We start from the raw sequence: 53,493 nt of genomic DNA, 5'->3' as shown, positions 1-53,493 counted from the left end.
CACCCCCCCACCGCGTTGATCATGAACTTGTGGACGTGTTCGGCGGTGTGTCACCACCCTGGGACCGTGATCACTGAATCGGCGTCGGGTGCACCGCGGGGTGACGGGTAGGCTGTCGGGCGTGCGAGTGCTGGCGGCGATGTCTGGTGGAGTGGATTCGGCGGTGGCGGCTGCCCGGGCCGTGGCGGCCGGGCACGACGTCACCGGGGTGCATCTGGCGCTGTCGAAAAACGCGGCGACGCACCGGACCGGGGCGCGGGGGTGCTGCACCAAGGAGGACGCGCACGACGCGCGGCGGGCGGCGGACGTGCTCGGGATCCCGTTCTACGTGTGGGACATGGCCGAGCGCTTCCACGAGGACGTGATCGAGGACTTCGTCGCGGAGTACGCGGCGGGCCGCACCCCGAACCCGTGCCTGCGCTGCAACGAGAAGATCAAGTTTGCGGCGGTGCTGGACCGGGCGCTGGCGCTGGGCTTCGACGCGGTGGTCACCGGCCACCACGCGCGGCTGGGCGCCGACGGGCTGCTGCGCCGCAGTGTCGACCTCGCCAAGGACCAGTCCTACGTGCTGGCGGTGCTGAACCGGGAGCAGCTCGGGCACTCGATGTTCCCGCTGGGCGACTCGACCAAGGAGCAGGTGCGCGCCGAGGCGCACGCCCGTGGCCTGGCCGTCGCCGACAAGCCCGACTCGCACGACATCTGCTTCATCGCCGACGGCGACACGCAGGGCTTCCTGCGCAAGCACCTGGGCAGCGAGCCCGGCGACATCGTCGACGCCGGCACCGGCGAGGTGCTGGGCAGGCACGACGGCGCGTTCGCGTACACGGTGGGCCAGCGCAAGGGGCTGGCGCTGGGCCGGCCCGCGCCGGACGGCCGCCCGCGCTACGTCCTGTCGATCACGCCGGTCACCAACACGGTCACCGTCGGTCCGGCCGAGGCGCTGGAGGTCTCGCAGGTCGACGGCGCGCGTACGGTCTGGATCGCGGGCGAGCCGCCGGTCGGCCCGATCGAGTGCGAAGTGCAGCTGCGGGCGCACGGCCGGCCCGCGCCCGCCGTCGTCGAGCTGGCCGGATCCGCGATGAGCGCCCGCCTGCGCCGGCCCGAGCGCGGGATCGCCGCAGGCCAGGCCGTTGTCGCCTACCGGCCGGACCCGGCCGGTGACATCGTGCTGGGCAGCGCCACCATCACCACCGCGTCATGACCGCGCGCGGTCCCGGCCGCGTCCTGCCGACCCGTCGGCACGGTGCCCGTCGCGCCGCCTCCACCGCGGATCGCCACGTCCGAGCGACGTGCGTGCCGCCCACCTCGCCGCCTGCGCGCCGCGCAGTGGCCGCACCGGGTCGTCCCCGCCAGCAGAACGAGGCCACACCATGAGCACGCCGGACGAGAACGGCACCACCCCCGCCGAGCCGCTGTGGCCCGCCGGGTCGGCGACGGGCATCGGCTCGCTGCCGGGCACGGACATCGCCGAGGCGGTCAAGTTCACCCTCGGCGAGCTGCCGGACCTGCCCTACCTGCCGGAACTGCCGGGGCGCGGCCCCGGCGCGGACATGATCGGCCGCAGCGCCGGGCTGCTGGTCGAGCTGCCGGTGGAGATCTACGCGGGCCGGTGGCGGGTCGCCGCGAGTCCGGGCCGGGAGCTCCGCCGGGCGTACGACCTGCGTGAGCGCGACCTCGACCAGCTCACCGAGCAGGCCGAGGGCTTCACCGGGACGCTGAAGGTGCAGTCGGCCGGGCCGTGGACGCTGGCCGCCAACATCGAGCTGGCCCTGGGCGAGGCGCTGGTTTCCGACCACGGCGCGACCCGTGACCTGGCCGCATCGCTCGCCGAAGGACTCAAGACGCACGTCGCGGATGTGCGGCGGCGGGTGCCGGGGGCGAAGGTGCTGCTCCAGCTCGACGAGCCGTCGCTGCCCGCGGTGCTGGCCGGGCGGGTGCGCACCGCCAGCACCCTGCACACCTACCGCTCGGTGGCCCCGTCGACGGTCCGGGACACGCTCACCTCGGTGGTCGAGGCGGCCGGCGTGCCGGTGATCGTGCACTGCTGCGCACCCGACGCGCCCCTGTCGCTGCTGCGTGACGCCGGGGCGTCCGCGCTCGCGCTGGACCTGGAGCTGGTCGGCACCGGCGCGGAGAAGCTCGACGCGATCGGCGAGCTGATCGACGCCGGGGTGGGCCTGTTCGCGGGCGTGGCACGCACGACGCCCCCGGCGAGCGGGCGGCAGCCCGACGCCGGGGCGCTGGCCGACCGCGTCAAGCGGCTGTGGCGTGACCTCGGGTTCCCCTACGAACTGCTGGCACAGCGGGTGGTGATGACGCCGTCGTGCGGGCTGGCCGGAGCGACGCCCGCGTACGCCCAGGCCGTGCTGAAAGCCTGCCGCGAAGCGGGCAGGCGACTGGTGGAGCAGTAAGACCGCCGCTGATCGGGCTCAGGCCGCGGTGGCTGCCGGGGTCCGGTAGCGCAGGATCGCGAAGGCGCGGGCGAGCGCGCCGGTGTCGCCGTCGGCGGTGAGCGCGCCGGACGCGCCGGCCTCGGCGGGGTCGAGCTCGCCACGGGTCAGCGCGTCGAAGGTGGCCAGGTCGCAGGTCACCACGAGGTTGGCGGGGACCGGACCGGGCCCGGACCGGGCGTGCACGCCGGTGTCGTCGGCGGTGACGTGGAAGACCTCGTCGCCGACGTGGAACCGGTAGGTCTCGTGCCCGCGACCGGCGTCGGCCGGGCACCGTTCGGCGAGGTAGAGCGCGATCAGCTCGGCGCGGGCGGTGCCGGGGTCGATCTCGTCGTCGACCGGCAGCTCGTTGCCCCAGGTGGCTAGCTCGATCAGCAGCGGGCGCAGGCGCTCGCCGTATGCGGTCAGTTCATAGGCGCGCACGTCGGAGGCGGCCGGCAGTGCGCGCCGGACCACGACTCCGCTGCGCTCCAGCAGCTGGAGGCGCTCGGCCAGGCGGTTGGTGCCCATCGCGGGCAGCAGCGTCAGGAGTTCCTTGAACCGCCTCGGCCCGAGCAGCAGCTCGCGCACGATGAGAAGGGTCCATCTCTCACCGAGCACGTCGAGCGAGCGCGCGATCGGGCACAGCTGGCCGTACAAACGCTTGGGCATGGTTCAAGGATACCTTTCGCATGGCGGCAGCTATATGATTCGTATCTCAAGGCGAGCACTATACTTTTCATATAGTGTCGCTGGTGAAACCAGTTCCACCAGGAGGCAAGCATGAAGATCAACGGTTCTGTGGCACTCGTGACCGGCGCCAACCGCGGCCTCGGCAAGGCGTTCACCGAGGAGCTGCTGGCTCGCGGCGCGTCGAAGGTGTACGCGACGGCGCGTGTCGCCGCGTCGATCACCGACCCGCGGGTCGTCCCGCTCCAGCTCGACGTCACCGACCCCGCTTCGGTGGCGGCCGCCGCGAAGCAGGCCGGCGACGTGCAACTGCTGATCAACAACGCCGGCATCGCGACCGGGGCGGGCATCCTCGACGGCGACGAGGCGCTGCGCCGGGAGATGGACACCAACTACTTCGGCACGGTACGGGTGGCCCGCGAGTTCGCGCCGATCCTGGCCGCCAACGGCGGCGGCGCGATCGTCAACGTGCTCTCGGCGCTGTCCTGGTTCTCGCTGCCCACCACCGCGGGCTACTCGGCGTCGAAGTCCGCCGCCTGGGCGGCCACCAACGCCCTGCGCCTGGCACTGCACGACCAGGGCACCCTGGTCACCGGGGTGCACATCGGCTACATCGACACCGACATGGCCGCGCACGTCGACGGTCCGAAGGTCGCCCCCGAGCACGTGGTGGCGCAGGTCCTCGACGGCGTGGAGGAGGGGCTGCCCGAGGTGCTCGCCGACGACGTCAGCCGCCAGGTCAAGTCCGGCCTCTCCGGCGACCTGCGCAACCTGTACCCGGCCATCGCCTGAGCCATGGGGCCCCGGGTGGCCGCTCCGGCGGCCGCCCGGCCCGCCCGGCGGGTGGCGTCCGGGTGGCAGGATGCCCCGGGTGACGGTCATGGACGCGGCCAGCGGGTCGCTCTTCGGGTTGGCGTACGGCGACGCGCTGGGCAAGCCGACCGAGTTCCGCAAGTACGCCGAGATAACGGCGCAGCATGGTCCGGGCGGGCCGCGGGAGTTGCCCGAACCCGCGCTGGTCACGGACGACACGCAGATGGCGCTCGCGGTCGCCTGGGCGCTGCGCGACGCCGCCCGGCCGACCCCGGCGGTGCTCGAACCGCTGCTGCGCGAGCGCTTCCTGGCCTGGGCGAAGAGCCCGGACAACAACCGCGCCCCCGGGATGACCTGCCTGAACGCCTGCGCGAACCTGTCGCGAGGGCAGCGCTGGCAGGAGGCGACGGTGGCCGGGTCGAAGGGCTGCGGGGCCAACATGCGGGTCACCCCGGTTGGCCTGATCGCCGGATACGACCTGGACACCCTGGCCGGGGTGGCGCAGCTGCAGGCGGGGCTGACCCACGGGCACCCGACCGGCCTGGCCGCCGCCGAGCTGACCGCGCTCGCGGTGCGCCTGCTGCGCGACGGCCTCGACCTGGCCGAGGTGCCTGCCGCGCTGCGCGACCGCTGCGCTGACCAGCGCACCGTCTACCGCGAGGACTGGCTGGGCGACCTGTGGCAGCGACCGGGCGTGCCGGCCCCGGAGGAGTTCGTCGCGCGGGGCTGGGACGAGTGCGCGGATGCGCTGGACCTGCTGCTGGCGGCGCTGGCCCGGCCGGACTCCGGCGGTGACGTCTGCCTGGAGACCGGCGAGGGCTGGATCGCGGAGCAGGCGCTGGCCACGGCGCTGCTGGCGGCGCTGCGCCACGCCGACGACCCGGTCGCCGCGCTCGGCCGGGCGGCGGCCACCAACGGCGACTCCGACTCGATCGCCTGCCTGGCGGGCGCGTTCCACGGTGCCGCCGCAGGGATGGCGGCCTGGCCGGCCGGCTGGGCCGCGCGCATCGAGTACGCCGACCAGCTCACGACGCTCGGCGCGGCCTGGGACTGACCTTCGACGCGGCGTCATCATGATCTGTTTTGTGGACGCCCGGTGCTGCTGGGGCGACGTCCAGCGTCCACAAAAACAGATCATGGGCGGTCCGCAGGGCGCGGTCCGCGGTGTCGGTGGGGGCGGATACCGTGCACGGGTGACCAGTGAGGTAACCGACAAGGTCCGGACGCGGTACGCCGAGCTCGTGGCCAAGATCAATGACGCGCAGCACCGCTACTACGTCGACGACGCGCCGACGCTGTCGGATGCGGCCTACGACGAGCTGATGCACGAGCTCGAGGCGCTGGAGCTGGAGTTTCCCGAGCTGGTCTCGCAGGACTCGCCGACGCAGCGGGTGGGGGCCGGCGAGTGGGCCGGCTTCGCCAGCGTCGATCACGCCGAGCGCATGCTCAGCCTCGACAACGCCTTCAACGACGACCAGCTCGCCGCCTGGGCGGTGCGGGTCGAGAAGGACGCGGGGGCGCCGGTGCGCTACCTGTGCGAGCTGAAGATCGACGGTCTCGCGGTCAACCTCACGTACGAGAAGGGCCGGCTGACCCGCGGCGCGACCCGCGGCGACGGGCGCACCGGCGAGGACGTCACCGCCAACGTGCGCCGCATCGCGGGCATCCCGCACAAGCTGGCCGGGGACAACCCGCCGGACCTGGTGGAGGTCCGCGGCGAGATCTACTTCCCGGCGCAGGCGTTCGCCGACCTCAACGCGGCGCAGACCGCGGCGGGCGAGCGCACCTACGTCAACCCGCGCAACGCCGCCTCCGGCTCGCTGCGGCAGAAGGACCCGGCGATCACCGCCAAGCGCGCCCTGCACCTCATCGTGCACGGCATCGGCGCCCGCAGCGGCTTCGAGCCGACCAGCCAGTCCGACGCGTACGCGCAGCTCAAGGCGTGGGGCCTGCCGACCAGCGAGCGCTGGCGGGTGGTCGACTCGCTCGACGAGGTGAAGGCCTACATCGCCAACTACGCCGCGCACCGGCACGACCTCGAACACGACATCGACGGCGTGGTGGTCAAGGTCGACGACGTCGCCGAGCAGACCAAGCTCGGCGCGACCAGCCGCGCACCGCGCTGGGCGATCGCGTTCAAGTACCCGCCGGAGGAGGTCAACACCAAGCTCCTCGACATCGAGGTGAACGTGGGCCGCACCGGCCGCGTCACGCCGTACGCGGTGCTGGAGCCGGTGTTCGTCGGCGGCGTGACGGTCGCCAGCGCCACCCTGCACAACCAGCAGGAGGTGGCCCGCAAGGGCGTGCGCATCGGCGACACCGTCGTCATCCGCCGCGCGGGCGACGTGATCCCCGAGGTGCTCGGCCCCGTCGAGGCGCTGCGCGACGGCAGCGAGGTCGTCTGGCAGATGCCGGGCAAGTGCCCGTCCTGCGGCACGAAGCTGGCCCCGTCCAAGGAGGCCGATGTCGACCTCCGCTGCCCCAACTCGCGCCACTGCCGCAAGCAGGTGATCGAGCGCATCATCTACATCGGCGGCCGGGACGGCCTGGACGTCGAGGGCATGGGCGAGAAGGCCGCGATCGCGCTGGTCGAGGGCGGGATCGTCAGCAACGAGGGCGACCTGTTCGGCCTTGACGAGGCGCAGCTGGCCAAGTCGCCGTTCTTCCTGAAGAAGGACGGCACGCTGTCCACCAACGCGGGCAAGCTGCTGGCCAACCTGGAGCGGGCCAAGCAGCAGCAGCTGTGGCGGGTGCTGACCTCGCTGTCCATCCGGCACGTCGGCCCGACCGCGGCCCGTGCGCTGGCCGACCACTTCAACGCCGTGGAGGCGATCGCCGGCGCGTCGCTGGAGCAGATGTCGGTGGTCGAGGACGTCGGCGGCACCATCGCCGAGGCGGTGCGGGAGTGGTTCGCCGAGGACTGGCACCGCGAGGTCGTCGAGAAGTGGCGGGCCGCGGGTGTGCGCATGGACCAGGAACCGGTCGCCGACACCGGCCCGAAGCCGCTGGACGGCTTGACCGTGGTCGTCACCGGCACGCTGGAGGGCCACAGCCGCGACGAGGCGGGCGAGGCGCTGACCGCGCTCGGGGCGAAGGTGGCCGGCTCGGTGTCGAAGAAGACCAACTTCGTGGTGGTCGGCGAGAATGCCGGGTCCAAGCTGGACAAGGCCCGCTCGCTGGGCGTGCCGACCCTCGACGAGCCGGGCTTCGCCGTGCTGCTGGCGCAGGGCCCGGAGGCCGCGAAGGCGTACGCCGAGGCGAACCGCGAAAACGGGTAGACGGATGATCTAGCGTCGGCACCGATGACGACGAAGCTGAACGATCTCGAATTCCGCTCGCTGCGGGCCGGCGAGGAGCACCTGTTCCTCGCCTACCCGCAGCCGCCGGTGCCCGGCGTGGGCGTGGAGTCCCGCCGGGTCTGGTCCGACCTGCTCGCCGACGGCCAGTACCGTCCGGAGTGGAGCTGGGTGGCCCGCCGCGCCGGGCACACCGTCGCGCGCTGCGCCTTCTGGGGTTTCCCGGAGTCGGCGAGCCCCTACAGCCTCGACTGGCTGGAGCCGGGGGCCGGGCCCGACTGCCGGGAGATCGCCGCGGCGCTGCTCGCCACGGCGCTGCGCGAGATGCGCACCGCCGAGGGCGCGCGTCCCGAATACCACCTGTTCCTGCCGCCGGGCTGGCGCGACACCGAGGGTGTCCGGGAGGCCGCCGAGGACCGGCTGGCCGTCGCGGCCGCCGCCGGGTACGAGCCGTTCATCGAGCGGTTCAACTACACCTGGACCCCCGCGGACCGGGTGCCGGCGCGCTCGACCCGGCTGGTGTTCCGCGAGGTCGGCGACGAGCAGGCGCTCGCGGTCATCCGGGCCTCGATCGAGGGCACGCTCGACGGCCACAGCGCCCGCGACGCCGCCCGGCACGGCCTCGCCGAGGCCGCTCGCATCATGCTCACCGACCTGGCCGACCTGCCGTCGCCACGGGAGTGGTGGCGGGCCGCGTACACGCCGGACGGGGACCTGGTCGGCCTGGTCGTGCCGGCCCGCAACCCCGCCCGCGCGGTGATCGGCTACCTCGCCGTGGTGCCCGCGCGGCGCGGCCGCGGTTACGCCGACGACCTGCTGGCCGAGGCGACGGCGCTGCTCGCGGAGCAGGGCGCGCAGGAGATCGGGGCCGACACCGACCTCGGCAACCGGCCGATGGCCGCGGCGTTCGCCCGGGCCGGCTACCGCAACACCGCGATCCGCGTGGTGCTCCAGTAGCGCCGCCCCGACATCGGGGTAGTGGCGGATGGAGATATACGCAAGGTCGCATGGGTCTTACGTGGAGTAACGGAGGAAAGGGTCAAACAATCACATCTTCGTCACACGCGAACGCGCAGAGTGGTCTGGGGCGTTTTCGGGCTTAGAGTGAAGTGACCAGCCGCGATCGGCGGGCGGCGCCGTCGCGCGTCAATCGGCCTCGGGAAGGTGTCCATGGCGGCCACACCCCAAGCACTGCAGGCACATCGCAATCGTGTGCCCGCGGAGCGGCGGCGGAATTTCGGTGTGTACGTCATCGCCATCACCGTGGCAGCGGCTGCCATCACTCTGCGTGATTTCACCCAGCTGCCGAGTGTCCTGGAACATGCCCCCCTCGGTTTCTGGGTGCTGGCCGGGCTCGCCGTCGCGGGCGACGCCCTGCCGGTGACACTGCCCGGCCGATGGAACACGTCGGCGATCTATCCGTCGATCTGCTTCACGTTCGCCATAATGATCGACTCCGGTCTCGCGGCCGCCGTGGTGGTGCAGGGCCTGGCGGTGGCGGTCGCCTCACTGCGGCTGCGGCACGCGCTGTGGCGGGCCGTGTTCAACCTCGGCCAGTACACGCTGGCCTTCGGGTTCGCGTACGCGGTGCTGCACCTGCTCAGCGGCGACGCCCCGGCCGGACTGCCCGCGCTGGCCGCCTCGGCCGCCGCGTGGTTCGCGGTGAAATACCTGACCACGGCGACGGCGATCTGGCTGCGCGACGGCGGCTCGTTGCTGCCGATCATCATGGGCCCGCTGGCCAACGAGGCGCTGAGCACCGGCGCGCTGCTCATGCTGGGCCCGGTCATCGCCGCGCAGACCGAGGTCGCGCCGGAACTGGTGCTGGCGCTGATACTGCCGCTGCTGGCGGTGCGACGACTGTCCATCATCACCGCCGAGCAGAACCACCTGGCCAACATCGACACCCTCACCGGCCTGGCCAACCGCAAGGCGCTGATCGGCGAGGTGTCCGCCGCGGTCGCCGGCCACGCCCAGCGCGCCGTGCAGGGCGACCCGCGCAGCCGCTTCGGCCTGCTGCTGCTCGACCTGGACCGGTTCAAGCACGTCAACGACTCGCTCGGGCACGAGGTGGGGGACCGGCTGCTGATCGCGGTCGGCGACCGGCTGGACCGGCTGGTGCGCCCCGGCGACCTGGTCGCCCGGCTCGGCGGGGACGAGTTCGCCGTCGTGGCGAAGCGCCTCGACAGCCCCGACCAGGCACGAGAGCTGGCCGAGCAGATCGAGCAGGCGCTGACCGCCCCGGTCGTGCTGGACGGGCTGCCGCTCGACGTCGGCGGCTCGATCGGCATCGCCATCTACCCCGACCACGGCACCAACTTCGCCACCCTGCTGCGCCACGCCGACGTCGCGATGTACACGGCCAAGCACGACGGCGACGGTGTCGCCGTGTACGACCCCGACGCCGACCAGAACTCCCCGCAGCGGCTGAGCCTGCTCGCCGACCTGCGCACCATGCTCGGCCAGCCGGACCGGGGCGGGCTGCGGCTGTTCTACCAGCCCCAGGTCGAGATCTCGACCGGTGAGGTGGTCGGCGTGGAGGCGCTGCTGCGCTGGCAGCACCCGACCCGCGGCCCGGTCAGCCCGGACGAGCTGATCCGGGTGGCCGAGCCCAGCTCGGTGATGCGGCTGCTGACGCGATGGGTGGTCGAGGAGGCGGTGATCCAGCTCGCCAAGTGGTCCGCGTCGGGCATGCAGGTGCGGATGGCCGTCAACGTCAGCGTGCGCGACCTGCACACCGGCGCGATCGTCGAGCAGATCGAGGAGCTGCTGCAGCGGTACGGCGTCCCGCCGTACCGGCTGCAGTTGGAGATCACCGAGAGCGCGCTGATGGCCGACCCGCACCGGGTGCTGGCCACGCTGACCCGGCTGCAGCTGCTCGGGGTCGGCATCGCGCTGGACGACTTCGGCACCGGGTACTCGTCGCTGCAGCACCTGCGCCGGCTGCCGCTGTCCGAGGTGAAGATCGACCGCTCGTTCGTGATGGCCATGGCCGACGACCCGGACGACCTGGTGATCGTACGGTCGATCATCGAGCTGGCCGGGGCGCTCGGACTCCGCGTGGTCGCCGAGGGCGTCGAGGACGAGCGGGCCTGGCGACTGCTGCAGTCCGCCGGCTGCGAGGTGGCCCAGGGGTGGTTCTACGCCCGCCCGCTGCCGCCCGACGAGCTGGCCGACTGGCTGTCGCGCACCACCCTGCCCGCGCGCAGCGTCTGAGCCCGGGGCCAGGGGCGCTGCGAACCGCACCTGCGGTGACAAATAGACTCGCTACGGGCGCGGAGCGTGTGCCACCCTTCGCGCTGTCCGAGTTCGCCGCTACGTGTAGGGGGCAGTCATGGCCGCCATCTCCCGCGAAGAGGTCGCGCATCTCGCGCGCCTGTCGCGGCTCGCCGTCACCGAACAGGAGCTGGACCGCTTCGCCGGCCAGCTGGATGTGATCCTGCAGTCGGTGGCGCGGGTCGGTGAGGTCGCCGCGGATGACATCCCGCCCACGTCGCACTCGGTGCCGCTGGTCAACGTGCTGCGCGAGGACGTCGTCGTGCCCGGCCTGACCCGTGCAGAGGCGCTGTCGGGCGCGCCGGACGCCGCCGAGGACCGGTTCCGCGTCCCCCAGATCCTTGCGGATGAGGAGTGACCCCGATGAGTGATCTGATCAAGCTGACCGCGGCCGAGCTGGGTGCGAAGATCGCCGCCGGCGACGTCTCCGCGGAGGAGGTCACCCGCGCCCACCTGGACCGCATCGCCGAGGTCGACGGCCGGGTGCACGCCTTCCTGCACGTCGACGACGCGGGCGCGGTCGAGGCCGCGCGGGCCGTCGACGCCAAGCGCGCCGCGGGGGAGCAGCTCGGCCCGCTGGCCGGCGTGCCGATCGCGATCAAGGACGTCATCGCGACCAAGGGCATCCCCACCACCGCCGCTTCGAAGATCCTCGAAGGCTGGCGGCCGCCGTACGACGCGACGGTGATGACCCGCATCCGCGACGCGGGCATGGTCATGCTCGGCAAGACCAACATGGACGAGTTCGCGATGGGCTCCTCCACGGAGTACTCGGCCTACGGCCCGACGTACAACCCGTGGGACCTGACCCGCATCCCGGGCGGCTCCGGCGGCGGCTCGGCGGCGGCGGTCGCCGGTTACGAGGCCCCGCTGGCCATCGGCACCGACACCGGCGGCTCGATCCGCCAGCCCGGCGCGGTCACCGGCACCGTCGGCGCGAAGCCGACCTACGGCGGCACCTCGCGCTACGGCCTGATCGCGTTCTCCTCGTCGCTGGACACGCCCGGCCCGGTCGCGCGCACCGTGCTGGACACGGCGCTGCTGCACCAGGTGATCGCCGGGCACGACCCGCGCGACTCCACCTCGATCCCGCTGCCCGTGCCGGACGTCGTCGCCGCCGCCCGCCAGGGCGCCACGGGCGACCTCACCGGCGTGCGGATCGGCCTGGTCAAGGAGTTCTCCGGCGAGGGCGCGGAGCCCGGCGTGATGGCCGTGTTCCGCGACACCGTGGAGGCGCTGACCAAGCTGGGCGCCGAGGTCGTCGAGATCTCCTGCCCGCACTTCCAGTACGCGCTGCCCGCGTACTACCTGATCGCGCCGAGCGAGTGCTCGTCGAACCTGGCCCGGTTCGACTCGGTGCGCTTCGGCCTGCGGGTCGGCGACGACGGCCGCAACTCGCTGGAAGAGGTCATGTCGCTGACCCGCGAGGCGGGCTTCGGCGACGAGGTCAAGCGCCGCATCATCATCGGCACGTACGCGCTGTCGTCGGGTTACTACGACGCCTACTACGGCCAGGCGCAGAAGGTGCGCACGCTGATCACGCAGGACTTCACGTCCGCGTTCGAGAAGGTCGACGTGCTGGTCTCGCCGACCACGCCGTTCACCGCGTTCGAGCTGGGCGCGCGCACCGCCGACCCGTACCAGATGTACCTGGCGGACCTGTACACGATCCCGACGAACCTGTACGGCGGCCCCGGCATCTCGGTGCCGGCCGGCCTGTCCGACGGGCTGCCGGTGGGCCTGCAGGTCATGGCGCCGACCATGGCCGACGACCGGATGTACCGGATCGCCGCCGCGGTCGAGTCGACGGTGGGCACCTTCACCCCGCCCGCGCTCTGACGGTCACGCGATACGGCGTCCCCCTCCCCGTCCGGGGAGGGGGACGCCGTCGTCTCAGCGCCTGAGGAGCGGATGAGCCGGGGTCAGGAGGCGGCCCCCTTCAACCGGGGGTAGAGCAGGCCCGCGAGGACCGCGCCGAGCGCGCCGGAGACGGCGAACACCCAGATGTCGGACCAGTCGCTGGCCCCGCCGGCGATGGTCAGCGCCAGTTCCGGCCCGAAGGTGCGGGCGAAGTTGAGCGACGCGCTGGTGACTGCCGCGATCGCGAGGGTGCCACCGGCGTAGGCCAGGCCGAGGCTGATGCCCGAGCGCTCGCCGTCGCCGACCGCGAACATCACGCAGGCGATGACGAACACCGCCAGCGCCTCGGCGACGATCGCCGCGATCAGGCCCTTGCCGGAGCTGGCGGCCTCGGACAGGCGGTTCGCGCCGAGCCCGGCGGCCACGCCGTTCTCGCCGTAACACAGCCACATGAGCAGGCCGCCGACGAAACCGCCGACCAGCTGGGCGGCGATGATCGCAGCGCCGCCGACCCAGTCCACGCTGCCGCGGACCGCGGCGGCGAGGGTGAGCCAGGGGTTGAAGTGGCCGCCGAAGATCCACGCGGCGGCGGCCGCGGCGATCATCAGGCCGACCGCGCCCGCCAGCAGCGGACCGCCGCCGACGATCAGCGCGCCGACGCCGAAGAAGACCAGTACTGCGGTGCCGAGCGCCTCGGCGGTGAGGCGGGACAGCGTTGCGGAACCCATCATGCACCTCCCTGTGCATCGATGAGGGAAAGAACGCGACGCGGAAACCGGCTGGCCGGCCGCTGGTGGGCGTCCTCGGTGGTCCGCCGTTGCAGGCGGGCCGCCGGGAGGCGCCACTAGCGGATAGGGGTGACCGGCCGGGGCTCGTCCCGTTCTCAGGGTGCATTCAGGATCGGGGCGGCGGTGATCAGCGCACAGCGACGAATGAATGAATGAGGGCTCACCTGATCGGCTCATGTTGTGACCTACGCCACTACTCTTGTCATGATCGATGCGTGGAGGGGCGGATAACCCGGTGTGAGCGGGGCCGGGCGGGCTACTAGGCTGGTGGTTGTTTTGTCCGGCGGCGTCTCGCACGCCCACGCCAAGCCTGGAGCGAGCAGATGAGCACCAACGTGCTGCCCACCTACGACGACGTCGTCTCCCGCTACGAGCCGGTCATCGGCCTGGAGACGCACGTCGAGCTGGGCACGGTCACCAAGATGTTCTGCGGCTGCCCGACCGACTTCGGTGCCGAGCCGAACACCCAGGTGTGCCCCGTCTGCCTGGGTCTGCCCGGCAGCCTCCCGGTCGCCAACCGCGCCGCGATCGAGGCGACCATCCGCATCGGGCTCGCGCTGAACTGCTCGATCGCCACCTGGTGCCGCTTCGCCCGGAAGAACTACTTCTACCCGGACATGCCGAAGAACTTCCAGATCAGCCAGTACGACGAGCCGCTGTGCACCGACGGCTACCTCGACGTCGAGATCGACGGCGAGACCGTGCGCATCGGCATCGAGCGGGTGCACCTGGAGGAGGACACCGGCAAGACGCTGCACGTCGGCGGCGCGACCGGGCGCATCCACGGCGCGACCGAGTCCCTGGTCGACTACAACCGGGCCGGCATCCCGCTCGTCGAGATCGTCACCAAGCCGGTGCCCGGCCTCGGCGCGAAGGCCCCCGAGATCGCCAAGGCGTACGTCGCCGAGCTGCGTGACGTCATCCGCACCCTGGGCGTCTCCGACGTTCGCATGGAGCAGGGCTCGATGCGCTGCGACGTGAACACCTCGCTCAACCTGCCCGGCGCGGAGTGGGGCACCCGCACCGAGACCAAGAACGTCAACTCGCTGCGCAGCGTCGAGCGTTCCGTGCGCACGGAGATGCTGCGCCAGGCCATGGTGCTCGACGGCGGCGGCACCATCACGCAGGAGACCCGGCACTTCCACGAGGACACCGGCGACACCACGTCCGGCCGCTCCAAGGAGACCGCGACCGACTACCGCTACTTCCCCGAGCCCGACCTGGTGCCGCTCGCGCCCGAGCCGGCGTGGGTGGAGCAGCTCAAGGCCGCCCTGCCGGAGCTGCCGCGCGAGCACCGCGCCCGGCTCAAGACCGAGTGGAACCTGTCCGACCTGGACATGCAGTCCATCCTCAACGCGGGCGCGGTCTCGCTGATCGAGCGCACCGTCGCCGCGGGCGCGTCGCCGGAGGCGGCCCGCAAGTGGTGGCTGGGCGAGCTGTCGCGGCGCGCCAACGCGGAGGGCGTCGAGCTGGAGGCCGTGGGCGCCACGCCCGAGCAGGTCGCGAAGCTGCAGGTGCTGGTCGCGTCGGGCAAGCTGACCGACAAGCTGGCCCGCCAGGTGCTGGAGGGCGTGCTGGCCGGCGAGGGCGACCCGGAGCAGATCATGGCCGCCCGCGGCCTGGAGGTCGTCTCCGACACCGGCGCGCTGACCGCCGCCATCGACGAGGCCATCGCCGCCAACCCCGACGTCGCCGAGAAGATCCGCGGCGGCAACCAGGCCGCCGCCGGCGTCCTGATCGGCGCGGTCATGAAGACCACCAAGGGCCAGGCCGACGCCAAGACCGTCCGCGAACTGGTCCTCGCCCGCCTCGCGAGCTGACCGGTCAGGCTGACCGCCGCGGCGCACGCCCCGCTTTTCATAGACGCTGGCCTATTACGTCGAGTTCGATCTCCGAATAATCGACGTAATAGGCCGGCGTCTATTTTTGAGGGGCAGGGGCGGGGGCCGCGGGGGCCGGAGGTGTGGTGCGGGTCAGCGGGTGGGGGTCGGCGTCGGGCGGAGGGAGGTGCCCGGGGCGGCTGACTGGCCGGGTGGGGTGTCGTCGACGACGTGGCGGGACAGGGCCACCTCGGCCAGGCCGGTGCCGCCGACGGTGATGTCGTCGTACGCCATCAGCGCCCGGTTGTCGTCGAAGTAGAGCACCGACATCGTCAGCGGCGTCGGTGTCTCGCCCTCCAGGCCGCGCAGTCCGGCCCCGCCGGTCGAACCCTGCACCATGAGCATGGTCGTGTCGTCGCCGAGCTTGCCGACCTCGCGGTGGTGCCGGTGCCCGGCCAGCACCACCGGGGCGTATCCGGCCAGCGGCCCCGCCGACAGCGGATCGTGCACCAGCGCCAGGTCGACGACCCGGTCGCGCTGCTTGGCGATGGTGTCCGCGAGCTGGTCGCCGACGTCGAGGACCCGCTCGACGGTCTGCTTGGACTCGCCCGATCCGGCCGGCTCCGCCGCCTTGTCCGGGGTGAAGCGCGGGTCGCCGATCCCGGCGATGTTCAGCCCTGCCACCCGCACCACCTTGTTGTCCAGCACGATCGCGTTGGGCTGGGCGGCGACCGCGGCCTGGGTCACGGCCGAGTCGTGGTTGCCGCGCACGAAGACGTACGGCACCTTCAGCAGCGAGATCGACGCCACGAACGCCTTCTCGGGCTCGCTGCCCCAGTCGGTGATGTCGCCGGTGTCGACCACGACGTCGATGTGGAAGCTGTCCACCACGGTGCGGATCACGCCCCACGCCGCGGGGTTGAGGTGCAGGTCGGAGACGTGCAGCACGCGCAGCGTGTTGTCCTCGGGGGAGTACACCGGCAGGTTCTGCACCGTGGCGTAGAGGCTGCCGACGTTCTGCACCAGCTTCTGCAGCTGCGCTGCGTACTCGTCGTACCGGTCGGCGATGCGCTGCGCGTTGCCGAGCACCGACGGCGCGTTGGCCAGCAGACCCTCGTACCGCGGTTCGCGCAGCGCGCCCGGGTTGAACGTGCCGAACGCCGACCCGAACGCGCCCAGCATGATCGTCAGCGCGAGCCCGCCCGCCCAGGCGACCCGGCGCATCCGCCGGTACACGAGCGCGGCCAGCAGCATCGCGCCGAGCACCGCGACCGCGGTGGCCCGCAGCACCAGCCGGGTGACCCCGGCGCGCACGTCGTCGACGGCGGTGCGGCTGGCCGTGGTGATGCCCGCGGGGTCGGTGATCAGCGCCTCGGTGCGGGTGCGGTCGAGCGCGTCCAGCCGGACCATCAACCGCGCGGGCCCGTCGTGGCTGTCCAGCTGCAGCGAGCCCAGCGGCGGCAGGACGACCTCGGTGTCGCCGTACAGCGACGGGGTGAGCGCCATCGTCGAGCGGAACGGGCCCACGTCCACGCTGGTGGCGGCGGCCAGGTAGAGACCGAGTGCGAGCCCGGTCAGCGACACGACCAGCAGGCCGAACGCCGAGCCCAGCCGTCGCCAGGGCACCCTGCCGTACGCGGCCGTCAGCATGGCGCGCCCGCGCGGGCGCGAATCGCCGCCCGGCCCGTCCCCCGTGTCGCGTCCCAGCGGCCGTGCCCACCTCGGCAACCGAGTCATCGCCCCATCATGCCCCGGCTGTCACGCGGGAGCGAGCGTGACAGCCAGAATTCGATCATCGGTTGCGATCGGTCCACCGCGGCCGTCGTGGTTGCTGGTGAGCACCCACACCGAGCCGTCCGGGGCGGTGTGCGCGTCGCGCAGGCGGCCGTACTCGCCGACCAGCGCCGGCACCGGGGCGGCCCGCAGCGTGCCGTCGGCCCGCACCGGCACCAGCCACAGGCGCTGGCCGCGCAGGCAGGCCGCGATCAGGACGTCCCCGGCGATCGCCGCGCCCGAGCACGACGCCTCGGCGGTCGTCCAGGCCGCCACCGGGTCGACGTACTGTCCCTGGCCGGCCGCGCCCTCGACCTTGGGCCAGCCGTAGTTCTTGCCCGGCTCGATCCGGTTGATCTCGTCCCAGGTGTTCTGGCCGAACTCGGTCGCCCACAGGTGGCCGCCGGAGTCCCAGGCGATGCCCTGCACGTTGCGGTGGCCGTAGGACCAGACCAGCGTCCCGAACGGGTTGCCCGGCGCGGGTCTGCCGTCCGGCGTCATCCGCAGGATCTTCCCGCCCAGGCTCTTCAGGTTCTGCGAGTTGCCGACGGTCGCGGCGTCGCCGGTGGTCGCGTAGAGGAAGCCGTCCGGCCCGAAGGCCAGCCGCCCGCCGTTGTGGACGCCCGAGATCGGGATGCCGGTGACGATCGGCTCCGGCCGCCCCCCGAGTTTCCACCGCGCGATGCGGTTGTCCCTGCTCGAGGTGTAGTAGAGGAACACCGTCTTGTCCTGCGAGTACTGCGGCGAGACGGCGATGCCGAGCAGACCGCCCTCGCTGTTGCCGTCCGCTTCGCGGATCATGCCGACCTCGGTGACGGTGAGCCTGCCCTCGGCCGAGCCGGGACCGACCTGCACGATCCGCCCGGAGTCGCGCTCGGTCACCAGCGCACCGCCGTCGGGCAGGAACGCCACGCCCCACGGCACGCGCAGGCCGGTGGCGAGGGTCTTCACCTCGGCGGTTCGGGGGCTGAAGGTCGCCGTCGCCGATGACGGGGCGGCCGACGACGGGGCCGCCGGGAGCGTCGGCGCCTGGGAGGCGATCGTGTCCGGCTCCTCGCTGCACCCGGCGGTGAAAGTGAACGCGGTCAATGCCGCGAGGATCCCGTTCCGTGCCCGGCGCAACGACATGCGGTCGAGCCTAACCCGTTGCACTGTGCTCAACTACTGCCTCGTTTCTCTCAACCCCCGCCCGCCCCGTCGCGTCGGGAAGGGCGACGGAAGGAGGAGCCGTATGGCGGAGGAAGGGTTCCGCGAGTTCGTGCAGCTTCGCTATGGCGCGCTGTTGCGCACCGCATACCTGCTCACGGGCTCGACCCACGCGGCCGAGGACCTGGTGCAGTCGGCGCTGCTGAAGGCCTACCGGCGCTGGGACCTGGTGGACGAGCCCATGGCGTACCTGCGCCGGGCCCTGGTCAACCAGCGCACCAGCGTGTGGCGCCGGATCGGGTCCCGCGAGCTGCTCACCGGCGTGCTGCCGGACCGGGGCCGGGCCGACGGGAGCGCCGCGCACGCGGACCGCGACGAGCTGATGGCGGCGCTGGCGAAGCTGCCGGTGCGCATGCGCGCCGTGCTGGTGCTCCGGTACTGGGAGGACATGTCCGAAGCGGACACCGCGGCGCTGATGGGCTGCTCGGTGGGTTCGGTGAAGTCCCAGGCCAGCCGTGGGCTGGCCAGGTTGCGGGAGGTGCTGCGCCCGGAGCCCCGGCGTGCGGCCGACGTGGCGGGGGTGATCGTGTGAGCGAGCGCGAGCTGATCGAGGGGCTGGCCCGGCTGGCCGAGCCGGTGGTGCCCGGCGATGATCCGTACGGCCGCCTGATGCGGCGGCGGCGCCGCCGGCGGATGTTCGCCGGCGGATTCTCCACCCTCGCCGCCGGCGTGGTGGCGTGGCTGCTGGCGGGATCGCTGGCCCCGGCAGGCACCGCGCTGCCCGAGGTGGTGAACCCCTCCGACCGGCCGCCGGTGGGCGTGCTGCACCGCAGCGAGCCGTTGACGCCGTGGATCCGGCGGCTCATCGAGTCGCCCACCCGGGGGAGTCTCGCGGCGGACACCGGGTTCCTCCAGGAGATGGCCGAGCGGTTGCGGCAGCGCGACGTCGACGTGGTGCCGGACGGCACGGTGAAGATCCTCTTTGCGGGCGACATCGGAGCGGCCCGGCTGATCGTCGCCGCCCGCTACGACGCCGCGGAGCAGGTCGGCATCGCCGTCTACGACGAACGGGGGGCGACTCCCGAGCAGCTGGCGCAGGCCGGCACGAAGCAGCGGGACAACGGCTCGATGGTGTCGGTGTACCCGCTGGAGCCGTACGTCGGCGTGTCCTTCGCCAACACCGCGGTCCCCTGGGGGGCCGGCGTCGAGGTGGCGCTGGCGCCGGCGGGCTGCCGGATCGCCGTCGCGACCATGGCGAGCCCGCGGACCTGGCACGACGAACCGGGCGGCGACCACGTCAGCGACGTCAACCCGACCATGCTGCACCGGGTGACCTGCGACGGGGTGGTGCACCAGCTGGATGTGGCCGGCTCCGGCGGGCTCGGCGAGCACAACGTGCGCCCGGTCACCGACGAGGAGGTGGCCGCCGCGGTCGCCGCGGCCCGGGGCGAGGTCGATCCGGTCCAGGCGGGCGTGCTGGTGCGCAGGCAGGGCTCCACGACCGGCTTGATCGGGCCGCCCCGGCTGCTGTACACGGGACGCATGCCCGGTGCCGCGGCCGACGCGGACCGGTTCAGCCTGCTCGCCTCCCCGTCCGCGGACGGCATCTGGAACCTCATGGCGGAGACCGATCTGGGCGGCTTCGGTTTCCGGACCGACGTCGACCTCGACCGGCCGGGGGCCGTGCTCGCCTTCGAACCCTGGTGGCTGGGCCCCGAGTCGGGGGAGACCCGCATCCTGGTGCTGGCTCCGCGCGAAGCCGTCGCCGTCCGGACGCTCGATGCCGCCGGCCGGGTCACCGGCACGGTCGACCTGGCCGACGGGGTCGGCGCGGTTCCGAAACCCGGCAAGGCGACCTTGCGCCTGCAGGCCGTGGACGCGGCGGGCGCGATCGTGGGGACCGGGGTCGGCGTCGTGGGCTCGTTCGACGCACCGCTCGAGGAGCTGTCGGTCAGAAACTGGTCCTGACGACGGGTAGGGCGCCTGCCGGCCGGAGGCGCCCTACCCCGCGCGCGGAGCGAGCCGATAGCGTGGGGCCGTGCGGATGTGGATCGCCCATGAGGCCGGACGTGAATTGATGGGCCCGCTGCCGGCGGGCGTCGAGGTGGCGGTGCTGCCCCGCCCGGACGCTCCGCTGCCGGGCGACCCGGCCGAGGTCGAGTTCTGGGTGCCACCGTTCCTGAGCAGCGGTGACGTGGTCGGCCTGGTCGACCGGATGAGCAACCTGAAGGTCGTGCAACTGATCACCGCCGGGGCCGATGCCTGGGTCGGCCGGCTGCGCGAGGGCGTGACGCTGTGCGACGCGCGCGGCGTGCACGACTCGCACACCGCCGAGTGGGTGGTCACCGCGATCCTGTCCTCGCTGCGCCGTTTCGACCACTTCGCGCGGGCGCAGGCGGCGCACCGCTGGGCGTACGCCGAGGTCACGCCCACCGACGAGCTGGGCGGCAAGCGGGTGCTGATCGTGGGCGCGGGCTCCATCGGCGCGGCCGTCGCGGCGCGGCTGGCCCCGTTCGAGGTGGAGCTGGCGTACGTGGCCCGCACCGCCCGGGACGGCGTGCACGGCGTCGGCGAGCTGCCCCGGCTGCTGCCGCAGGCGGATGTGGTGGTGCTGCTGGTGCCGCTGACCCCGCAGACCCGGGGCCTGGTCGACGCGTCGTTCCTGTCCGCGATGGCCGACGGGGCGCTGCTGGTCAACGCCGCCCGGGGGCCGGTCGCCGACACCGCGGCGCTGACCAAGGAGCTGGCCTCCGGCCGGATCAGCGCGGCGCTGGACGTCACCGACCCCGAGCCGCTGCCCGCCGGGCACCCGCTGTGGGACATGCCGAACGTCCTGATCACGCCGCATGTGGCCGGTTCGGTGCGCGGCCTGCTGCCGCGGGCGTACCGCATGGTGGGCCGGCAGTTGCACCGGTATGCCGACGGCGTTCCCCTCGACAACCAGGTCCGCGACGGCTACTGACCGCGTCGCCGGCGGCGTGCGCCGTCAGGCCGTGGTGAGGGCCTGGCCGGCGGCCCTGACCAGGGCCGGGAGGTCGGCCGGGCGCACCGCCGTCAGCGGGAGCGCGGTGCCGTCGGTGAGCACCGCGACGACCCGCTTCGGGCCGTCCGCGCGCAGCTCGGCGACCTGCGGCCACAGCACGACCCGGTTGCCCAGCAGCGCGCGCACGCGCATGCCGCGCTCGTTGGCGTCGGTGCCGGCCCGCCAGGCCCAGATCATGACCGCGACGGGCACGACCGGCACCAGCCACCAGAACCCGCCCTGTGCGGCGAGCGGCATCCCGCCGAGCGCGGTGAGCAGGGCGGCGACGCTGATGGAGGCGGGGAGGCGGAAGCGGGTCACGCCACGATTGTTCCACGTAGTGTGTTGTGTCGGACGTCACGGGCATACTGACCGACGGGCCCGCGCGCTCGTGGTGCGCCGCAGCGGCCGTTGCGGTGGCCGTCGCGGGCAGACCTGGGGACGCGATACCTGAAGACGCGGTGAGACTGAGAAGAAGTGAGGTCGACGATGACCGTTCTGCTGCTCATAGGCACGGCGAAGGGGCTGTTCCTCGCCCGCCGGGACCGGGTCGGGGACGCCTGGCAGCTGTCCGTGCCGCAGTTCCCGATGACGGGGGTGTACGCGGTCGGCGTCGACACCCGCCGCGCCACGCCCCGCCTGCTGGCGGCGGTCGACAGCTCGCACTTCGGCCCGAGCGTGGCGACCAGCGACGACCTGGGCGTCTGCTGGCGCGAGCCGGACCACGCCCCGCTCGCGTTCCCGCGCGACACCGACGTGGCGCTGAGCCGGGTCTGGGCGCTGCAGCCGGGCTCGGCCGCCGAGCCGGACGTGGTCTGGGCGGGCACCCAGCCGTCCGCCCTGTTCCGCTCGACCAACGGCGGGCTGACCTACGAGCTGGTCCGCAGCCTCTGGGACCACCCGCACCGCACCGAGTGGGGCGAGGGCTTCGGTGGCCAGGCCATCCACACGATCCTGCCGCACCCGACCGACCCGCAGCGGGTGCTGGTGGCCATGTCCACCGGCGGCGTCTACCGCACCACCGACGGCGGCGAGACCTGGCACCCGTCCAACAGCGGCATCCGGGTGAGCTTCCTGCCCGACCCGTTCCCGGAGTTCGGCCAGTGCGTGCACAAGGTGGCCCGCGACGGCGAGGACCCGGAGCGGCTCTACCTGCAGAACCACCACGGGGTGTACCGCTCCGACGACGACGGCCAGACCTGGTCCTCGATCGCGGACAGCCTGCCCAGCGACTTCGGCTTCGCCATGGTGGCGCACCCGCGCCGCGGCGGCACCGCCTGGAACTTCCCGATCACCGCCGACGCGCTGCGCTTCCCGGTCGACGCGAAGTGCCGCGTCTTCCGCACCACCGACGCGGGCAAGACCTGGACCCCGCAGGCGTACGGGCTGCCCACCGCCCCGTTCTACCCCTCCGTGCTGCGTGACGCCATGTGCGTGGACAACAACGACCCGGTCGGCGTCTACTTCGGCAGCCGCACCGGCGAGGTGTTCGCCAGCGCCGACGAGGGCGACAGCTGGGCGCTGGTCGCAGCGCACCTGCCCGACGTGCTGAGCGTGCGGGCGGTCCGGATCTGATGGTCACGGTGCTGGTGCCGGGCGCGCTGCGGACCGAGGTCGGCGGCGCGTCCAAACTCGAGGTGCAGGCGGACGGCACGCTGCGCGCGGTGCTGGACGAGGTCGACCAGCGCTGGCCCCGGCTGGGCCGGCGCATCCGCGACGAGCGGGGCGAGCTGCGCCGCTACGTCAACGTGTACGTGGACGGGGAGGACTGCCGGGTGCTGTCGGGCCAGGAGACGCCGGTCGCCGGCGGCGGCGAGGTGCAGGTGCTGCCCAGCGTCGCGGGCGGCAGCGTGGAGCAGGAGGCTCCGGTCTTCGACGGCGACCGCGTCCTCGCCGACAACTTCGCCCCGTGGGTGCGGGAGCTGGGCCTGACCGTGCAGGAGACCGGCCCGGACTGGGCCACCCTGCGGCTGCCCTGGTCGGACCGGCTGGCCCGGGAGGGCGGGGCGATGAGCGGGCAGGCGCTGATGGCGGCGGCGGACACGGCGACGGTGATCGCGGTCAGCGCGGCGCGGGGCGGGTTCGTGCCGATGACGACCGTGCAGCTGTCGACCACGTTCCAGCGGCCGGTGCTCGGCAGCGACGTGCTGGTCACGGCCCGGCTGACCAAGCTGGGCCGCACCATCGCCTTCGCCGACATCACGATGACCGCCAAGGGCGCGCTCGTCGCCCACGCGACCACGGTGTACGCCCTGCTCTGAGGGGTTCCGGGCGTGGTCCCGGACCCGTTTTCTCATAGACGTTGGCCTATCTGGGTGAGTTTGATCTACAAATTCTCATCCAGACAGGTCAACGTTTATCTGTGGGGTGGGTCAGGTGAGGTCGGACCAGAAGGGGATCTGCTTCGGCGTGGTGGCGCCGAGGGGCCGGTCGCCGGGTGGGAGGTCGAACTCGTGGAGCAGGTAGGCGGGGAGGGTGTCGCCGTAGACGATGACGTCGGTCTGCACGACGGAGAAGACCGGCAGGTCGGTCTCGGGCAGGGCGGGGGCGTAGCGGTGGCCGTACACGGGGACCAGCTGCGGGGTCTGTTCGAGCATGCGGCGGGCGACCGACAGCGCGAACGCGGTGCGCGACGGCCGGTCGCCCCAGGCGGGCAGCCAGAAGCCGTTCTCCTGGACGTCGAACAGCACCCCGTCGACCGGTGCCGCGAGCCGGTCGCGGAGCTGGTCGGGGTCGCCGTCGCGCCAGTCGGGCCAGCGCCCGCCGACCGGGAGCCCGGCCGCGAGCAGGGCCCGGTGGTCGGGGTTGAAGACGAACCCGAAGCGCTGCTGCAGGCCCGCGAACTCGGCCGCGGTGAGCGGGTCGGCGACCTGGGCCGGCAGTGCCGCCAGCAGTTCGCGGGCGGTCGCCGCGGACAGGGTCATGGGGCGAGTCTAGGCCTCAGCCCGCCGGGGGAGCGGTGCTTCCCCGGGGCACGAGCTGCGGTGTCGTGTCCTGGAAGCCGCGGATCTCGGCCCCGTCGAGGATCTTCAGCAGCTGCTCCGCGGCGTGCGCGCCGTACGCGGCGATGTCGCGGCTGACCGCGGACAGCTGCGGGTGCAGCAGCTGGCACAGCGGAGAGTCGTCCCAGGCCACGATGGACAGCTGGTGCGGCACGGAGATGCCCATCTCGTGCGCGACACCCAGGCCCGCCACCGCCATGGTGTCGTTGTCGTAGACGATCGCGGTCGGGGAGGGCCGCCGGGACAGCAGCGCCCGGGTGGCGCGGGCGCCCTCCTCGCCGGTGTAGTCGGTGTACACGGTGGTCACGTCGGTCAGCCCGACCCGGTCGGCGGAGTCGGCGACGGCCTGCCCGCGCACCGAGGTGTGCCACAGGTCGGCCAGCCCGGCGACCCGGGCGATGCGCCGGTGCCCGAGCGCGGCCAGGTATTCGACGACGGACGTGGTCACCGCGACCTCGTCGCTCCACACGCCGGGCAGCGTGCCGAGGCCGTGCGGGCCGCCGATGACCACGCACGGCATGTTCAGCTCCTCCAGCAGCGGGATGCGCGGATCGTCGCGGCGCAGGTCCACGATGATGACGCCGTCCACGCGCCGCTGCGCCCACCAGCGGCGGTAGGTCGCCATCTCGCGCTCGCGGTCCTCGGTGACCTGCATCAGCAGGCTGACGTCGCGGGCCGACAGGGTCGCCTCGATGCCCGAGATGAGCTGCATAAAGAAGGACTCGATGCCCAGCGTGCGGGCGGGACGGTCGACGATCAGGCCGAGCACGCCGGTGCGGCCGTCGGACAGCGCCCGCGCGGCGCTGCTGGGGTGCCAGCCGAACTGCTCGGCGACGGCGAGGATGCGCCGCCGGGTCTCCTCGGAGACGCCGGGGCGGCCGTTGAGCGCGTACGACACAGCGCCTTTGGACACCCCCGCGGCGCGGGCGATGTCGGCGATGGTTACCCGCTTCATATGAGCTCCAGCTGCTTTGTGAATGATCGAAGCCCCCTTCGTGCTGATCAGTTCAGCACGAAAGGAGCTCCGATCACAGTGCTAGTCGGTGTACCCCGGCATCGGGAAACCCTGGAGCAGGTCGCGCACCTCACCGGCGATGCGCTCGACGGCGGCCGTGTCGTCCTTGACCGCGGCGGTGACGGCGTCGTCCATCCACGCCGCGACCTGCGGCATGTGCCGCTCGGACAGGCCCCGCGTGGTGAGCGCGGCGGTGCCCAGGCGGATGCCGGACGGGCTCCACGGCTTGCGCGGGTCGTAGGGCACCGTGTTGAAGTTCAGCTCGATGCCGGCCGCGTCGAGCACCTTGGCCGCGGGCTTGCCCTCGACACCCTTGCCGGTCAGGTCGATGAGCAGCAGGTGGTTGTCGGTGCCGCCGGAGACCAGGTCGAAGCCCCGATCGTTGAGCGCGGTCGCGAGCGCCTGGGCGTTCGCGACGACCTGGTGGGCGTACGCGGTGAAGGTCGGCTGTGCCGCCTCGTGCAGCGCGACGGCGATGCCGGCGGTGGTGTGGTTGTGCGGTCCACCCTGCAGGCCGGGGAAGACGGCCTTGTCGATGGCGGTGGCGTGCTCGGCGGACGCCATGATCATGGCGCCGCGCGGGCCGCGCAGGGTCTTGTGCGTGGTCGTGGTGATCACGTCGGCGTGGCCGACCGGCGACGGGTGCGCGCCGCCCGCGATCAGGCCCGCGATGTGCGCGATGTCGGCGACCAGGATCGCGCCGACCTCGCGGGCGATCGCCGCGAAGGCGGGGAAGTCGATGGTGCGCGGGATCGCCGTGCCGCCACAGAAGATCATCTTGGGGCGCTCGGCCAGAGCCAGGTCGCGGACCAGGTCCATGTCGATACGGCCGCTGTCCCGCCCGACGGTGTAGTGCACCGGCCGGAACCACTTGCCGGTCGCCGACACCGGCGAGCCGTGGGTGAGGTGGCCGCCCTGCGCCAGCTCCAGCGACAGGAAGGTGTCGCCCGGCGTCATGAAGGCCAGGTAGACGGCGAGGTTCGCGGGCGAGCCGGAGTACGTCTGCACGTTGGCGTGCTCGGTGCCGAACAGCGCCTTGGCGCGCTCGATCGCCAGCGTCTCGACCTGGTCGCAGAACTGCTGGCCCTCGTAGTAGCGCTTGCCGGGGTAGCCCTCGGAGTACTTGTTGTTCAGCACCGTCCCGCAGGCCTCGAGCACCGCGGTGGAGACGTAGTTCTCCGAGGCGATCATCCGCAGCTTGTCGTGCTGGCGCTTCGCCTCACCCTCGATCAGCGCCGCCAGCGTCGGATCAGCGGCGGTCAGGTGCGGCAGTTTGGGCTCGTGCATCGCATAACTCCTCGCATTCGGTGCCACCCGCATCCTATGCCGCCCATGATCACCCACCCCTGCCCCACCACCGGCAGCCCGCCCTGCCGCGTTGATCATGAACTTAAGGGCGTGTTCGGCGGCGTGTCCCTACCCCGGCGCCGTGATCGACTACGACACGCCGTCGAGCACTGCCATAGGTTCATGATCAACCCGGGCGGGGCGGCGGAGGGCGGCGGTGGCGGGCCGTAACGGGACACGCTGGTTGACCATGAACCTCAGTTCATGGTCAACCAGCGTGAGGGAGTCCTCCCGCGGGGGTGAGCCTGCGGGGGACCGGGGCTTTACGGGACCAGGCGGTAGGCGCCGTCGCTGGCGCTCGTGGCCATCGACGCGTACGCCCGCAGTGCCGCGCTCACCGGACGCTGCCGGTCGACCGGGGTGTACGGTTTTTCCCGCTTGTCCTGAACGATACGCCTCTCGGCGAGCACCTGCTCGGGTACCTCCAGGACCATCGATCGCGCGGGGATGTCGATGGCGATGGTGTCGCCGTTCTCGACCAGCGCGATCAGGCCGCCGCCGGCCGCCTCGGGCGACACGTGCCCGATGGACAGCCCGCTGGTGCCGCCGGAGAAGCGTCCGTCGGTGATCAGCGCGCAGGCCTTGCCCAGGCCCCGGCCCTTGAGGAACGAGGTCGGGTAGAGCATCTCCTGCATGCCGGGACCGCCGCGCGGGCCCTCGTAGCGGATCACGACTACGTCACCGGCCACGATGTCGCCGCCCAGGATCGCGGTGACCGCGTCGTCCTGCGACTCGTACACCTTCGCCGGGCCGGTGAAGCGCAGGTTCTCCTCGGACACGCCCGCGGTCTTCACGACCGCGCCGTCCGGGGCCAGGTTGCCGAAGAGGATGGCCAGGCCGCCGTCGACGGAGTACGCGTGGGCCAGGTCCCGGATGCAGCCGTTGGCCGCGTCGGTGTCCAGCGTGGACCACACGTTCTCGGTGCTGAACGGCTGCGTGGTGCGCACCCCGCCCGGCGCGGCGTGGAACAGCCGCTCGGCCTCGGGCAGCGTCGCGCCGCTGCGGATGTCCCAATCGGACAGCCATCCCGCCAGGTCCGGCGAGTGCACCGCGTGCACGCCGGTGTGCAGCAGCCCGGCCCGGTTCAGCTCGCCCAGCAGGGCGGGAATGCCGCCGGCCCGGTGCACGTCCTCCATGTGGTACTGCTGGCTGTTCGGCGCGACCTTGGCCAGGCACGGCACGCGCCGGGAGACGGCGTCGATGTCGGCCACGCCGAAGTCGAGTTCCGCCTCGCGGGCCGCGGCCAGCAGGTGCAGCACCGTGTTGGTGGAGCCGCCCATGGCGACGTCGAGCGCGACCGCGTTCTCGAACGCCTCGCGGGTGGCGATGGCGCGCGGCAGCACGGAGGCGTCGTCGCCGTCGTAGTAGCGCTTGCACAGGTCGACGATCAGCGAGCCGGCCTGCTCGAACAGCGCCTTGCGGGCGGCGTGGGTGGCCAGCGTGGAACCGTTGCCGGGCAGCGCCAGGCCGATCGCCTCGGTGAGGCAGTTCATCGAGTTCGCGGTGAACATGCCGGAGCACGATCCGCAGGTCGGGCAGGCGGACCGCTCGATCTGGCCGAGCTGCTCGTCGCTGACCGCGTCGTTGGACGCCGCGATCATCGCGTCGATCAGGTCGAGCTTGGTGTGCACGACGCCCTCGACCGCGACCGTCTTGCCGGCCTCCATCGGGCCGCCGGAGACGAACACGGTGGGGATGTTCAGGCGCAGCGCGGCCAGCAGCATGCCGGGGGTGATCTTGTCGCAATTGGAGATGCACACCAGCGCGTCGGCGCAGTGCGCGTTCACCATGTACTCGACCGCGTCGGCGATCAGCTCGCGGCTGGGCAGCGAGTAGAGCATGCCGCCGTGGCCCATGGCGATGCCGTCGTCGACGGCGATCGTGTTGAACTCGCGGCCGACCCCGCCGGCCTCGGCGATCGCGTCGGAGACCAGGCCGCCGAGGTCCTTGAGGTGTACGTGCCCCGGCACGAACTGGGTGTAGCTGTTCGCGACGGCGATGATCGGCTTGCCGAAATCGCTGTCGGTCATACCGGTGGCACGCCACAGCGCGCGGGCGCCGGCCATGGTGCGGCCGTGAGTGGAGGTGCGGGAACGCAGCTCGGGCATGTCGTAAGTGTGTCACTCGTCCGAGCGCGCGCCCAGCTCAGCACTACTGTGTCCACACCCCGGGACGAGGGCGGAGTGGGAATGTCGCACAACGTGTCTCGCTTTGTGCTCGGAGCTGCGGCAGAGTGGTGACGTGGACCTCCCCCCGGGGCTCGCGATAGCCGTACTGGCGAGCGTGTTGACCGCTGTGCCTGTGATCTGGGCACTGGCGACGAATAGGCTGGTCGACCAGCACGGCCTGGTCGTCCGTGCGAACCGGCTCAGCGCCGGTGCGCTGATGGTGTTCGCCCTCGCCGCCCCGATCGCCTGGCTGCACACGGCCGGCTGGCCGGACGGCTGGGTGGACCGGATGAGCAGCCGGATGGTGCTGGGCGGCCTGCTCGGCCTGCCCGCCTCGATCGCGGCACTGCTGCTGGTGGCGGCGCTCCTGGAGATCACCGATCAGGTGGTCGGCGACGGCGCGCGGCTGCGGCTGATGCTCGAGTCGCTCATGGTGGCGTCGGGTCTGTTCATCGTGGCCTGGACCTTCGTGCTGGCGCCGGAGAAGCCCGGCGGGCATCACGCGCTGCCGGGCGCCTGCGTGCCGGTCCTGGTGGCCACCGTGCTGTGCTCCGCGGTGCTGGGGTTGAGCGCGGTGCTGGTGGTGCGCGCCCAGCTCCGGCGGGGGCCGCTGCTGCGGCACTGCATCGGCGCGGGCCTGCTGGCCGTCGGCATGACCACGATCGCCGGGGGAGCCTGTTACGGCGCACCACTGGTGGTGCTGGTGGGAGCGGCAGCCGTGCCGACCGGCGCGGCCCTGTGGTTCATCGGGCCGCCGCCACCGCCCCGGGCCAGCGACTCCGAGTCGGTGTCGCCGAGCTCGGGCCTGGCCGCGGGCCTCGCGCCGGTGGTGACGATCTCCCTGGTGGTCGTGCTCGGCTACAGCCGGGGCATGGGCATCGAGCCGGTCACCGCCCTGGTCGGCATCGTCAACGGCCTGTTCATGGTCGGCCGGCAGTACCTGGCCGTGGTCGACGTGCGGCGGGCCAACAACCGGCTGGCCGACAGCGAGTCGCACTTCCGCGAGCTGGCCCACACCGACCCGCTGACCGGCCTGGCCAACCGGCGCGGGCTGCTGCGCACCATGTACCTCGACGCGGCGGGCGGCCCGCCCTGCGTGCTGCTCACGCTGGACCTGGACGGCTTCAAGAACGTCAACGACATGCGCGGCCACGACGCGGGCGACGCGGTGCTGATCGAGGTCGGCCAGCGGCTGCGGCTCAACCTGCGCCCCGGCGACCTCGCGGCGCGGCTGGGCGGCGACGAGTTCGCGGTGCTGATGTGGAGCGGGCCCCGCGAGGCGGGCAAGGTCGCCACCCGCCTGCTGTCTGTGCTGTCCCGGCCGTACCACCACGGCGCCGCCGACATCTTCCTGTCCGCCAGCATCGGCCTGGCCGGGTGCGGCGCCGCCGACGACATCCCGACCCTGCTGCGCAACGCCGACCTGGCGCTGCGCGCCGCCAAGCAGCGCGGCAAGAACCGGGTCGAGCTCTACGACGAGGTGTACGACAAGCAGCTGCGCCGCCGCACCGCGATCGAGCATGAGCTGCGCGGCGCCATCGAGCGCCAGGAGCTGTCGCTGGCCTACCAGCCGGTGGTGGCCCTGCCGTCGACCCGCCCGGTCGGCGCGGAGGCGCTGATCCGCTGGAAGCATCCGGAGCTGGGCCAGGTCGGTCCGCTGGAGTTCATCCCGATCGCCGAGGAGACCGGCCAGATCGAGGCGCTCGGGGCGTGGGTGCTGGATCAGGCCTGCCGCCAGCTGTCGCGCTGGGTGCAGGAGGGCTACGACGTCTGGGTGTCGGTGAACATCTCCCCGCGGGAGCTGCACTCCACCAAGTACGTCACCGGCGTCAAGGAGGTGCTGCGCAAGCACCGGGTGCCGCCGTCTCGGCTGGTGCTGGAAGTGACCGAGCACGCCGTCGCCACCGACCCGGACGAGTTCCGGCGCACCCTGGCCGCGCTGCGGGCGCTGGGCCTGCGCATCGCGCTGGACGACTTCGGCGCGGGCTACTCCTCGCTGGGGCAGCTGCGCCAGATGCCGGTGGACATCCTCAAGATCGATCGTGATCTGGTCATCGACGCGCCGTCCGACCACGGGCCGGGCGCGCCGATGGTGGACGTGGCGGTGCGCCTCGGGCAGCGCCTCGGCCTGCAGGTGATCGCCGAGGGCATCAGCGAGCCGCACCACCGGCGCCTGGTCGAGGCGACCGGGTGCCCGTACGGGCAGGGGCAGCTGTTCGGCATGGGCGTGCCCGCGGAACACCTCGAAGCCCGGCTGGCGTCGTCGGCCAACGGAGGTCCCAAAGCCCTGCCGGCGGCACCGGCCCGACCGCTGCCGAGCGTGCCATCGGCGAGTGGCGGGGCGATCCCGACCAAGATCCTCCCCAGTGCGCAGGGCGGCCCGGGCAACGGCGCCTCACCAGCCAAGTCACTCCCGCTGGGGCAGCCCCTCAACGGGCTTTCGTCGTCTCGCGCCAGCGAGACGAGCGGCAGCTCAGCGGGACGCCACGACACGGTCGTCCCAACATCCGGGAGCAGTTGACTCAGCGGCTGAGATGCGTCAAGCTGAGCCCATGTCGACCTCTCGGCCGTCCGCCCGAGTACTTACCTGAGCGCACTCTCAACTGACGAGAGTGCGCTGGCCCCCGTGCGAACTTTGCACGAGGGCTTTTTTGTTGGCCGGACGCCCTGAGACCTTCCAGATGCCAAAGGTGATCGGAAAATGACTAGACCCAGCCCGGAGTCCCTGGCCCAGCGGGCCGCGGCGCAACGATCAGCGCCCCCCGCCGCCACCAGCGCCCAGACCGCCCCCGTCGCGGCCACCGGTGCGCAGAGCCTCGTCAAGTCGCTGGAGGCGCTCGGGGTAGAGGTGGTCTTCGGCATCCCCGGCGGCGCCATCCTGCCCGCGTACGATCCGCTGTTCGACTCGAAGCTGCGCCACATCCTGGTCCGCCACGAGCAGGGCGGCGGGCACGCCGCGACCGGATACGCCCAGGCCACCGGCAAGGTCGGGGTGTGCATGGCGACGTCGGGCCCCGGCGCGACGAACCTGGTCACGCCGATCGCGGACGCCTACATGGACTCGGTGCCGCTGGTGGCGATCACCGGTCAGGTGGCCCGCCCGGCCATCGGCACCGACGCCTTCCAGGAGGCCGACATCCAGGGCATCACGCTGCCCATCACCAAGCACAACTTCCTGGTGCAGTCGGCCGACGACCTGCCCCGCGTGCTGGCCGAGGCGTTCCACCTGGCCGCCACCGGCCGGCCCGGCCCGGTCCTGGTCGACATCCCCAAGGACGTGCTGCAGGCGCAGACCACGTTCAGCTGGCCGCCGGCGCTGGACCTGCCGGGCTACCGGCCGACCCTGCACCCGCACGGCAAGCAGATCCGGGAGGCGGCCCGCCTGATCATGGCGGCGAAGCGCCCGGTGCTGTACGTCGGCGGCGGCGTGCTCAAGGCGCAGGCCACCGACGCGCTGCGCGAGCTGGCCGAGCTGACCGGCATCCCCGTGGTGACCACGCTGATGGCCCGGGGCGCGTTCCCCGACTCGCACACCCAGCACGTCGGCATGCCCGGCATGCACGGCAGCGTGTCCGCCGTGTACGCCCTCCAGCGCAGCGACCTGCTGATCACGCTGGGCGCGCGCTTCGACGACCGGGTGACCGGCAAGCTGGACAGCTTCGCCCCGGACGCCCAGGTCATCCACGCCGACATCGACCCGGCCGAGATCGGCAAGAACCGCCACGCGGACGTGCCGATCGTGGGCGACGTCAAGCACGTGCTCGAGGAACTGATCACGGCGCTGAGGTCCGAGGCGCACCCGGCCCGCGAGGAGTGGTGGGCGCAGCTCAACGACCTGCGCACCCGCTACCCGCTGGGCTGGGAGGAGCCGGAGGACGGCACGCTGGCCCCGCAGTACGTGATCAAGCGGCTGGGCGAGATCGCCGGTCCGGACGCCGTCTACGTGGCGGGCGTCGGCCAGCACCAGATGTGGGCCAGCCAGTTCATCTCGTACGAGAAGCCGGCCACCTGGCTCAACTCCGGCGGCCTGGGCACCATGGGCTACGCGGTCCCGGCCGCGATGGGCGCGAAGGTGGCCCGGCCCGACGCGGTGGTGTGGGCGATCGACGGCGACGGCTGCTTCCAGATGACCAATCAGGAGCTGGCCACCTGCGCCCTCGAAGGCATCCCGATCAAGGTGGCCGTCATCAACAACGGCAACCTGGGCATGGTCCGGCAGTGGCAGACGCTGTTCTACGACGCGCGCTACTCCAACACCGACCTGGGCACGCACAAGCACCGCATCCCCGACTTCGTGAAGCTCGCGGAGGCGCTGGGCTGCATCGGCATGCGCTGCGAATCGGCCGAGGACGTCGACAAGACCATCGAGGCCGCCATGGCGATCAACGACGCGCCCGTGGTCATCGACTTCGTGGTCGGCAAGGACGCCATGGTGTGGCCGATGGTCGCCGCCGGCACCAGCAACGACGAGATCCAGTTCGCCCGCGGCGTCCGCCCGACCTTCGACGAGGATGACCTCTGACATGACTGAGCGTAGCGAGGGAATCATGAAGTTCAGTCCGGCTCAGGTGGCCGCGGAGCGAAGCGGAGCGGACGCATGAGTAAGCACACTCTGTCTGTCCTGGTGGAGAACAAGCCCGGTGTGCTGGCGCGCGTGGCGGGGCTGTTCTCCCGGCGCGGGTTCAACATCGACTCGCTGGCGGTGGGGGAGACCGAGCACCCCGAGGTCTCCCGCATCACGGTCGTCGTCAACGCCGACGAGCAGCCGCTGGAGCAGGTCACCAAGCAGCTCAACAAGCTGGTCAACGTGCTGAAGATCGTGGAGCTGGAAGCCAGCACCGCGGTGCAGCGCGAACTCCTGCTGGTGAAGGTCCGGGCCGATCGTCCGGTGCGCTCGCAGGTGCTGGAGACCGTCGAGCTGTTCCGGGCCAAGGTCGTGGACGTGGCCCCGGACGCGCTCACCATCGAGGCCACCGGCACCGCGGAGAAACTCGACGCGCTGCTGCGCGACCTGGAGCCGTACGGCATCAAGGAGATGGTGCAGTCGGGCCTGGTCGCCATCGGCCGCGGCTCCCGCAGCATCACCGCCAACCCGGCCCTACGCCTGGCCGCCTGACCACCCACCCGCCCCCTGCCGCCGCAACTCTTAAGGAGTCGCGGCATCCGGGGCCCTTCCAGGCCGCAAGTCTTCAAGAGTTGCGGCAGGGAGGGGAGCCGGTGGCCGCGACTCGTTAAGAGTTGCGGCAGGGAGAGGCCGGGCGGGCCGAGACGATCAACTGGTGGGACGCGGGACGGCCGCGTGCACCGAACGCCGGGGGCGGGGGCGAAGATGCCCTGGCCCGGCGAGTGACCTTGAGAGGGAACGAAAATGGTTGAGATCTTCTACGACGACGACGCGGACCTGTCCGTCATCCAGGGCCGCAAGGTCGCGGTGATCGGGTACGGCAGCCAGGGTCACGCCCATGCGCTGTCGCTGCGCGACTCGGGTGTCGACGTGCGTGTCGGCCTCAAGGAGGGCTCGAAGAGCCGCGCCAAGGCGCAGGAGCAGGGCCTGCGCGTCGTCACGCCGGCGCAGGCGGCGGCCGAGGCCGACGTCATCATGATCCTCGCGCCGGACACCGCGCAGCGTTTCATCTACGCCGAGTCGATCGCTCCGAACCTGACCGCGGGCAAGGCGCTGTTCTTCGGTCACGGGTTCAACATCCGCTACGGCCTGATCACTCCGCCCGCGGACGTGGACGTGGCCATGGTCGCCCCGAAGGGGCCCGGCCACCTGGTGCGCCGCCAGTACGTCGACGGCAAGGGTGTGCCCTGCCTCATCGCGATCGAGCAGGACCCGACCGGCGGCGCGCAGGCCCTCGCCCTGTCCTACGCCAAGGCGATCGGCGGCAGCCGGGCCGGCGTCATCAAGACCACGTTCAAGGAGGAGACCGAGACGGATCTCTTCGGCGAGCAGGCGGTCCTCTGCGGCGGTGCGTCCGCGCTGGTCCAGGCGGGCTTCGAGGTGCTGACCGAGGCCGGGTACGCGCCCGAGGTGGCGTACTTCGAGTGCCTGCACGAGCTGAAGCTGATCGTGGACCTGATGTACGAGGGCGGCATCGCCCGCATGCGCTACAGCGTCTCCGACACCGCCGAGTACGGCGACGTCACCCGCGGCCCGCGCGTCATCGACGGCCGGGTCAAGGAGGAGATGAAGCGCATCCTCGGCGAGATCCAGAACGGCGAGTTCGCCCGCGAGTGGGTCGCCGAGGACGACAACGGCCGCCCCAACTTCACCAAGCTGCAGGAGCAGGGCGCGGTTCACCCGATCGAGGAGACCGGCGCCAAGCTGCGGGCCATGATGAGCTGGGTCGACCGGCCGATCACCGAGACCGCTTAAGACTTTCCTCTCCCACAGGTGTCCGGCCGCGCAACCATGCGGCCGGGCTTACCGGGCCGTGCCCAGGCGATCCCTGGGCACGGCCCGGTTTTTCTTGATCATGCCGTTTCGCCCGGTCAGCGCTTTCCGGGGCGCGCACCGCGTTCTTGACCGGTTCCAGACAGGGCCGGAAACGGACTGAGCAGCACGAACGTGAGTACCGTCACGCGGTGGCTTCGACATGCGAAGCACCCGTGAGCCCGTAGCATCGCGTGGGTAGGGCCCGACACGCAGTGCGGCGAACCGGGCTGAAGTCATCCAACTCTCTCCGTGAGGCAAGCTGTGACTCCCGTCGTTCTCATTGCCGAAGAACTCGCTCCCGCCGCGCTCGACGTGCTGGCGCACGACTTCGACGTACGTCACGTCGACGGCACGGACCGGGCGGCACTGCTTGCCGCGCTGGCCGATGCCGACGCCGTGATCGTGCGCAGTGCCACCCAGATCAACGCCGAGGCCATCGCGGCCGCGCCGCGCCTGAAGGTCGTCGCCCGCGCGGGCATCGGCCTGGACAACGTCGAGGTGCCCGCCGCCACCGCCCGTGGCGTGATGGTGGTCAACGCGCCGACGTCCAACATCGTCTCGGCCGCCGAGCAGGCCATCGCGCTGCTGCTGGCCGTCGCCCGCAACACCGCCTCGGCGTCGTCGGCGCTGAAGAACGGCGAGTGGAAGCGCTCGAAGTACACCGGTGTCGAGCTGCAGGGCAAGACCGTCGGCGTGGTCGGCCTGGGCCGGATCGGCGTGCTGTTCGCCCAGCGCATCGCCGCGTTCGGCACCCGCCTGATCGCGTACGACCCCTACGTGCAGCCCGCCCGTGCGGCGCAGCTGGGCGTGCGCCTGGTCGGCCTGGAGGAGCTGCTGCGCGAGAGCGACTTCATCTCGATCCACCTGCCGAAGACCCCGGAGACCGTCGGCCTGATCGGCGCCAAGGAGCTTCAGCTGGTCAAGCCCGACGTGCGGATCATCAACGCCGCACGCGGCGGGCTGATCGACGAGGACGCGCTGGCCGAGGCGCTGGCCGAGGGCCGGGTCGCCGGCGTCGGCGTCGATGTGTACCTCAAGGAGCCGTGCACCACGTCGCCGCTGTTCGCGTTCGACAACGTGGTCGCCACCCCGCACCTGGGCGCGTCGACGCACGAGGCACAGGACAAGGCCGGCCTGGCCGTGGCCAAGAGCGTCAAGCTGGCGCTGCAGGGCGAGTTCGTGCCGGACGCGGTCAACGTCCAGGCCGGTGGCCTGGTGGCCGAGGAGGTCCGGCCGCTGCTGCCGCTGGCCGAGAAGCTTGGCAAGGTCTTCACGGCCGTGGCCGGTGGCGTGGCCGCCGGGGTCACCGTCGAGGTGCGCGGCGAGATCGTCAACGAGCACGACGTGTCGGTGCTGAAGCTGGCCGCGAGCAAGGGCCTGTTCAGCGCGATCGTCGAGGAGCAGGTCACCTACGTCAACGCGCCGCTGATCGCGGCGGATCGCGGCGTCGAGATCGATCTGACCACCAACCCCGAGGTCAACGAGCACAAGAACCTGGTGACGGTGCGTGGCGCGCTGCCGGACGGGCGTACCGTCTCGGTCGCCGGCGCGGTGGTCACCCACGGACTGCGCGAGCAGATCAAGCTGACCGAGCTGGACGGCTTCGACCTGGAGCTGGACGCCGACGGCAACCTGCTGTTCTTCCGCTACGCGGACCGGCCCGGTGTGGTCGGCGCGGTCGGCACCGTGCTCGGCGCGGTCGGCGTGAACATCGCGGCGATGCAGGTGGCCCGGCGCGAGGCCGGTGGCGAGGCGCTGATGACGCTGACCGTCGACTCGCCCGTGGCCGCGGACCTGCTGCAACGTGCCGCCGAGAACATCGGCGCGGTGTCGGTCAGCGCGGTTGATCTCACCGAAGAGTGAGCAGACGCTTGCATAGCGTGTTGTTCGCTGGGTAACCTGCACAGGTGTCCACTGCGGACACACTCGTCGCACGTCCGGGGCGGGTCTTCGGGTGACCCCTGCCGACACGCATGACGAGTGGCCAGACGAGCACCGATCGGCCCGGTGAGCTGTTGCCGCAGCTCACCGGGCCGATTGCGGTCCTCCGTCCGGGATGTTGCGAGGTCCGGCCAGCGTGGGCGCCTGGGCGTCGAGGAAGGCGCCGACCGGGCCGACGATGCGCGGGTCGCCGAGCACCCGGCGGTGCCCGAGGCCGCTCGTGATCAGCAGTTGCGAGCCTGGATAGGCCGCGTGGATCCGCCGGGCGTGGTCGACACCGACGACGTCGTCCTCGGTGTCGTGCACGATCAGCAGCGGGATCGTCAGCGCCTCGGGCTCGAAGGTGCTGGAGAAGCGCTGCCACAAGTCGGTGACGCCGATGTCGCGCACGGATCGCTCGCGCAGGTGCTCGGCCAGGGCGGGACGCAGCCGCAGCTGCCGGGTGAACTCGGTGATGAGGTGCTCGAACTCGGCCGGACCGCCGATGGCGACCAGGTGGCCGGCGCGCAGCCCGGTGCGCAGCGCGTGGAAGGCGCAGGGGACCCCGAAGGAGTGGGCGACGATCGCCGCGAAGTCGCCGTGCTGTTCCTGCAGCAGGCGCATGATGCGCTCGTACTGGAGCAGGTTCGTCGAGCTGCCGCCGGAGTCGCCGTGGCCGGGCGCGTCGAAGGTGACCGGGCTGTATCCCCGGTCGAGCAGGTCGGCGACCATCCCGGCGAAGCGGGAGCCGCGCGAACTCCAGCCGTGCACGAGCAGCACCGGCCGGTCGCCGTCGCCCCAGGTGTAGGTGGTGACCGGGACACCGTCGAGATCGACCCTGCCGACCACGGCGGCCGCGTGCACGTCCTGCTCGCGGGGGTGCACCGGGGCGCGGCCGGTCGGGCGGAAGAAGAGGGTGTACGCGACGCGCCGGGCCAGCGGCGGGGCGACGACGGACGCGGTGTTGAGGAACCGGCCGGTCAGGTATATCGCTGCCTTCATGACGGCAGGCTAGCAATCAATAAGAACGATCGGTCGGTTAGTTATCTCACAGCGCCGGACACGTACCGTCGCGCGCCTGGTGGCGGCCGTAATCCGGCCGGGAAGGGCCGGGCCGTGGCAGCATTCCGGCATGAGTGAGTCGTCCCAGACGGAGATAGTCATCGCGCCGGTCGGCTTGGAGCACCTGCGCCAGATCCTGGACCTCGGCTACCGGGTCTTCGACACGACGGTGAAGCCGTACACCTCCTGGTCGCTGACGGCCGTCGCGGAGCACCTGGACAGCGGCGACAGCGCGTGCTGGGTGGCCCTGGACGGGACCGCGGTGGTCGGCTTCGTGCTCGGCTCGCAGACGTTCGAGCTGCGCGACGACTGGGGTTATCTGGAGTGGATCGCGGTGGATCCGGCATACCAGGGCCGGGGCATCGCCGGGCGGCTGGTCGACGCCTGCTGCGAGGCGCTGTTCGCGGGCGGGGCGAGCCGGGTGGTGACCGACGTGGAGTCGTCCAACAGCGCCTCGGCCACGCTGATGTCGCGCAACGGCTTCGCCCCGGCGGTCACCGTCACCCTGTTCGTCCGCAGCAGTCAGCCCGGCGAGGAGCCCGGTCGGGCGGTACGCGGCGTGTCCAAGCGTCCCCTGATCCGTAGCGGCCGCCTGCTCGGCGACCACCGCAACCCGTGATCGCGTTCCACATTCTGGAACGGATGTACCGTTGGGTGGGAGCGGCGCTTAACGTTCGGTAGACATGTGAGATGAGCGGAAGCGGTAGGGAGCGGGCTGGCATGCGCATCGCGGTCGTGGCGGGTGACGGGATCGGCGCCGAGGTGGTGGCGGAGGGGCTCAAGGTCCTCGACGCGGTGCTGCCGGGCGTGGAGACGACGCCGTACGACCTGGGTGCGGCACGCTACCACCGGACCGGTGAGGTGTTCCCGGACTCGGTGCGCGACGAGCTGGCCCAGCATGACGCGATCCTGCTCGGCGCGGTCGGCGACCCCACGGTGCCGCCGGGCGTGCTGGAGCGAGGCCTGCTGCTGAAGCTGCGCTTCGACTTCGACCAGTACGTCAACCTGCGCCCGTCGCGGCTGTGGCCGGGCACCACCGGCCCGCTGGCCGGAGTGAAGCCGGGCGAGATCGACTTCGTGGTGGTGCGCGAGGGCACCGAGGGCCTGTACGCGGGCGCCGGCGGCGGCCTGCACCGGGGCACCCCGGCGGAGATCGCCACCGAGGAGAGCCTGAACACCCGCCACGGCGTGGAGCGCGTGATCCGGGACGCTTTCGCGCGGGCCGGCAACCGGGCCCGCCGCAAGGTCACCATGGTGCACAAGACCAACGTGCTGACCCACGCGGGCGGCCTGTGGGCGCGCACCTTCGCCGAGGTGGCGAAGGAGTTCCCGGACATCGCGACGGAATACCAGCACGTCGACGCGGCGGCCATGTTCATGGTGACCAACCCGCAGCGCTACGACGTGATCGTCACCGACAACCTGTTCGGCGACATCCTGACCGACATCGCGGCCGCCGTCACCGGTGGCATCGGCCTGGCCGCGAGCGGCTGCATCAACCCGACCCGGGCCTACCCGTCGATGTTCGAGCCGGTGCACGGCTCCGCGCCGGACATCGCGGGCCAGGGCAAGGCCGACCCCGTGGCGGCCATCCTGTCCGTGGCGCTGTGCCTGGAGCACCTGGGCCACCCCGACGAGGCCCGAAAGATCGAAGAGGCCGTCGCGACCGAGCTCTCCGGACGCACCGGCGAGCCGATCCGCACCGCCGAGGTCGGCGACCGGGTATCCGTACTCGTAGCATGACCGCAGGGCTCCGGTCCGTGCGGTGACCGGGGTGGATGCGCACAAACTGCCCAGGTCATCGGCCGGGCTGGGGTTGAACGACCGTTAGAGGTAAGTTTTCCCCCAGATCCCCGAACTATGGAGGGCAGCGCGCATGAGTGGCGGTGGCACGATCGACTTCGAGATCCGTCCGAGTTCGCAGCCGGTATCGGCCACGGAGCGCGAGGCGCTGCTGGCCAATCCCGGTTTCGGGCGGATCTTCACCGATCACATGGTGACCATCCGGTACGCCGAGGGCAAGGGCTGGTACGACGCGCGCGTCGAAGCGCGGGCGCCGATCCCGATGGACCCGGCGACCGCCGTACTGCACTACGCGCAAGAGATCTTCGAGGGCATGAAGGCATACCGGCGGGCCGACGGCCAGGTCGGGTTCTTCCGCCCCGACGCCAACGCGCGCCGGTTCGCGGCGTCGGCCCAGCGCATGGCGATGGCCCCGCTGCCCGAGGAGCTGTTCCTGGACTCGATCCGCCAGCTCGTCGGCATCGACCAGGAGTGGATCCCCACCAGCGCCGAGGGCAGCCTCTACCTGCGCCCGTTCCAGTACGCCAGCGAGGTCTTCCTCGGGGTGCGCCCCGCCCGCGAGTACCTGTACTGCGTGATCGCGTCGCCGGTCGGGCCGTACTTCTCGGGCGGGCTCAAGCCGGTCACCATCTGGGTGTCCGACGACTACACCCGGGCGGCCCCCGGCGGCACCGGCGCGGCCAAGTGCGGTGGCAACTACGCCGCCTCGCTGCTGGCCCAGGCGCAGGCCGCGGAGAACGGCTGCGACCAGGTCGTCTACCTCGACGCCGTGGAGCGCAAGTACGTCGACGAGCTCGGTGGCATGAACGTCTTCTTCGTGCGCGCCGACGGTTCGATGTTCACGCCCGAACTCAACGGCTCGATCCTGCCCGGCATCACCCGCGACTCGATCATCCAGCTCGCCCGCGAGCAGGGCCGCCAGGTGCAGGAGCGCCCGGTCACCATCGACGAGTGGCGGGACGGCGCGCGCAGCGGCGAGATCGTGGAGACGTTCGCCTGCGGCACCGCCGCCGTGCTGACCCCGATCGGCACCGTGCGCGGCGTCGACGGCGAGTTCAAGCTCGGCGACGGCGGCACCGGCCCGGTCACCGCCGGCCTGCGCCAGTCCCTCGTGGACATCCAGTACGGCCGCGCCGCCGACCCGTACGGCTGGACCACCACCCTCTGACAGTTCAAAGGAAGGGCACCTTCTTAACGCTCCGCGTTGTAGAAGGTGCCCTTCTTAACGTCCAGGGTGGCTTGAGCTGGGCAATCGAGGCCGGGATTGAGGGCTTGCCGAATCGGCGGCCACGGCCTCCGGCAACCCGTGCCCGCTCCGCCGCATAGCAGATCACCACCGGTTACGGCGGTTGTCCACAAGCACGCATCTGTCCACAGGCGGCGCGGGCCGACTGGTTGTTCGGCGACGGGCGTGCGATGACCCTGCCCTGCATGACTTCCGACTCCGCCGCCGTGCTGGATGAGCTGACGCACCGCCAGCAGCAGCTGCTGACCCGCCCGCAGGTGCTGGCTGCCGGGCACACCGACATGATGATCTACCGTCGGATCCAGACCGGCCGCTGGCAGCGAGTGCTGGCCGGGGTCTACTGCGTGCACGGCGGCACCCTCACCGACGAGCAGCGCCGCGTCGCCGCCGCGCTGTACGCGGGCCCCGACGCGCAGATCACCGGCCCCAGCGCGCTGACCTGGTACGGCTTCCGTGCCCTGCCGCCCGCGCCCGAGGTCAACCTGCTCGTCCCGCACGCCACCCGCTGCCGCTCCAACGGCTTCGCCGTGGTGAAACGGGCGCTGACCCTGGACCACCGCGCCCGCCACACCGACCTCTACCAGGTGGTCAGTCCGGCCCGAGCGGTCATCGACACCTGCCGGGAACTGCGTGAACTGCGCACCGTCCGAGCGGTCATGGCCGAGGCGGTGCAGCGCTTCCGGGTCCCGCCGAAGCGGCTCGACGACGAGATCCGCCGCGCTGCCCGCAGCCGCACCGCAGTGGCCCGCAAGGTCCTGGCCGAGATAGCCGGTGGCGCGCGTTCTGCTCCGGAGGCGCAGGCCAGGGCGCTGCTGGCCGGGCTGCCGGAGCTGGGACCGGTGCTGTGGAACCCACGGCTGGCGCTGACCGACGGCACTCCGCTGCCCACGCCCGACGGCTACGTGCCCGGCGCGGCGCTGGCGATCGAGGTGGATTCGCGGGAGTTCCATCTGAACCCCGAGGACTGGGCGCGTTCCCTGGAACGGCACAACGTGCTCGGCCGGCACGGTGTCCAGGTGCTGCACTTCACGCCCTCGTTCGTGGCAGGTCAGCCGGACGAGGTACGCCGGATCGTCGCCGAGGCCGCGACCCTGAGAAGAGGGTTCCGCACCAGCGTGCGCGTGGTGCGGAGTTAGGAAGGTGCCCTTCCGCTACCGATACCGATGGGAAGGTGCCCTTCCTTCGGCTCTAGCGAGTGGGGCGGTGGGTGCTGGTGGGGCGGGATCCCGAAGGGCGGGAACCGTGCGGACGGGTGCCGGCGGGTCGGGTGCCTGCCCAGCGCGCGGCGGACGATCGTATGACCCCAAATTGGGACTCGACGTGCGCCATGTGCCGTTCTACGTTGTCAGGTGCCATGTCGGACCTCCTCGATACCTCACCTAACGACCGCGCTGCCGGGCGGTCGCTGCCCGGTGCGCGTCACCGGGCGGGTTCGAGGGGTGACAGGACTGCTGTTCAGACGGCTCGGCGCAGGGTCGGGGTGGGCTTGAGCCCGGCCGGCCGGGGCAGGGCGGGCGGGGCCAGCCGGCGACGGGCGGTGACGGGCAGGTCCAGGAACGAGGCGTCGAGCGCCACCAGTGCCTGCACCAGGGCGGCCTGGAACTCGTCCGGGTCGGGCAGTTGCCAGCCGATGCTCTGCGGCGACACCTTCCAGCGGATCGGGCCGTCCGGCAGGACCGTGGGCGGGGCGGGGATCCACGAGCCGAGCGAGTGGCGCACCACGTCGACGCGGTGGTCCAGTTCGGGTGCCAGCGTGCCGCCCGAGCGCATCAGGAACATCCAGCTACCCGCGGCGGTGACCGCCACGGGTCCGCGCACGTGGCCCGCGGAGGTCGCGCGGCCGGGGCCGGTCGGCGGCCCGCATACGGCCCGTGAGCCGAGCAGGGCGGGCACTTCGAGGACGTCGAAGGCGTGGCCGGTGGGCAGCAGCAGCGCGTGCGGGCGTTCGCTCCACCACTCGTCGAACTGCTCGGAGCTGGTGCTCGTCCGGGCCTCCCAGTCGTCGAACAGCGGGTGGCTGCTGGTGGCGAAGCAGTTCACACGATCGCAGGCCATGCGCCGGCCGTTGAAGTATCCGCCCGGCGTCACCGCCCAGCCGTGGTCCGCGAAACGCTGCGCCGCCAGGCGCAGCCGCCGCCGTAACAGGGCTTTGCCGAACGGCGCCTGTGGCCACCGCATGAGTCCGACCCCCTCTTCCGGGTTAAGGGAATCGATCCTAGAGATCGACATCCACAAAAGCCGTCACCGACGCGTCGAGTCGTCGTTACATCGACAACAGTCCAGAGCAAACGCCTGAATGCATTGTCCAACTGCAACTTGCATCTGAAGATACGAGTGTCGGACCGGATGTGGGCGCACAGACTGTGCGACTCGGTCAGACCGACCCGATGAGGGGAGGGCTGGAGGATGGACGAGCTGCCGATAGGGCGCCGGGTGTCGTACTGGCGCAACCGCCGGAAGATGTCGCAGCAGGTCTTCGCCGACCGCCTGGGCAAGTCGAAGAGCTGGGTGGACAAGGTCGAGCGCGGCGTGCGCCGGCTCGACAAGTTCTCCGTCGTGTACGAGATCGCCGACGTGCTCCAGCTCGACGTCCAGCTGCTGCTGGGCAAGGACCCGGAGCGCCGCCCCGACAGCATGAACTGCATCGACCAGATCGAGGTCGCCGAGATCCGCTCCGCGCTGGAGCGCTACGACCAGATCAGCGCGTTCTTCTACGCGGCCCCCGAGCCGCCGCCGATCGCGGAGATGCGCAAGGCCGCCCTGCACGCCTGGCAGACCTGGGAGCACGGCCGTTACGGCGTGCTGGCCCGCGCGCTGCCCAAGCTGCTGCGCGACGCCCAGGCCGCCGACACGGCATACGTCCACTCCGATGACTCCCGCGAGGCCGCGCACCTGCTCGGCCAGGTGTACCAGCTGGCCTCCTCGGTGCTGCGCAAGCTCGGCGAGCTGGACCTGAGCTGGCTGGCCGCGGACCGCTCCATCGCGGTGTCCCAGCGGGCGGGCGACCAGCTGCTCGCCGGGGTGGCCACCACCCGCGTGGCGAACGCGCTGCGCGCCCTGGGCCGGCACCGCGCGGCGCTCGAGGTCAACGTCAACATCGCCAACCGGCTCTGCCCGACACCGGGCCAGACCGCCGACGACCAGCTGTCGGTGTACGGCTTCCTGCTGCTGCAGGGCGCGATGGCCGCCTCCTGCATCGGCGACAGCGCGACCATGCGCGACCTGCTGTCCGCGGCCCAGGAGGCGGCGGCGGGGCTGGGCGGCGACAAGAACCACTACTGGACCAGCTTCGGCCCGACCAACGTGCTGGTGCACCGGGCCGCCGCCGCCGTCGAGCTGGGTGAGGGCGGCCTGGCCATCTCCATCCACGACGGGCTGGACCCGACCGCGTTCAACGCGCTGCTGCCGGAGCGGCGGGCGCACCACTACCTCGACATGGCCCGCGGCTTCGCCCAGGTGGGCGACGTCGAGCGGGCGGGCGAGATGCTGCTGGAGGGCGACCTGCTGGCGCCCGCCGAGATCCGCTGCCGGCCGATCGCGCACGAGGTGCTCAGCGACGTGCTGCGGCGCACCCGTGGCACACCCACCGCGGCGCTGGCGGAGCTGGCCGAGCAGATGGGGGTGGGCGTGTGAGCGGCATGCTCGATGCGGCCCGCCACGAGCGAAGAGGTGGCGGCGTGAGCGACGCGGCCCGGCCGGCGGGCAGGCCGGTGCTGTACGTCATCGCGTGCGGCTCACCGGTGACCCGTGACGTCGGCCAGCTGGTCGGGCTCGCCCAGGAGCGCGGCTACGACGTGTGCGTCGTGGTCACGCCGGACGGGCGCAAGTTCGTCGACGTCCCGGCGCTCGCGACGCAGACGGGCCACCCCGTCCGCAGCACTTACAAGAACCCCGGTGATCCCGACGTGCTGCCGTCGCCGGACGCGCTGATCGTGGCCCCGGCGACGGTGAACACGGTGAACAAGTGGGGCGCGGGCATCGCCGACACGCTCGCCCTGGGGCTGATCGTGGAGAGCCAGGGCAAGGGCCTGCCGATCGTGGCGATGCCGTTCACGAACGCGGCGATGGCCCGGCACCCGGCGTTCCAGGAGAACATCGTGCGGCTGCGCGGCTGGGGCATCACCGTGCTGTACGGCGACGACGTGCTGAAACTGCCCGCCCCCGGCGAAGGCGACGCGTATCGCCACGAGTTCGGCTGGGCGCTGGCCCTGGACGCCGTGGAGAAGCTCTGCCCGCCCGGCGCGTGAGTCGCCCGCGCCACGCGGCCCGCCGCCCGTTGCGCAGTAGTCTGTCCGGGTGACCTGGACTGTCGCGTCTTTCACCGAGTTGCTGGACAGCGAGTTCCCGCCGCGGTGGGCGGAGCCGTGGGACCGCGTCGGGCTGGTGACCGGGCGTCCCGAGCAGCCGGTGACGCGGGTGCTGGCGGTGGTGGACGTGCTGCCGGCCACGGTCGCCGAGGCGCTCGACACCGGCGCCGACATGATCATCGCTCACCATCCGCTGCTGCTGCGCGGCGTGTCCTCGGTGGCGGCCACCACCTACCCGGGCCGGATCGTGCACGACCTGATCGGCAACGGGGTGGCGCTGTACGTCGCGCACACCAACGCCGACGTCGCGAAACCGGGCGTCAGCGACGCGCTCGCCGACCTGCTCGGCCTGACCGACACCCGGCCACTGCGGGCCACCGAGGACGGCCGCGGCCACGGCCGGGTCGGCCGCCTGCCCGCGCCGCTCACCCTGGGCGAGTTCGCGCACCTCGCGGCCGCCGCGCTGCCGGTCGCCAGCTGGGGCGTACGCGTCGCGGGCGACCCGGCCCGGCCGGTGGCCACCGTGGCGGTCTGCGGCGGCTCGGGCGACGAGTTCATCCCCGACGCGGTCGCCGCCGGCGCCGACGTCTACCTCACCGGCGACCTCAAGCACCACCGCGTGGCGGACCTGCTGGCCGCAGGCGGTCCGGCGCTGGTCGACGCGGGCCACTACGCCACCGAGCGGCCCTGGCTGACGCCCCTGGCCGCCTGGCTGCGTACGGCGAGCGGACTTGAGACCATCGTCTCCGACACCACGACCGATCCGTTCGGTTTCCACGCGTGCGCGACACTTGACCCGGTCGCCTGAACGTGGCCTTTGACAACTGGACAACCGCGAGAGAAGGAATGCCGACATGAAGGCCGACCCGAAGGATCAGCAGCGGTTGCTCGACCTGCAGGCGATCGACACCACGCTGCAGCAGCTGGCGCACCGGCGCAAGAACCTGCCGGAGATCGCCGAGCTCGACGTGCTCGGCAAGGCGATCGGCCGGCTGGAGGACGAGCGGGCCCGCGCCGAGGTCGACGTCGACGACCTGGACCGCGACATCGCCCGGCTGGAGCGCGAGGTCGACACCGTACGCCAGCGCAGCGCCAAGGACCAGCAGCGCCTCGTCGACGGCCGGCTGCCCGCGCGGGAGCTGACCGCGCTGGAGCACGAGATCGGCTCGCTCAAGCGGCGGCAGTCGGAGCTGGAGGACGCCGAGCTGGAGCTGATGGAGAAGCGCGAGTCCTCGCAGGCCGCCCTGGACGCCGTCGACGAGAAGATCTCCGTCGCCCGGGAGAAGCGCATCGCCGCCGAGAACCGCCGCGACGAGGCGATCTCCGAGATCACCAAGGAGGCGGAGTGGAAGCAGAACGCCCGCCGTCCGCTGGCGGCCGATCTGCCCGCCGAGCTGGTGCAGCTGTACGACAAGATCCGTGAGACGTCGGGCGGGCTCGGCGCGGCCCTGGTCCAGCACGGCCGCTGCGGCGGCTGCCGCCTGGAGCTGTTCGGCGCGGACCGCAACCGGGTCAAGGCCGCCCCGCCGGACGAGGTCGTGCGCTGCGAGGAGTGCCGGCGCATCATGGTCCGCACCGCGGAGTCGGGTCTGTGACCATCGGAAAGGTCATCATCGAGGCCGACGGCGGGGCGCGCGGCAACCCCGGCCCGGCCGGCTACGGCGCGGTCGTGCGCGACCCGGCCAGCGGTGAGGTGCTCGCCGAGCGGGCCGCCGCGCTCGGGGTGACCACGAACAACGTCGCCGAGTACCGCGGGCTCATCGCCGGGCTGCAGGCCGCCGCCGAGCTGGGCGCGTCGCAGGTCGAGGCCCGGATGGACTCCAAGCTGGTGGTCGAGCAGATGTCCGGCCGCTGGCAGATCAAGCACCCGGGCCTGCGCCCGCTGGCGGCCGAGGTTGCCACGCTGGTGCGCAAGTTCGACCAGGTCACGTACACGTGGATTCCGCGCGAGCGCAACCGGGCCGCCGACGCCCTGGCCAACGCGGCCATGGACGCCGCGGCCGGGAAGGGCGGATCGGCCGCCGGGAGCCTGGACGGAGAGACGGCGTTCGGGATCGTCACGGCATGGGACGCCGACGCGTTCCCGATCGTCCCCGATGCCGGCGAGACGGCGGCGGGCGCCGCCGCCGGGTCCGGCCGGGCCGCCGGGTCGAGCACCTCGACGGGCTCCGGAAAGGCCGGGCGCGGAGCCGAGACCGCCGCGCCGGGGCGACCGCGCGAGGACTGGGCGCCACGCACGTCCCCGGCGACCCGGCTGGTGCTGGTGCGGCACGGGGAGACGGAGCTGACCGCGCAGAAGCGCTACTCCGGCCGCGGCGACGTGCCGCTGTCGGCCATCGGGGAGGAGCAGGCGGCAGCCGCCGGGCGGCGGGTCGCGGGGCTGCGCCCCGACCGGGTGGTCAGTTCGCCGCTGAGCCGGTGCCGGTCCACCGCGGCGGCGATCGCGGCGGCCGCGGGCGGCATCCCGGTGACCGTGGAGAACGACCTCATCGAGTGCGACTTCGGCGTCTGGGAGGGCCTGACCTTCGGCGACGTGCGCGAGCAGTACCCGGCCGAGCTGGACGCCTGGCTGGCCTCGACCTCGGTGGCGCCGCCCAAGGGCGAGTCGTTCCAGCAGGTCGCCAAGCGGGTGCGCGGGGCGATGGGCAGGCTGCAGAAGGCGTACGAGGGGCAGACCGTCGTCATCGTGTCGCACGTGTCACCGATCAAGCTGATCCTGCGGGACGCGCTCGCCGCGGGCGACGCGTTCCTGTACCGGCTGCTGCTGGACCCGGCCGGCGTCTCGATCGTGGACGTGTGGCCTGACGGCGGCGTCTCGGTGCGCTCCGTCAACGACACCGCCCACCTCCTGCCGCCCACCCCCTGACCTGCGCGGCGTCACGACAGGCGTTACAAGGGCACCTTCTACAACGCATAGCGTTGTGCGGAGCTGCTGCTCGTCTCGCTGACGCGAGCCGACGATGCCCTTCCTTCGCTCTAGGCGAGGGTGAAGCGGACCAGGCGTTTGGCGGGGTCGGCCTGGGTGAGGCGGACGGTGATCTGGTCGCCTGCGGTGAGCTGGCCGTCGCAGCGGGCGCGGACGGCGGGCTCGGTGAGCGCCACCGTGCCGCCGGGCTTGCCGTGGTTGGTGTCCAGCACCGTGGCGGGGAAGGTCTCGCCGATACGGTCGGCCAGGATGGTCGACTCGACCAGGTCGATCGCGCCGCGTTCGGCGGCCGAGGAGACCCGGTCGGTGCCCGACATGACGGCGGGCAGCTCGGGCAGGGCCGCGGCGGCCCAGGCCGGCACCTCACGGCCGTCGTGCAGGGCCAGGCACACCTCGGTGACGTACCGGTCGGCCAGGCGGCGCAGCGGGGCCGTGACATGGGCGTACGCCGCCGCGACGGCGCTGTGCTCCGGCTGCTCCGGCAGCTGCCCGGCGAACGGCGTGTACCCGGCGCCGCGCAGCAGCTCGGCGGCCTCGTCGACGAACGCGGCGTGCTTGGGCCGGGCCGGGTCCAGCCCGGCCAGCACCTGGCCCACGGTCATGCCGTCGGGCCAGTCCACGCCCAGGCCCTTCGCCGCGATCCGCAGCCGGGCCACCGCCTCCGGGTCGGGGGCGGGCATCGTGCGCAGCAGGCCGATCCGGCCCGCCAGCATGATGTCCGCAGCCGCGCGGCCGGTCAGCAGCGAGATCTGGGCGTTCCATTCCTCGGCGGGCAGCGGGGCGCGCAGGCGCAGCTGCCAGCCGTCGCTGTGCGGCTCGATCTCCTGCTCGGGCATGGGCAGGTTGATGGCGCCGCGCTCCAGGCCCCGCATGATCAGCAGCCGGCCCAGCTCCGGCAGCAGCGCGATCGGCTCGGCGAGCGCGCCGCTGTCCACATCGGCCTGCACACCCTCGTAGGCGAGCTTGGCGCGGCTGCGCACCCGCGCCCGTTGCAGCTGCACACCGACGGTGTCGCCGTCGGCGGAGACGTCGATCGTCCACACCACCGCGGCCCGGTCCACGCCGGGCAGCAGGCTGACCGCGCCCTCGCTGAGCACCGGCGGGTGCAGCGGCACCTTGCCGTCGGGCAGGTAGATCGTCTGCCCGCGCCGCCAGGTCTCGGCTTCCAGCGGGCTGTCCGGCGCCACGTACGCCGCGACGTCGGCGATGGCGTAGTGCACCCGGTAGCCGCCGTCCCGGCGGGACAGGCACACGGCCTGGTCGAGGTCGCGGGAGCCGAGCGGGTCGACGGTGACGAAGGGCAGGTCGGTGCGGTCGGCGTCGGGCAGCTTCACCTCGGCGGCGGCGGCCTGCGCCTGTGCCTGCGCGGCGGGCGGGAAGGCGTCGGGCAGTTGCAGCTCGCGACGCAGCGCGGTGAAGTCGATGGCCTCGGCGTGCAGGCGGCGGTATGCCATTGGTCATTCTTACCAGGTGCGCGCGTGCGGCGGCCCCGCCCGTACGGGCGGCTTCACGTTCCGGCGACGGCGATTCGGTGCCATCCGCAGGTCACGCCGTGGATGACACCGATCAGGGCGGCGCTGCCCCGCTAACGCATGGCCTTGCGGGCCATCTTCTTCATCGCCGTCTTGCGCATGGTCGTCTTGCGGGCCGGGGCGGTCTTCGCCATCGCCTTGCGGGCCGGTGCGCTCTTGCGGGCGGTGGTGGCCTTCTTGAGCGGGGTCACCTTCTTGGCGGCCATGGCCTTCTTCGCCGTGCTGCGGCCGGAGGCGGTCCGGCGTACCGCCGCAGTGATCTTCTTCGCCCCGGTCGCCCTGCGGGTCGGGGACGCCTTCTTCGCCACCGTGGTGGTCTTCCGGGCCGCGGTGGTCTTCCGGGCCGTGGTCGTCTTGCGGACCGCGGTGACGCTCTTGCGCGCGGGTGCGGTCTTCCTGGCGGCCGTGGTCTTGCGGACCGCGGTGGTCTTGCGAGCGGTCGCCTTGCGCGCGGGTGCGGTCTTCTTCGCGACCGCTGCCTTCTTGACCGCTGTCGCCTTCTTGACCGCGATGGCCTTCTTGGCCGCGGTGGTCTTTCTGGCAGGCGACGCCTTCTTGGCGGCCGTCTTGCGCGCGGTCGTCTTGCGGGCGGTGGTCTTCTTCGCCGCGGCGGTCTTCCGGACCGCGGCGGTGATAGTCCGGGCGCCCGTGCTGCGGGCGGCGGCCGTGGTCTTCTTGGCGGTCGCCTTCTTGGCCGTCGTCTTCCTGGCCGCAGTGGTCTTCTTGGCGGCGGTGGTCTTCTTCGCGGCCGTGGTCTTCTTGACCGCGGTGGTCTTCTTGGCGGTGGCCTTCTTGGCCGGGGACGTCTTCTTCGCGGTGGTCTTCTTCGCCGTGGTCGTCTTCCTGGCCGGTGCGGCCTTCTTCATCGGCGTCGTCTTCTTGGCTGCGGTGGTCTTCTTCGCCGTCACGGCCTTCTTCGCCGCCGTCTTCTTGACCGCGGCGGTGAGCTTCTTGACGCCGGTGGTCTTCTTGGCGGCGGTGGTCTTCTTCGCGGCCGTGGTCTTCTTGACCGCGGTGGTCTTCTTGGCGGTGGCCTTCTTGGCCGGGGACGTCTTCTTGGCGGTGGTCTTCTTCGCCGTGGTCGTCTTCCGCGCTGTGGTGGTCTTCTTGGCGGGCGAGGTCTTCCTGGCAGGCGCGGCCTTCTTCGCCGCGGCCGGCCGGCTCGGCGCCTTCTTGGCTACCGCCTTCTTGGCAGCGGCCTTCTTCGCTGGGGCCTTCTTCGCTGCGGCCTTGGCTACGGCCATCGCTTGTCCTCCTCACGGGAACGTCCTGCCGGAATGTCTCCGGCGGAACCGCGAAACAGCGGTGGCCACGGCGCTTTCTCCGCGCACTGCTGCTCCAGACATCACTGTGCGCCGCAAAAGGCCCATGTGCTGGTGAAATCCGTAAAAAAGTCAAATTGCTATGACTGCCGATGTGACCACTCCACAGTGCACGTATCGCGGCATCCCTTGTCCCGCCGCTCTTTGCGGCACGCGGGGCGCAGGTCTAGCGGGGACCCGTCATCCCGGCCAACCGCGCCAGGATCGCCCGTTGCGGCTCGGTCTCCGGCACCGGAAGTCCCCGTGCCGCACCGACAGCGGCCGTCGCGTCCGCGGCGCTCGCACCGAGCCGGATCAGCACCCCGCCCGCGACGACGGTGGCCCGGCCGATGCCGCCGAAGCAGTGCGCCAGCACGAACCTGCCCGCCGCGACCTCGTCGGCGAGCCGCCCGGTCAGCTCCCGGTACGCGGTGAAGTCCGGCACGCCGAAATCGGGGATGGGGAACGAGACGAAGCGCATCCCGGCCGCGCGCACCGCCTGCTCCTCGCCGACCAGGCCCAGCCGCTCGTTCTCGGGGGCGGTCAGCGCGGAGACCACGGTGTCCACCCCCTGCCGGCGCAGGGAATCGACCTCGTCCCGCAGCCGCTGCCCGCCCTCGGGACGGGGCATGAGCGCGAGCCGGCCCGCGGCGGGCCAGTCGACGACGTACGCGGTGGTGGGCACGAGGTCAGCCGAGCAGGACCTTCACGACGGCCTCGCCGTCGGCGGCCGCACGGTGGTAGAACGCGGCGAGGCCGTCGGCGTGCCAGGCCAGGCGTCGCGCCAGCAGGTCGTCCCAGGGGCGGGTGGAGTAGCCGCGCAGCACCGCGGACAGCTCGCCCTCGCGCTGCGCGATCCACGACGACGGCTGCGCGTCACGCAGGAAGTCAGAGACCGCGCGGACCTCGTCGGCGCGGAGCACGCCGATCTCGTCGTCGGACGCCCCGGACAGGTCGACCGGATGCCAGGCCCCGCCGGACACGACCAGGCCCGCCACCGGGTGGCCAGGCCCCTGGCTGCCCGCGAAGAGCACCTCCAGCAGCAGGTAGTGCTCGGGCACCGCGCGCAGGGTGCCGTCGGCCAGCGCCCGCTCGTAGGCCGCGTCGTCGAACACCGGCGAGCCGTCCCACAGCCGGCGCGGCGAACCCGCCAGCTCCGTCTCGGGCACCCGCTGCCAGTACATGTCGACGCCGGTCACGGCTCAGGCCTTCGACTTCGCCGGGCTCTGTGCCCGCGCCCCGGCGGGCTTGGCCTTGTCGCTGCCCGCCGCCCACTTGTCCAGGTCGAAGCGGAACCAGCCGCCCAACACGACCCGCCCGCTGCCCAGCGCCAGCACCGCCCGGATCTTCGCGTTCTGCTTGCCGTACACCTTCAGCAGCTCGGCGACGTCGGTGACCGGGACGGTCCAGGTGGCCGAGTGGTGACCCTCCACCTTGTACGGCAACTCCGGCCCCTTGCGGCTCTGCCCGCCCACCATGTGCCGCCCGCGCAGCCCCTTCACCTCGAACTCGCAGGTCACCACCTGCACCGCGCCTAGTGTCCCGTTCGTCACCGTCGTGGCGATCAGGAACTCCTTCGCGTCACCGGGACCGAAGTTGTTGATGTGGTAGAGCCGCACGCTGGGGGCCGGCCGGGTGCGCCGGTAGCCGGCCAGCGCCACGGCCAGGCTCAGCAGGGCGATCAGGACACCGGCGAGCGCGAGCATCCGTGCGGGGGTATCGGACACCGGGTGACTATGGCACGAAACCGGCCGGGGGAGGAAGCCGCGTACGCCGTGCTGTGGACCGTCGCCGGGTCGTTGGTCAGGCATGAGACTCGACGTTCCGGCATCGAAGCTGCTCCGCGGGCTGCTGTGGAGCGTGGCCGCGATCCATCTGCTGAGCCTCGGGTTCACGATCGTCTACCACGGCTTCGGCGTGTACGACCTCATCCCGTACTGGGGGCGGATCGTCAAGTTCTTCTACGTGGACAAGGAGCAGAACCTGCCCACCTGGTTCTCCAGCGGGCTGCTGTTCCTCGCGGCGCTGCTGCTGTGGCAGCTCGGCGGCGCGGACCGGGCGTCCGGCGGGCGCTTCCACCGGCGCTGGCGGGTGCTCGCGGCCGTCTTCACCGGCCTGTCGCTGGACGAGTTCTCGCAGTTCCACGAGCTCGGGGCGCAGGCCGACGTGCTGGACGCGGGCGGGGCCTCGTACCTGTCCTGGCTGGTGCTCGCCGCGCCCCTGGTGCTCGTGCTGGCCCTGTCGTACCTGCCCCTGCTGCTCGCGCTGCCGCCGCGGGTGCGCTGGCTCATGCTCGGCGCGGCCGCGCTGTTCCTCGGCGGGGCGGCCGGGATCGAGGTGCTCGGCGCCTACACCGGCCGGGAGAACATCGGCTTCACCCCCGGTTGGGCCTCCATGCGCTACGTGCTGGCCGCCTCGGCCGAGGAACTCTGCGAGATGCTCGGCGTGGTGCTCTTCATCTACGCCACCGCCCTCCACCTCCAACACCCACCCACCACCCCCACCCGCCCCT

General features: G+C 72.0%; 46 protein-coding genes. 30 read left to right on the top strand and 16 right to left on the bottom strand.

Annotated features, from left to right (window positions below):
- The first annotated feature begins 121 nt into the window (after positions 1-121).
- Both mnmA and HAV39_RS40125 read left to right on the top strand, forming a co-directional pair.
- Positions 122-1,201, top strand: coding sequence for a tRNA 2-thiouridine(34) synthase MnmA (gene mnmA, locus HAV39_RS40130; protein ID WP_191844322.1), 1,080 nt, complete (start codon positions 122-124; stop codon positions 1,199-1,201).
- 169 nt (positions 1,202-1,370) lie between these two features.
- Complete coding sequence (locus HAV39_RS40125; protein WP_191844321.1) at positions 1,371-2,411, top strand: methionine synthase; 1,041 nt, start codon at positions 1,371-1,373, stop codon at positions 2,409-2,411.
- A gap of 18 nt (positions 2,412-2,429) precedes the next feature.
- Here HAV39_RS40125 and HAV39_RS40120 read toward each other — a convergent pair whose 3' ends face one another.
- Positions 2,430-3,101: a winged helix-turn-helix transcriptional regulator gene (locus tag HAV39_RS40120; RefSeq protein ID WP_191844320.1), complete on the bottom strand. Its 672-nt coding sequence runs from the start codon at positions 3,099-3,101 to the stop codon at positions 2,430-2,432.
- A gap of 111 nt (positions 3,102-3,212) precedes the next feature.
- Between HAV39_RS40120 and HAV39_RS40115 the strand changes: the two genes are divergently transcribed.
- The 7 genes from HAV39_RS40115 to gatA all read left to right on the top strand — a co-directional run bounded on the left by HAV39_RS40115 (position 3,213) and on the right by gatA (position 12,343).
- Positions 3,213-3,911 carry an SDR family oxidoreductase gene (locus tag HAV39_RS40115; protein ID WP_191844319.1) on the top strand — a complete coding sequence of 233 codons (699 nt, stop codon included), beginning with the start codon at positions 3,213-3,215 and terminating at the stop codon, positions 3,909-3,911.
- A gap of 70 nt (positions 3,912-3,981) precedes the next feature.
- Positions 3,982-4,986, top strand: coding sequence for an ADP-ribosylglycohydrolase family protein (locus HAV39_RS40110; RefSeq protein WP_191844318.1), 1,005 nt, complete (start codon positions 3,982-3,984; stop codon positions 4,984-4,986).
- An 82-nt stretch (positions 4,987-5,068) separates the two neighbouring features.
- The gene (gene ligA, locus HAV39_RS40105) at positions 5,069-7,210 is read left to right on the top strand and encodes an NAD-dependent DNA ligase LigA (RefSeq protein ID WP_191844317.1); all 2,142 of its coding nucleotides are present in this window, start codon (positions 5,069-5,071) and stop codon (positions 7,208-7,210) included.
- A gap of 24 nt (positions 7,211-7,234) precedes the next feature.
- The gene (locus tag HAV39_RS40100; RefSeq protein ID WP_203736094.1) at positions 7,235-8,185 is read left to right on the top strand and encodes a GNAT family N-acetyltransferase; all 951 of its coding nucleotides are present in this window, start codon (positions 7,235-7,237) and stop codon (positions 8,183-8,185) included.
- 213 nt (positions 8,186-8,398) lie between these two features.
- Complete coding sequence (locus HAV39_RS40095; RefSeq protein WP_203736095.1) at positions 8,399-10,444, top strand: putative bifunctional diguanylate cyclase/phosphodiesterase; 2,046 nt, start codon at positions 8,399-8,401, stop codon at positions 10,442-10,444.
- A gap of 118 nt (positions 10,445-10,562) precedes the next feature.
- Positions 10,563-10,862, top strand: a complete 300-nt coding sequence (gatC, locus tag HAV39_RS40090; RefSeq protein WP_191844316.1) for an Asp-tRNA(Asn)/Glu-tRNA(Gln) amidotransferase subunit GatC — start codon at positions 10,563-10,565, stop codon at positions 10,860-10,862.
- Between the two features lie 5 nt (positions 10,863-10,867).
- Positions 10,868-12,343, top strand: a complete 1,476-nt coding sequence (gene gatA / locus HAV39_RS40085; protein WP_191844315.1) for an Asp-tRNA(Asn)/Glu-tRNA(Gln) amidotransferase subunit GatA — start codon at positions 10,868-10,870, stop codon at positions 12,341-12,343.
- 83 nt (positions 12,344-12,426) lie between these two features.
- Here the strand turns inward: gatA and HAV39_RS40080 are convergent, their stop codons facing one another.
- Positions 12,427-13,095 (bottom strand): MIP/aquaporin family protein, encoded by a 669-nt coding sequence (locus HAV39_RS40080; protein WP_191844314.1) that lies wholly within the window; start codon positions 13,093-13,095, stop codon positions 12,427-12,429.
- Between the two features lie 380 nt (positions 13,096-13,475).
- Between HAV39_RS40080 and gatB the strand changes: the two genes are divergently transcribed.
- On the top strand, positions 13,476-14,972 hold the full coding sequence (gene gatB / locus HAV39_RS40075) for an Asp-tRNA(Asn)/Glu-tRNA(Gln) amidotransferase subunit GatB (RefSeq protein ID WP_191844313.1): 1,497 nt from the start codon (positions 13,476-13,478) through the stop codon (positions 14,970-14,972).
- A gap of 153 nt (positions 14,973-15,125) precedes the next feature.
- Here the strand turns inward: gatB and HAV39_RS40070 are convergent, their stop codons facing one another.
- Positions 15,126-16,622: a metallophosphoesterase family protein gene (locus tag HAV39_RS40070; RefSeq protein WP_373311617.1), complete on the bottom strand. Its 1,497-nt coding sequence runs from the start codon at positions 16,620-16,622 to the stop codon at positions 15,126-15,128.
- Positions 16,623-16,730: 108 nt separating this feature from the next.
- Positions 16,731-17,873 (bottom strand): PQQ-dependent sugar dehydrogenase, encoded by a 1,143-nt coding sequence (locus tag HAV39_RS40065; protein ID WP_191844311.1) that lies wholly within the window; start codon positions 17,871-17,873, stop codon positions 16,731-16,733.
- A gap of 103 nt (positions 17,874-17,976) precedes the next feature.
- Between HAV39_RS40065 and HAV39_RS40060 the strand changes: the two genes are divergently transcribed.
- The 3 genes from HAV39_RS40060 to HAV39_RS40050 all read left to right on the top strand — a co-directional run bounded on the left by HAV39_RS40060 (position 17,977) and on the right by HAV39_RS40050 (position 20,853).
- Positions 17,977-18,483 (top strand): SigE family RNA polymerase sigma factor, encoded by a 507-nt coding sequence (locus HAV39_RS40060; protein ID WP_191844310.1) that lies wholly within the window; start codon positions 17,977-17,979, stop codon positions 18,481-18,483.
- Positions 18,480-19,859 (top strand): hypothetical protein, encoded by a 1,380-nt coding sequence (locus tag HAV39_RS40055; RefSeq protein WP_191844309.1) that lies wholly within the window; start codon positions 18,480-18,482, stop codon positions 19,857-19,859. The genes HAV39_RS40060 and HAV39_RS40055 overlap by 4 nt, the downstream gene beginning before the upstream one ends.
- A gap of 70 nt (positions 19,860-19,929) precedes the next feature.
- A complete protein-coding gene (locus HAV39_RS40050; protein WP_191844308.1) occupies positions 19,930-20,853 on the top strand; it encodes a 2-hydroxyacid dehydrogenase in 924 nt (307 codons plus the stop codon).
- Between the two features lie 24 nt (positions 20,854-20,877).
- Here HAV39_RS40050 and HAV39_RS40045 read toward each other — a convergent pair whose 3' ends face one another.
- Positions 20,878-21,234, bottom strand: coding sequence for a PH domain-containing protein (locus HAV39_RS40045; RefSeq protein WP_239120251.1), 357 nt, complete (start codon positions 21,232-21,234; stop codon positions 20,878-20,880).
- A 168-nt stretch (positions 21,235-21,402) separates the two neighbouring features.
- Here HAV39_RS40045 and HAV39_RS40040 point away from each other — a divergent pair, with 168 nt between their 5' ends.
- Both HAV39_RS40040 and HAV39_RS43135 read left to right on the top strand, forming a co-directional pair.
- Entirely contained in the window at positions 21,403-22,488 is a 1,086-nt protein-coding gene (locus HAV39_RS40040; RefSeq protein ID WP_191844307.1) for a WD40/YVTN/BNR-like repeat-containing protein, read from the top strand.
- A complete protein-coding gene (locus HAV39_RS43135; protein WP_239120253.1) occupies positions 22,488-23,174 on the top strand; it encodes a MoaD/ThiS family protein in 687 nt (228 codons plus the stop codon). The genes HAV39_RS40040 and HAV39_RS43135 overlap by 1 nt, the downstream gene beginning before the upstream one ends.
- A gap of 111 nt (positions 23,175-23,285) precedes the next feature.
- On the opposite strand, the gene HAV39_RS40025 is transcribed toward HAV39_RS43135, so the two are convergent.
- The 4 genes from HAV39_RS40025 to ilvD all read right to left on the bottom strand — a co-directional run bounded on the left by HAV39_RS40025 (position 23,286) and on the right by ilvD (position 28,385).
- A complete protein-coding gene (locus tag HAV39_RS40025) occupies positions 23,286-23,837 on the bottom strand; it encodes a hypothetical protein (protein WP_191844306.1) in 552 nt (183 codons plus the stop codon).
- Between the two features lie 16 nt (positions 23,838-23,853).
- Entirely contained in the window at positions 23,854-24,870 is a 1,017-nt protein-coding gene (locus HAV39_RS40020; protein ID WP_120318422.1) for a LacI family DNA-binding transcriptional regulator, read from the bottom strand.
- Between the two features lie 81 nt (positions 24,871-24,951).
- On the bottom strand, positions 24,952-26,217 hold the full coding sequence (locus HAV39_RS40015) for a serine hydroxymethyltransferase (protein ID WP_191844305.1): 1,266 nt from the start codon (positions 26,215-26,217) through the stop codon (positions 24,952-24,954).
- Between the two features lie 323 nt (positions 26,218-26,540).
- The gene (gene ilvD, locus HAV39_RS40010; protein ID WP_191844304.1) at positions 26,541-28,385 is read right to left on the bottom strand and encodes a dihydroxy-acid dehydratase; all 1,845 of its coding nucleotides are present in this window, start codon (positions 28,383-28,385) and stop codon (positions 26,541-26,543) included.
- A gap of 133 nt (positions 28,386-28,518) precedes the next feature.
- Between ilvD and HAV39_RS40005 the strand changes: the two genes are divergently transcribed.
- The 5 genes from HAV39_RS40005 (at position 28,519) to serA (ending at position 36,747) form a co-directional block, all read left to right on the top strand.
- Complete coding sequence (locus HAV39_RS40005) at positions 28,519-30,966, top strand: putative bifunctional diguanylate cyclase/phosphodiesterase (RefSeq protein WP_191844303.1); 2,448 nt, start codon at positions 28,519-28,521, stop codon at positions 30,964-30,966.
- Between the two features lie 180 nt (positions 30,967-31,146).
- On the top strand, positions 31,147-32,967 hold the full coding sequence (locus HAV39_RS40000) for an acetolactate synthase large subunit (RefSeq protein ID WP_191844302.1): 1,821 nt from the start codon (positions 31,147-31,149) through the stop codon (positions 32,965-32,967).
- 75 nt (positions 32,968-33,042) lie between these two features.
- Positions 33,043-33,561, top strand: coding sequence for an acetolactate synthase small subunit (gene ilvN, locus HAV39_RS39995; RefSeq protein WP_120318427.1), 519 nt, complete (start codon positions 33,043-33,045; stop codon positions 33,559-33,561).
- A gap of 252 nt (positions 33,562-33,813) precedes the next feature.
- Positions 33,814-34,824, top strand: a complete 1,011-nt coding sequence (gene ilvC, locus HAV39_RS39990; RefSeq protein ID WP_191844301.1) for a ketol-acid reductoisomerase — start codon at positions 33,814-33,816, stop codon at positions 34,822-34,824.
- A 321-nt stretch (positions 34,825-35,145) separates the two neighbouring features.
- Positions 35,146-36,747 carry a phosphoglycerate dehydrogenase gene (gene serA, locus HAV39_RS39985; RefSeq protein ID WP_191844300.1) on the top strand — a complete coding sequence of 534 codons (1,602 nt, stop codon included), beginning with the start codon at positions 35,146-35,148 and terminating at the stop codon, positions 36,745-36,747.
- A gap of 162 nt (positions 36,748-36,909) precedes the next feature.
- Here the strand turns inward: serA and HAV39_RS39980 are convergent, their stop codons facing one another.
- Positions 36,910-37,806: an alpha/beta fold hydrolase gene (locus tag HAV39_RS39980; protein WP_191844299.1), complete on the bottom strand. Its 897-nt coding sequence runs from the start codon at positions 37,804-37,806 to the stop codon at positions 36,910-36,912.
- A 130-nt stretch (positions 37,807-37,936) separates the two neighbouring features.
- Between HAV39_RS39980 and HAV39_RS39975 the strand changes: the two genes are divergently transcribed.
- From HAV39_RS39975 to HAV39_RS39960, 4 genes are all read left to right on the top strand, one after another.
- Positions 37,937-38,485, top strand: a complete 549-nt coding sequence (locus HAV39_RS39975) for a GNAT family N-acetyltransferase (protein WP_191844298.1) — start codon at positions 37,937-37,939, stop codon at positions 38,483-38,485.
- A gap of 101 nt (positions 38,486-38,586) precedes the next feature.
- Positions 38,587-39,609: a 3-isopropylmalate dehydrogenase gene (locus HAV39_RS39970; protein ID WP_155390143.1), complete on the top strand. Its 1,023-nt coding sequence runs from the start codon at positions 38,587-38,589 to the stop codon at positions 39,607-39,609.
- Positions 39,610-39,742: 133 nt separating this feature from the next.
- The gene (locus HAV39_RS39965; RefSeq protein WP_120318434.1) at positions 39,743-40,837 is read left to right on the top strand and encodes a branched-chain amino acid aminotransferase; all 1,095 of its coding nucleotides are present in this window, start codon (positions 39,743-39,745) and stop codon (positions 40,835-40,837) included.
- 263 nt (positions 40,838-41,100) lie between these two features.
- Positions 41,101-42,051: a type IV toxin-antitoxin system AbiEi family antitoxin domain-containing protein gene (locus tag HAV39_RS39960; RefSeq protein WP_191844297.1), complete on the top strand. Its 951-nt coding sequence runs from the start codon at positions 41,101-41,103 to the stop codon at positions 42,049-42,051.
- A 319-nt stretch (positions 42,052-42,370) separates the two neighbouring features.
- On the opposite strand, the gene HAV39_RS39955 is transcribed toward HAV39_RS39960, so the two are convergent.
- Positions 42,371-43,093 (bottom strand): bifunctional DNA primase/polymerase, encoded by a 723-nt coding sequence (locus tag HAV39_RS39955; protein ID WP_191844296.1) that lies wholly within the window; start codon positions 43,091-43,093, stop codon positions 42,371-42,373.
- Between the two features lie 228 nt (positions 43,094-43,321).
- Here HAV39_RS39955 and HAV39_RS39950 point away from each other — a divergent pair, with 228 nt between their 5' ends.
- From HAV39_RS39950 to HAV39_RS39930, 5 genes are read left to right on the top strand one after another with little or no spacing between them, the layout of a single operon-like run.
- Complete coding sequence (locus HAV39_RS39950) at positions 43,322-44,548, top strand: helix-turn-helix domain-containing protein (protein ID WP_120318437.1); 1,227 nt, start codon at positions 43,322-43,324, stop codon at positions 44,546-44,548.
- 5 nt (positions 44,549-44,553) lie between these two features.
- A complete protein-coding gene (locus HAV39_RS39945; protein WP_191844323.1) occupies positions 44,554-45,162 on the top strand; it encodes a flavoprotein in 609 nt (202 codons plus the stop codon).
- A gap of 49 nt (positions 45,163-45,211) precedes the next feature.
- Positions 45,212-46,030 carry a Nif3-like dinuclear metal center hexameric protein gene (locus HAV39_RS39940; protein WP_191844295.1) on the top strand — a complete coding sequence of 273 codons (819 nt, stop codon included), beginning with the start codon at positions 45,212-45,214 and terminating at the stop codon, positions 46,028-46,030.
- A 46-nt stretch (positions 46,031-46,076) separates the two neighbouring features.
- The gene (locus tag HAV39_RS39935; protein ID WP_191844294.1) at positions 46,077-46,817 is read left to right on the top strand and encodes a zinc ribbon domain-containing protein; all 741 of its coding nucleotides are present in this window, start codon (positions 46,077-46,079) and stop codon (positions 46,815-46,817) included.
- Positions 46,814-48,088 carry a bifunctional RNase H/acid phosphatase gene (locus HAV39_RS39930; protein ID WP_191844293.1) on the top strand — a complete coding sequence of 425 codons (1,275 nt, stop codon included), beginning with the start codon at positions 46,814-46,816 and terminating at the stop codon, positions 48,086-48,088. The genes HAV39_RS39935 and HAV39_RS39930 overlap by 4 nt, the downstream gene beginning before the upstream one ends.
- Before the next feature lie 110 nt (positions 48,089-48,198).
- Here the strand turns inward: HAV39_RS39930 and HAV39_RS39925 are convergent, their stop codons facing one another.
- From HAV39_RS39925 to HAV39_RS39905, 5 genes are all read right to left on the bottom strand, one after another.
- Positions 48,199-49,602, bottom strand: coding sequence for an RNB domain-containing ribonuclease (locus HAV39_RS39925; protein ID WP_191844292.1), 1,404 nt, complete (start codon positions 49,600-49,602; stop codon positions 48,199-48,201).
- A gap of 131 nt (positions 49,603-49,733) precedes the next feature.
- Complete coding sequence (locus HAV39_RS39920; RefSeq protein WP_191844291.1) at positions 49,734-50,924, bottom strand: hypothetical protein; 1,191 nt, start codon at positions 50,922-50,924, stop codon at positions 49,734-49,736.
- Positions 50,925-51,168: 244 nt separating this feature from the next.
- A complete protein-coding gene (locus tag HAV39_RS39915) occupies positions 51,169-51,666 on the bottom strand; it encodes a protein-tyrosine phosphatase family protein (protein ID WP_191844290.1) in 498 nt (165 codons plus the stop codon).
- Between the two features lie 4 nt (positions 51,667-51,670).
- Complete coding sequence (locus HAV39_RS39910; RefSeq protein ID WP_191844289.1) at positions 51,671-52,180, bottom strand: DUF1877 family protein; 510 nt, start codon at positions 52,178-52,180, stop codon at positions 51,671-51,673.
- A 3-nt stretch (positions 52,181-52,183) separates the two neighbouring features.
- The gene (locus HAV39_RS39905) at positions 52,184-52,708 is read right to left on the bottom strand and encodes a hypothetical protein (protein ID WP_191844288.1); all 525 of its coding nucleotides are present in this window, start codon (positions 52,706-52,708) and stop codon (positions 52,184-52,186) included.
- A gap of 82 nt (positions 52,709-52,790) precedes the next feature.
- Here HAV39_RS39905 and HAV39_RS39900 point away from each other — a divergent pair.
- Positions 52,791-53,493, top strand: a 703-nt coding sequence (locus HAV39_RS39900) for a hypothetical protein (protein WP_191844287.1), incomplete at its 3' end; no start/stop codon positions are given.

Origin of the sequence: Catellatospora chokoriensis (assembly GCF_011297315.1) — a bacterium.
Lineage (GTDB): Bacteria > Actinomycetota > Actinomycetes > Mycobacteriales > Micromonosporaceae > Catellatospora > Catellatospora citrea.
This window is presented reverse-complemented; position numbering and strand designations above follow the sequence as displayed.

Bases quoted from the DNA above. Each gene is read 5' to 3' on its own strand.
- HAV39_RS40040 (WP_191844307.1), top strand. From the start codon at position 21,403: ATGACCGTTCTGCTGCTCATAGGCACGGCGAAGGGGCTGTTCCTCGCC.
- HAV39_RS40100 (WP_203736094.1), top strand. From the start codon at position 7,235: ATGACGACGAAGCTGAACGATCTCGAATTCCGCTCGCTGCGGGCCGGC.
- HAV39_RS40115 (WP_191844319.1), top strand. From the start codon at position 3,213: ATGAAGATCAACGGTTCTGTGGCACTCGTGACCGGCGCCAACCGCGGC.
- HAV39_RS39945 (WP_191844323.1), top strand. From the start codon at position 44,554: ATGCTCGATGCGGCCCGCCACGAGCGAAGAGGTGGCGGCGTGAGCGAC.
- ilvD (WP_191844304.1), bottom strand. From the start codon at position 28,385: ATGCCCGAGCTGCGTTCCCGCACCTCCACTCACGGCCGCACCATGGCC.
- HAV39_RS39950 (WP_120318437.1), top strand. From the start codon at position 43,322: ATGGACGAGCTGCCGATAGGGCGCCGGGTGTCGTACTGGCGCAACCGC.
- HAV39_RS39970 (WP_155390143.1), top strand. From the start codon at position 38,587: ATGCGCATCGCGGTCGTGGCGGGTGACGGGATCGGCGCCGAGGTGGTG.
- HAV39_RS43135 (WP_239120253.1), top strand. From the start codon at position 22,488: ATGGTCACGGTGCTGGTGCCGGGCGCGCTGCGGACCGAGGTCGGCGGC.
- HAV39_RS40065 (WP_191844311.1), bottom strand. From the start codon at position 17,873: ATGTCGTTGCGCCGGGCACGGAACGGGATCCTCGCGGCATTGACCGCG.
- HAV39_RS40020 (WP_120318422.1), bottom strand. From the start codon at position 24,870: ATGAAGCGGGTAACCATCGCCGACATCGCCCGCGCCGCGGGGGTGTCC.
- ligA (WP_191844317.1), top strand. From the start codon at position 5,069: ATGGGCGGTCCGCAGGGCGCGGTCCGCGGTGTCGGTGGGGGCGGATAC.
- HAV39_RS39935 (WP_191844294.1), top strand. From the start codon at position 46,077: ATGAAGGCCGACCCGAAGGATCAGCAGCGGTTGCTCGACCTGCAGGCG.
- gatC (WP_191844316.1), top strand. From the start codon at position 10,563: ATGGCCGCCATCTCCCGCGAAGAGGTCGCGCATCTCGCGCGCCTGTCG.
- gatA (WP_191844315.1), top strand. From the start codon at position 10,868: ATGAGTGATCTGATCAAGCTGACCGCGGCCGAGCTGGGTGCGAAGATC.
- HAV39_RS39975 (WP_191844298.1), top strand. From the start codon at position 37,937: ATGAGTGAGTCGTCCCAGACGGAGATAGTCATCGCGCCGGTCGGCTTG.
- HAV39_RS40000 (WP_191844302.1), top strand. From the start codon at position 31,147: ATGACTAGACCCAGCCCGGAGTCCCTGGCCCAGCGGGCCGCGGCGCAA.
- HAV39_RS40110 (WP_191844318.1), top strand. From the start codon at position 3,982: ATGCCCCGGGTGACGGTCATGGACGCGGCCAGCGGGTCGCTCTTCGGG.
- HAV39_RS39960 (WP_191844297.1), top strand. From the start codon at position 41,101: ATGACTTCCGACTCCGCCGCCGTGCTGGATGAGCTGACGCACCGCCAG.
- ilvC (WP_191844301.1), top strand. From the start codon at position 33,814: ATGGTTGAGATCTTCTACGACGACGACGCGGACCTGTCCGTCATCCAG.
- ilvN (WP_120318427.1), top strand. From the start codon at position 33,043: ATGAGTAAGCACACTCTGTCTGTCCTGGTGGAGAACAAGCCCGGTGTG.
- HAV39_RS39980 (WP_191844299.1), bottom strand. From the start codon at position 37,806: ATGAAGGCAGCGATATACCTGACCGGCCGGTTCCTCAACACCGCGTCC.
- HAV39_RS40080 (WP_191844314.1), bottom strand. From the start codon at position 13,095: ATGATGGGTTCCGCAACGCTGTCCCGCCTCACCGCCGAGGCGCTCGGC.
- HAV39_RS39955 (WP_191844296.1), bottom strand. From the start codon at position 43,093: ATGCGGTGGCCACAGGCGCCGTTCGGCAAAGCCCTGTTACGGCGGCGG.
- HAV39_RS39965 (WP_120318434.1), top strand. From the start codon at position 39,743: ATGAGTGGCGGTGGCACGATCGACTTCGAGATCCGTCCGAGTTCGCAG.
- HAV39_RS39920 (WP_191844291.1), bottom strand. From the start codon at position 50,924: ATGGCCGTAGCCAAGGCCGCAGCGAAGAAGGCCCCAGCGAAGAAGGCC.
- HAV39_RS40025 (WP_191844306.1), bottom strand. From the start codon at position 23,837: ATGACCCTGTCCGCGGCGACCGCCCGCGAACTGCTGGCGGCACTGCCG.
- HAV39_RS40060 (WP_191844310.1), top strand. From the start codon at position 17,977: ATGGCGGAGGAAGGGTTCCGCGAGTTCGTGCAGCTTCGCTATGGCGCG.
- HAV39_RS40120 (WP_191844320.1), bottom strand. From the start codon at position 3,101: ATGCCCAAGCGTTTGTACGGCCAGCTGTGCCCGATCGCGCGCTCGCTC.
- HAV39_RS40125 (WP_191844321.1), top strand. From the start codon at position 1,371: ATGAGCACGCCGGACGAGAACGGCACCACCCCCGCCGAGCCGCTGTGG.
- HAV39_RS39925 (WP_191844292.1), bottom strand. From the start codon at position 49,602: ATGGCATACCGCCGCCTGCACGCCGAGGCCATCGACTTCACCGCGCTG.
- HAV39_RS40095 (WP_203736095.1), top strand. From the start codon at position 8,399: ATGGCGGCCACACCCCAAGCACTGCAGGCACATCGCAATCGTGTGCCC.
- HAV39_RS40070 (WP_373311617.1), bottom strand. From the start codon at position 16,622: ATGCTGACGGCCGCGTACGGCAGGGTGCCCTGGCGACGGCTGGGCTCG.
- HAV39_RS40015 (WP_191844305.1), bottom strand. From the start codon at position 26,217: ATGCACGAGCCCAAACTGCCGCACCTGACCGCCGCTGATCCGACGCTG.
- gatB (WP_191844313.1), top strand. From the start codon at position 13,476: ATGAGCACCAACGTGCTGCCCACCTACGACGACGTCGTCTCCCGCTAC.